Consider the following 54,756-nt stretch of genomic DNA (forward strand, 5'->3'; position numbering starts at 1 on the left):
TTTCCTCTACCCCGTCGATCGGGGGAGAGGTGGCTCGGCGAAGCCGAGACGGAGTGGGGGTCGACCAGCGCTACATAAGGCAATGCATGCGCCAAGCTGCCATGCACCCTATCGCCAAAGGCCAGCCGCCTGGAAATGTGTGCATGCCGTAGCGGGGAGAGGTGGCTCGGCGCGCAGCGCCGAGACGGAGCGGGCCGGCGTCTGCGATTACGGCCAAACACGCCCACACTGAACAGTCTGTAGAGCTGCTCGCCGTTTCCATGAACCGAAGAACCGCCTAGAGTTCCGCACGACAGATTGGAACCATCGGGGAGGGGAGCATCGCGATGAACGAAGCCAGGCCGCACGATCCGAGACCGCTTTCGGAAATCGCCAGCTATCACGCCCACATCTATTACGGCGATGAGGCGCAGCGCCGGCACGCCGAATGGCTGCGCCAGCGCATCGGCGAGCGTTTTCGTGTGCGCCTCGGCAACTGGCGCGACGAGCCGGTGGGCCCGCACGAGCAGGCCATGTACCAGGTCTCCTTCGCCACCGAGATCTTCGCCACGCTCGTCCCCTGGCTGATGCTGAACCATGGCGGCCTGAGCATCCTCATCCACCCCAACACTACCAACCCCAAGCGCGACCACCTGGTCGACCCGATCTGGATCGGCCGCGCGCTGGGGGTGCATGGGGAAGTGCTCGGCGAGGAGGACGAGGCGGAAGAGGCGCTGGAGGTGAATACCGAGCCGACGCTGGGGGTGTGAGGGGCACTCCGCAGGCTCGCTGCCACGATGCCCAACGATCACAGGGAAATCAAATGCTGACCGACACGTTGCTGGAGGAGTTGCGGTGCAGAGGCGAGGGATCTGACTTAGACTACAAGGCCGAGCGCTATCCGTTTGCTAAAGCCAGCGACCAAGAGAAATCGGAGATTCTAAAGGACATTCTTGCGCTGGCCAACGCGCACCGGGACGGAACTGCCTACATACTGATTGGATTCAAAGAGAATCCGCCCCATCCTGCGGAATTGGTTGGAATTTCCCCGGACGGAACTATCGATGACTCCCGTCTTCAAGAGTTCGTAAACGGAAAATTGGAGAGCAAGCTGAACTTTCGTTACGAGGAAAGATTATTCGATGGCCAGCAGATCGCGGTGATCTCCATACCGAAACAGCAGCGGCCCTTCTACCTCAAGAAAGACTACGGGAAGCTCATCAAGGATGTAGTTTACGTGCGCCGGGGGAGCTCCACCGGGGTCGCTTCACCTCGAGAAGTCGCGCTGATGGGAGCAGCCAACACGGCGCGGGGCGAGGCGCGGGTTTTGCTGTCGTTCGAAGCCCCAGATAATCAGCCCCTGTCGCACAGCTTCGATAGAGAATTCTTGGTTTTTCCGAAAAAATTGCCCGATTTCGCCGAAAATCGAAATGAAATGTTCAGCTTCCCAACACTTCCTTCGAACAAAAACTACTGGAGAGATGGTGCTTACTACTACTCAAGCTGGAGGCGAGTGATACAGGTTAGATTACTGTTGGCTAACAAATCTGAATTTTCCATCGGAGATGCGCATCTCGAAGTGACTTGTCATTGCCCGGAAGGAGAGTCCGTGTCGCTGCTGCGATCTGACTGCATGCCCGAAGTACCGGACACCTCCTACTTAGCCCACGTTAGGCCGGAGCGTGCCAACCAGTTCATGTTTGTCGATGACCGAGGCTGTGAGCCAGTGGCTCATATAATTATGGGAACGATAAGGCCAGGCCAAACGGTTCGGGCTGAAGAGGACTTGGCAATCTTGCCCTCTGCCCCGGGGCGCTATCTTCTTCAAGTTCGCATCTTGGCCAATGAAATCCCCATTCCACTACTGATAGAACACGAGCTTGAGGTGGTCGGTCCGGTGGCGAAAGTTGGTCCATCCGACTTCTTTGCATTGATGAACGCGCTCTCAGACGAGAGCGAGGACTAGCGCTCTCAGATATTTCTGAGATTCCGCCCTAGCCTCGCTCAGACGCCCTGCGCGGAATGTACAGAGCGTCCCCTGAAGGGACTTTCGCCGCGAATTGAAGCGTGAACAGAAGATGATTCTGGCCGTCTGTCACGTTCATGATCCAAGGCGTCATACGCTCCCAGAAGGACTGCTTGCTCTCGTTTATCATCTCGCCGGCTGCGCGCACGGCTTCTTGCCGCGCGGCATCCAAATCCGGGAGATCGACGCCTTCGTTGTCTGGGATGAATGTGCCGTTGTCGACGTGGAAGTAAAAGACGGGCATGCTGCTGTGGCCTGTTGAACAGGAGCAAAACTCACCGAGAACGACTTTGTTTCGTTATCTTGACAACCGGTGATAGCACAGGCCAATTTCGCGCATTGAGGTATCATCCGCCCAGGGGGGAGTTTCCCATGAAGAAAACCTACGAGAAACCGGTCTTGAAGAGGCGGGAAAATCTGAGCGCCATCACGGCCGTTCCGCCATCATCGATTTTGGTCGACTGACCGAGATCGAAATGGTGAGGTAAACCCAATTTCGCCTTCGATAGCCTGTCGGCTTCGGCCGGCGGGCTTTTTCATTGGCGCCTCTCTTCTGAAACAAAAGCCGCTGCCGCTCGTTTGCGAATCGCAGAGCCGGGCAGTGCGCCATGCCATCCACATCGATCAGGAAAACAGAATATGATCCGGCCAGCCGAGTTCTGTCGGTCTGGTTTGTAACCAGCGGTAAACGCTACGAGTTTGAAGATGTGCCGCCGGAGACTTACGCGGCGTTCCGATCTGCATTTGTCAAAGGCCGCTTTTTCAACGACCACATTCGCAATCACTTCCGCTATCGCCGCATATCCGACTAGCTGTCTAGCTCAAGCGGCTCATGCTCGTCCTCGAACTGGTGCCATATAACCTGGCGAACGTCTTTGAGATCGACGATTTGGCGGCAGGTTTCGCAACGATAGAAATCTGAATCCTCCCTGGCGTCCGGCGGGCAGTGCACCGTCACCCCTTTCGGAGGCCCGAGATCGGATAGCCGCGTCATCCTCGAAGCTTCCTTGCCTCGCGCTCCAACGTCTTTCTGTCGTTGCCGTGTTCTTTGATGAGATCCAAAACCTGCTCGGGGCTGATCCGGTGCTGCTTAGCGAAATAGCGCACCTCATAGTCCTCGTCAGCTGAAACTCGGTCGCGATCGCGAAAATCCCGTTTGGTTGTGTCGTCTGCCATCTTTGCATCTCCTGGCCTGTCATTGTGAACAATCGCGGCAAAGGAATGTTCCCATTAGCAAGCGCTAATGGAACTGAAACGATCCTACGCTATTGAATTGAACTTGAGTGATGCGTTGGGCTTGTCATGCGTAAACCGGTCCGGCTGTCTTTTATCCGTCCGATGGAGCCGGAACTGGTCGAGCAGGCGCCAAAGGGTGACGACTGGAGCCATGAAGTAAAATTCGACGGCTACAGAACGCAGCTCGTCAAGGACGACGAAGGCATCCGGCTTTTCACAAAGTCAGGCATCGACTGGACCGCCAAATACAAGCCGATCGCCAAGGAAGCCGAGGGCCTGAAAGCTGACAGCTTCATCATCGAGGGCGAGATGATCGTCACGAATGAAGCCGGCCTGGCGGACTTTCGTGCGCTCCGATCGGCCATCACCAGGCGCCCGCAAGACCTGTATCTCGTCGCCTTCGACCTCTTGCACCTCAACGGCCATGATCTGAGGGACATGGCGCTGAAGGACCGGAGGGAAATCCTAAAGGCACTCATCCCAGCCGGCGGCCATATCCAGTTCTCCGAAGCGCTGCCTGGCACTGGCGATGCCGCCTACCATTTGGCTTGCGAGGCGAACCTGGAGGGCATTGTCTCGAAGCGCCTCGATAGCGTCTACCGCTCGGGTTCGACCATGCAGTGGCGCAAGATCAAATGCTTCGACGAGAAGGTGATGGAGATCATTGGCGTGCAGCGCGAGCGCGGCAAGCCGGCCATGGTGCTGATGGCCGACAAGGGCTGCTACGTGGGCGGCGCCTTCGTAACCTTCAAGGCGGACAAGCGGCAGCGCCTGTGGGACCAGGTGCAGGGGAGGGTCGGCGCCCCGCCGCCCAAGGGCCTGAAAAAGGAAAAGGCTGAATGGCTCAAGCCGGGTCTATCGGGCAGAGTGCGGTTTCTGAAGGGCGAAGAGCAGCTTCGCCACGCGATGCTTAAGGATTTCTGGGAGGAGGAGTGATGTCCAGCGCGGAACCATTGTGGCGAGGCCAAGTTTCCCCCGTCAGAATGTTCCAACGATCATGGTTGATTAAATGGCGGCACCGCGCGCGGTATGGAACGGCTTCCTCAAGGTCGGATCGGTGACTTGTGGCGTGAAGCTGGTCGGCGCCACCACCGAAACCGGGAAGGTCCATTTCAAGATCCTGAACCGCAAAGACGGACTTCCCGTCAAGAGCGCCTATGTCGACGAAGGGACCGGCGAGGTGGTTCCCGCGGAAGACCAGATCAAAGGCTACGAGGCGGATAAGGGCGAGTTCCTCGAAATAGAGCCGGACGAGATCAAGAAGCTCAAGCTCACCTCGCACCATACGCTGGAGGTCGACGGCTTCGTTGCGATCGACGATATCGACACACGATATCTTGAAAAGCCTTATTACGTCATTCCGGCCGACGGTGCCGCTGCCGAGTCATTCAATGTGCTTCGCGAAGCCATGGCCAAGAAGCGGGTAGCCGCTCGATCCTGCGTTGTTCTTTACCAGCGGGGCCGAGAAGTCGTGATCCAACCCTTTGGCAAGGGAATGCTGCTGACCGAACTGCGCACGCATAACGAGATGATTTCGGAAGAGAGCGTCTTTGAGGATCTGAATAGCCCCAAATTCGACAATGACCTTCTGGAGATCGCCGGGCTGCTGATCGACAAGAAAGTCACGAAGTTCGACCCGTCGAAGTTCGAGGACACGTATGAGGATGCGCTGATCGCCATGATCGATGCCAAGCGCAAGGGCAAGAAGCCGCCCAAGCCGACCCCGCCGCCCAAGGAAAACGTGGTCGATCTGGCGACCGTCCTGAAAAAGAGCCTGGCCAAGGAAGGCATAAAGGACCGGCCAAAGGCAAAGCCGGCACGAAAATCAGCGTAGCGGCCGCATCTCTCACGGTGATAAACGGGCAGAGCCGCCCATTTTCTTGGTCAGGGGACAGCATGTGCAACGACTATGAGCAGCATGTCGCCTGGGCAGAATACTGCCGAATGATGGCTTCGCTGGCGTTGAAGATTCCAGCTCATCAGACTGAACTCGATCTTCCCCAAGCTGACGATATCCGCATCAACGATCCGGCGCCAATCATGCGCGCTATCGGCGACGAGGTTGAACTTGCGTCGATGACTTTCGGTTTCCCGCCCGCCGGCCCGAAAGCAGGGCCGGTGTTCAACTTCCGCTCCGAAGGCCGCCGTTTCGCTGACAGCAAACGCTGCCTCGTGCCGGCGTCGGCGTTTTTCGAGTTCACGGGCACGAAATATCCAAAAGCCAAACACCGCTTCATTCTGAACGGCGCTTCATTCCTGGCCATTGCCGGACTCTGGCGTGAGGCGGCTGGCAACAAGCCCCCCACCTTCACTATGCTCACGACCGATCCCGGGCCTGATGTCGCGCCGTATCACAACAGGCAGGTCGTTGTTCTTCAGCCTGAGAATTGGAGCGCTTGGCTCGATCTGTCGAAACCGGAGAGCGAGTTGTTACGACCGTTGCCGGCAGGGTCGCTTTCGGTCGAGACCGTGCGACCGGAACGTTCGTGATCTATTCTATGTCGGGCACATCGCCACTCGCGAACAGGGTGTTCGGTGGGCCATAGTCCCCGAGCGCCGGATCGGCATCCCGGCTCCATGCAATGACCCCAACGTGCTTGCTAGCCAATGCACTTGCTATTCGGATCGCGCGCTCTTCGCTTTGCTGATCGGTCGGGCCGTACACAGGGAATAGCTCGCCGTCATCGCCGCGGTCGAATGCGACAACGACAATGAGCTTCGGTTTTTTCTGCTCTGGAAGGACGTGGGTCGACATTCGACGGCCTTTCTCAGTTCAGGGGTGCTGATCCCGCTTCGAGCGCATCTATCGCGTCGAGCACCGCTTGGCGCTTTGGCTCGATAGGCTCTTCTGGGTGGAACCGTGCGAGTGACAGCGAAGAATAGGCGACCGTTACAGCGCTGACGAGTTGCTGCGCTTTCGAACTATCCGGAACCTTAGCTGTAGCGGCGAGCGCCAGAAAAAATACCCGATTGTCAATGGTGTCCCCTTGGCCATCCTCCTCTTGGACGATCTCGCGCATTCGCGCCAGCGCGGTCGCGCGGTCAGCTAGTTCAGTTTCGGGATCGCGCAGCAACTGCAGGCCGTGAACCTGCATGCGTTTCTCGTCCGACCAACCCTCGCAACACGCTTCAATGGCGGCATTGCTTGCCGCCCACCAAACCTCCGCCGCAGCATACTCATCTTCCGAGGGCTCTTGGTCCGGCGGAAAGCCCATATCGTCCCATCGCTCGATAGCGAACGAGCCGCTGGCTGCGTCTTCTGCTGTCATGCCGGCGCGGTCGAGCACTGCCGTTGCCGCGGCGATGCCGCGCTGTTTTTCTTCAGGGGTGGCGCCCCTGGCGTCCATCATAATGTCCACGACCGGCCTCCGTGTGGCTGTCAGGCTCATAGTGAACAAAATGAGAACATAAGAGTCAATAGGCTCTTGACCAGAGAGGAATATGTTCCTCATTTCAGAGGATGCCGGAACAACCCGAAAAGTGGCCGCGAGGTCAGGCTTGGACGCTGATGCATGCCCACGAGGCAGGGCAGATCGCCCGCATTTCCTGTGGCCACTGCCACATCACACGCCACTACAAGCCGATCGAGTTGCGCGAGGTCGTCGGCAACGTCACCATCGACCAGGTGCGAGGAAAAATACGTTGTCAGGCCTGCGGCAAGCGCGAGTGGATGTCGGCCGAACTCTTCCATGCCTACGGGCAGGAGCTTGTGACCATCCGTTTTCGGCGCCTGAAGGAAATACGATGGGAAAAGCGTGTCATTTGGCGCGACGAATAGCGGCTAAGGGCTGCATTGGCAGCAGCAACGTAACAGGGTCTTGGCCTCGATATCGTGCCTGGCCTTGCCCCGGCGAGGCGCCCAGCGCGTTCCAGCGGGTGATGTCGGCAAGCTAGGGCCGACCCTTCCGGCCCTCAACCCTCGTCCGGCACCACAAACGAAAGCGCGATCAGGTCGTCGACGTCGATGCCGCCATGGCCATTGTCCAGCACGTCCGCGACCTTTTGAAAGGCCAGCATGTCATCCATGCTGAGCTTGGCTTCCCTCAGCCTGTCTTGCAAGCCCGCCACCTTGGTTTCCAGGATCCTGGAAGTCTCGATCATGCTTGCCTCCGTTGTTGTCCAACGCCGCGTTCCACACGCTCAGCATCAGGCACGTGAACACGATCGGCCCGATGAAAAGGCCGATCGCCACGGCCGCCGCAATGCCCATCCGCTCCGCTTTCGCGGTGACCTTTGCAAGACCGTCATCGACCGGGACGAGGATGGAAAGATCGCGGTGATGGAGCGCGCTGTTGTCGTTTACGGCCGTCGGGGGCATCTCCCACCGCTCTCGGAAAGGAAGCTGCTGCTCGCCAAAAGGTTCGCGGGCACTCATGCGCATAGGTCACACCCCCGAAAACGCCGCCTTGCCGTGGCGTTCGAAGAGCGCCAGCTTGGCCGAATAGCCAAGCCTGAGCTTGGTCTTGCAGGCATCGCACCGGAAGGTGCTCACCGACTTGAACCATGAACCGTTCCTGATGATCGGCCGGCGGCAATTCGGGCATTCATAGCGAAGACTCACGTCCCGCAGCTCCTCGGAAATCGACATTGTCCACCTCTGTCCCCAGCCCCTGTTCTTTCTTCGGATGCCCACCACCTGGGAGCAGGTGGCGGGCGATCCAGCCAGCTGACGATGAAGGGACTGATTGCTCGTCAGCGCAGCCCTAATGAGATTGCAGGGATTATGTTTCGCGCGATGGACCAATGCGCTGGCGAATGGGACCTCAGTCGGAGAGGGGGCCCATGTGTGGAACCCAACATTCTTCGGCGCCTGTCATGGGCAGGCGGGACTTCTCAGATCCATTCCAAACCATAGGAACATTAGCGCGCCCTAAGGGTTCTCTCAGCAAGGATCGCAGGTGGAACCATGGCCGAGTTGGCATTCGCTTTTGTGTACTATTCGGGGCTGACCGGACCCGACATGCTGGGTGCGGTCGTGTCTTTGACCGCGGGGCTTCTTCTCTACAACGTCGTGCGGGAAGACCGGCCAAACCGATAACCAGCCCGATAATCATGAGCGGCCCGGCTCGAAAGCAGGTGGTGTCCGCGAGCCTGACCGGCGGGGGAACGGACTGGAGACAGGGCGCCTGCCGAACGAAGGACGCTTGGAGCAGCCGCCGCCGGGAACATTAGAGCATGCTAATTATTAATCCTCCATAGGAGGATGTGCCATGCACAGCATTATCTATCTCATCGGCCTCGTCGTTGTCATTCTCGCCATCTTGAGCTTTTTCGGGCTTAGACGGTAAGCGCCACCCAAAGCGGCCGGCACGGTCGCCAGACATGCCGGTTCAATTCGACAGTGCCAATATCATGGCGCCAGCCAAGGAAACCCGCGGATGGAGGTGGCTGCGGATATCTTCGCCTATGTCTGGGACGCCTGCGTGCTGCTGCAGTTCTGTCGATGCATTCTTCGCCGCCCGTTGCCGAAATCAAACAGCAGCGGGAACTGCGTGAGCGGCTCGACAGCCAACGGTAGGCGTTGTGACGGCCAGCCGCCGGTTCAATCACCCCCCAGCCAGCCGCGGCAGCAGAAAAATCTCCGCCCCCTCCGGCAATTCCTTGCTCCACGTATCCCGATAAATCACCCCGTCGATCGCCACCGCGATCCCGCGGTCGATCCAGGGCTCGATCCCGGGATACTGTTCCGCCAGCTTGCGGAACAGTTCCCTGATGTCCTTGGCCTCGATCTCGTGCTTGGCCTTGCCGCCGGCGACGGCGCTGAGCGAGCCCCAAAGCGTGACGGCGACCATCAGCGCCTCAAGGTGCGTCGATATTCAGGTGAGGCCGGCCTGCGAATGACGGCTTCCTGCGCTTCCGGTGCTCACGTACGTCAAGTACGCTCCGCTCCGGTTCTCGGAAGCCATCATTCTCGGCTCGGCCTGACCTGAATCTCAACACACCTTGCCCTAGCTTGGATACCTCTCAGCCTTCCCGCTCCGCCTCCAGCGCCGCCAGGATGCGTGGCGGAGACATCGGGATGTGGGTCATGCGCACGCCGACCGCGTTCGACACCGCGTTGGCGATTGCCGCCAGCGGCGGCACGATCGAGGTTTCGCCCACGCCGCGCACGCCGTAGGGGTGGTTGGGGTTGGGGATTTCCAGGATCTGCGTATCGATCATCGGCAGGTCGGAGCAGACCGGGATGCGGTAGTCGAGGAAGCCGGCGTTCTGTAGCCGCCCGTCCTTGCCGTAGATATACTCCTCGTTGAGCGCCCAGCCGATGCCTTGCGCGGCGCCGCCCTGGTACTGGCCCTCGACATAGGTCGGGTGCACCGCCTTCCCGGCGTCCTGCACCACCGTGTAGCGGATCACCCTGGTCGAGCCCGTCTCGGGGTCGACCTCGACGTCGCAGATATGGGTGGCGAAGGAGACGCCGGCGCCGTCGGCGACGAGCTCGCTATGGCCGGCGATCGGGCCGCCGGTCTTGCCGGAAGCGGCCGCGATGTCCTTCAGCGACAGCGGCGAGAGGTTGCCGTATTTCTCGCCCTTGGCGATGGCGTGGCCCTTTTCCCAGGTCACGTCCTCCACCGGGATGTCCCACATCTGCGCGGCGCGATCCTTGAGAATCTTGATCGCGTTGCGCGCGGCCGAGATCGTCGCCATCGAGGAGGAGAAGGTGCCGCGGCTGCCGTCAGTCATGTCGTTGTAGCCGAGGGAAGACGTGTCGGCGACGACGGCCTTGACCTGAGAATAGTCGATGCCGAGCTCCTCCGCCGCCACCAGCGACAGCGAGGCGCGGGACCCGCCCACATCCACCGTGCCCACGGCCAGCGAGACCGTGCCGTCCATGCCGATGTTGAGGTCGGTGCAGGTCTGGCCGCCGAAGTTGAACCAGAAGCCGCAAGCCATGCCGCGCCCCTGATTGGCCTTCAGCGGCGCCTTCATGTGCGGATGGCTCTTCACCGCCTCCAGCGTCGGCCCGATGCCGATCGGTCCGTAGACCGGGCCGTAGGACGAGCGCGTGCCTTCCTGCGCGGCGTTCTTGATGCGGAACTCCACCGCATCCATGCCGAGTTCCTTGGCGAGCTCGTCCACCGCGCTTTCCACAGCAAAGGCGGCCATCGGCGCGGAGGGCGCGCGATAGGCCGCGGTCTTCGGCCGGTTGACCAGCACTTCGTAGCCGACCGTCTTGACGTTCTCGAGCTTGTAGCAGGCGAAGGCCGTCATGGCGCCGATCTCGGCCCAGGAGCCGGCATAGGGGCCGCAGCTATAGCGCAGCGTCGCTTCCGCTGCGGTGATGGTGCCGTCCTTCTTGGCGCCGATCTTGACGTCGATCGAGGTGGCGCTGGTCGGGCCCGAGGCGCGAAAAACCTCGTCGCGGGTCATCACCAGTTTTATAGGACGGCCGGCCTTGCGCGACAGCGCCAGCGCCACCGGCTCGGCCCAGACATGGGTCTTGCCGCCGAAACCGCCGCCGATCTCCGACGAGGTGACGCGCAGCTTCGAGGCTTCGAGCCCAAGCAACTGGGCGCAATGCTGGCGATAGACGAAATGGCCCTGCGTGCAGACCCACAGATCCGCCGTGCCGTCCGGGTTGACGCTTGCAACGCAGGCATGCGGCTCGATATAGCCCTGATGCGTCTGCTCGGTCTTGAACGAGCGCTCGACGATGAAATCGGCCTCGGCGAAACCCTTGTGGACATCGCCATGGCCGAACTGGGTGCGCTTGGTGACGTTGGAGGGCTTGGCCGGCTTTTCCTCCAGGCCCTCGGTATAGACCTGGTCGTTGATCAGCGGTGCGTGATGCTGGGCCGCTTCGTCGACATCGGTGACATGCGGCAGCACCTCATAGTCGACCTCGATCAGCTTCAGCGCCTGGCGGGCGGTGCGGGCGTCGATCGCCGCCACCGCGGCCACCGCATGGCCGTCATAGAGGGCCTTCTTGCGCGCCATGCAGTTGTCGAGGATGTCGTACATGGCGGCATCGCCATCGGTGAGGTCGGGCAGGTCCTTGGCCGTGATCACCGCCTTCACGCCGGCGAGCTTTTCCGCCTTCGACGTATCGATGCTTTTGATCACCGCATGCGCGTGCGGGCTGCGCAGCACGCGGCCAACCAGCTGGCCAGCCATGTTGAAGTCGGCGCCGTAGCGGGCGCGTCCCGTCACCTTGTCGACGCCGTCGGGGCGGACCGGTCGCGTGCCGACCGAGGAGAAATTGCGTCCGGAGTAGCGCGGATCGAAGTTCATGGATTACGCTCCCTTCATCACGTTTGCCGCATCCTGGACGGCGCGCACGATCTTATCATAGCCGGTGCAGCGGCAGAGATTGCCGGCCAGCCCGAAGCGGATTTCCTCCTCGGTGGGCGAGGGGTTCTTCTCCAGCAGGTCCTTGGCCGCGATCAGGAAGCCCGGCGTGCAGATGCCGCATTGCAAGGCCGCGTGCTCCAAAAACTTTTGCTGCAGCGGATGCAGCTGGTCGCCATGCGCCATGCCTTCGATGGTCTCGACCTTGCGGCCCTCGGCTTCCGCGCCCAGCACCAGGCAGGAGCAGACCAGCCTGCCGTCGACGATGACGCTGCAGGCGCCGCAGTCGCCGGTGCCGCAGCCTTCCTTGGCGCCGGTGAGCCCCAGCCGGTCGCGCAGCACATCCAGCAGCGTCTCGTCGGGCTGGCACAGATACTCGACGGCGTCGCCGTTGATCGTGGTTGATACAGCTATACCGGCCATTATTTGCCTCCCGCACGCTTGTAGGCGGTCGTTGCGGCTCTCTGTGCCAGCACGCCCGCGACTTTCCGTCTGAATTCGATGGTGCCGCGCTTGTCGTCGATCGGGCGGCAGGCGCCGGCGCAGATCTTCGCCAGCCGCTCCAGCGTCTCTTCGTCGAGCTTCGAGCCGACCAGCACTTGCCCGGCTTCCTCGACCAGAAGCACCGTGGGTGCGGCGGCGCCGAGCGCCACGCGGGCGGTCTTGATCGCGCCCTTCTCGTCCAGCGTCAGGTTCACGCCGGCGCTCACCACCGCGATGTCCATCTCGGTGCGCGGAATGAAACGCAGATAGGCGTCGCCCGCATGCTCAGGCCGCTTGTCGAGCAGGATAGCTTCGATCATCTCGCCCTTGGCCAGAGACGTGCGGCCGGGTCCGGTCGGCACGGCTTCCACGGCAATCGTGCGCTTGCCCGAAGGCCCGGCGACGACTGCTTGTGCCGCTGCCGCGACCAGCGCCGGCACGCTGTCGGCGGCGGGCGAGGCATTGCACAGATTGCCGGTGATGGTGCAGCGGCCCTGCACCTGCTTGGAGCCGATCAGGTTGGCCGCCTCGACCACGCCGGGCCACGCCTTGCGGAGCGCCTTGTTCTCGCCCAGCACCGCGCAGGGCACCGCGGCGCCGATCCGAAAGCCGTCGGCTGTCTCGGCAATGTCGGCCAGGCCGCCGATCGCCTTGATGTCGACGATCAGCTCGGGCTCGATGAAGCCGCCCTTCATCCTCACCAAAAGATCGCTGCCCCCGGCCAGGATCGCGGCCGGGCCTACTGCCTTGGCGAGCTCGCCAACGGCATCTTCGATTGAAAGCGGACGTATGTAACGCATCGTCTCCCCTTGGTGGTCATAATCGGATCGCCCGTTATAAAGCGTCTGGTTATAATGGCCATCCCGTTCGTGCATGTCCGGGTTGGGCCAGAGCCCTGTTCCAGATGCGCCCAGAGGGCGGGCCAGGGCAGGACGCGCGACAGAGCCGGATGCGGCAAATCGCCCAGGCGGAGCCATTCATGCGATTAACGCCCCGCGCGTCGCCTATTGCCTGCGTGGCGGCGTTGGCGAAGCAGCGCCGACCGTGCGGAATGGTCGAAGATGGCTTTGAGAGAATGCAGGGGCGTCGACTCGCAAAAACATGGCCAAGAAATTCGCATTTCTTTTGGTGCGCGATTTCACCTTGTCGCCGCTGTCGCTGTTTATCGACACGCTCAGGCTGGCCGGCGACGAGGGCGACCGCAGCCGCAGGATCGAGTTCGACTGGGAGATCGTCGGCGAGCGCGGCCTGCCGATCCGCGCCAGCTGCGGCGTCGAATTGCTGCCGACGCGGGCGATGGGCAATCCGGAGGATTTCGACAATGTCGTGGTGGTCGGCGGCCTGCTCGACACCAGCCGCAAGCTGAGTTCCGAAAAGGAGGCGTTCCTGTTGCGCGCTGCGCAGAAGGGCGTGCCGCTCACCGCGCTCTGCACGGGCAGCTTCGTGCTGGCGCGCTACGGCCTGCTCGACGGCTACAGCGCCGCGGTCAGTTGGTTCCACATCAAGGATTTTCGCGCCGAGTTCCCCGATGTGAACGCGCATGCCGACAGCCTCTATTCCGTCGACCGCGGCCGCGCCACTTGCGCCGGCGGCACGGGCGCGGCCGACCTTGCCGGCTATTTCGTCTCGCAATTCATCGGCCGGAAGGCGGCGGAGAAGGCGGCCAAGATCCTGGTGCTCGACCGCATCCGCTCCAGCCGCGACGTGCAGCCGGTCGGCGATCTTTTTCCAGCGGCCGCGAGCCGCGCGGTGAAACGGGCGCTGCTCCTGATGGAAAGCAATCTTCAGGAGCCGATCCCGATCGCCGAGATCGCCACCAGGCAGAACTGCTCGCGCCGCCAGCTCGAGCGCCTGTTCGGCGCCGAGCTCGGCATCGGCCCGATGGCCGCCTATCTTGCGCTGCGGGTGCATTACGCCAGGTCGCTGCTGGAAGGCAGCGACCTCGCGATCGGCGAGATCGCCTATCGCTGCGGCTTTGCCAATGCCGGCCATTTCAGCCGCGTCTTTCGCCAGCAGGCCGGCATCACGCCGACCCATCTCAGGCACCCGAATCGGGTTTTGGCGAATGACGTTGCCAAGTAGCGGTCCCTGTGAACGACCTCGGCAAACTGGTTTCTATGTCACAGCGATGACCTTCCCCGTCGCACTAAGGCGACACAGGACCTTCGCTTGTCGCACTTGGATGCCGCCTGGAAGCGTATAGTTTATTCGCACCTCGATCGGCGCCGCCAGACCGGCTTTGCGTTGGCGCATCGGACCGGCGCTGACCGCGTATACGCGCACAGCACCAAGCGGCGTCGTGACCGACATGATCGCCGCGCGGCAAGCGCTCACGACTTTGGGCGGCGTGCCTGGCTTCGCTTTCAGCGATACAAGGGGCGCAAAAGGATAGCCCGCTCTAAACCGGCCGAACTCCCCGCCACGTGCGCTGGAGGGTTTGAGGATGGATGGCAGGCTGATCGCGGTTGTCGCACTTCTGGCGGAGAAAACGGTGGGATTGTCGGGGGGCGCGGTGTCCCCGGTGCCTGACGTTGCGGTGCCGGCATCCGTCGACACGCCGGCGCTTGCGCTGCCTGCAGCGTCACCCGTCGAAACGCTGGCGCCAATCGACCCGGTACCAGCATTCGCGGACGCGCCAAGGCTCGCCCCTCCTGCGCCTGCCGACGCGCCAAGGCTGACGCCGCCTGAGCTCACCGACGCGCCAACGCTTGCGCCGCCCACGCCGCCGACATTTGCCCCCAAGCCAGCGGAGACACCTTGTGATCCGGCGCCCAGTCCAGCGCCGACGCCAATGCCGCCGACCTTGCCGCCACCGCCGACATCAAGGGCGGCCGCCGGCCCGGTAGCGGCTGCGATCATCAAAGCGACCGCCACGTATTTGCCCATTTCAGGACCCCTCCTGGGCATGCGTTCGTGCCAATCCAAATGTACTGCTGACCATCATCATCGAGGCGGGGTCGGAAGCAACGCGTCGGGGAGAGTGATCGTCGTCGCCACCAGAACCCGTTTCGGTGATCTTGGGATCTTCGCTCTGTTCTTATCCTGCAAGCCTGTTCGGCGGACAGCTTGGCCATTCTGGCTGGCAAGTGGAACCGCGGCGGAACGCGTCCCGGGTGCACGCTCCGTCTGCGCTGTGTGGCGCGCACTTTGCGCCTTGACGAGGTCGAGCGCCTTTCGCGCAGCGGTGAGAGCGACGGACATGTCGGTCAGCTTTTGCCGCTCCTGCTCCAGCGCTGCACTCAAGTCGGCAGACGCCTGCTTCGCGGCGTCTCTTTCCCGACGGGCGTCATCGGCATCGCTTGCGGCCGAAACCGCGCGCGTGTGTTCCAGATCCAATGCCTGGTTGACATGCTTTGCGGCAGTAACCGCCAGCTGGAGGTCCTTTAGGGCGGTGGCCCGCTCGGCCGCAGCCAGATTTGCGCGTTTCTGATCGGCCTCGCCGGCCTGGCGAGCCATGGCGAGTTGGTGCTCGAATTGTTCGACCTTATGGCGCTCTTCGGCAACCGATTGATTTGCCTCGGCCAGGGATACTTCCACAGCGTTGCGTGCTTCGTTTGCAGAAATCAACTGTGCCTTCAAGTCTTTGATGACGCGCTGCGCCGCTTCCAGATCGAGTTTGAGGGTTCCGTTGCTTTGGTTCGCCTCTCTCAGGGCCTTTGTCTGCTCTGCGGAGGTGCTGGCCAACAGCCTTGCCTGGGCGCTTGCTGTGCGCTCGGCATCCTGACTCAGGCCCAGTTGCGCTTTTGTCGACGCCAGTTCGCCTCGCGCTGCCGCGATCTGTTGCTGGATTTCGGCGCTGTTGTCTGGGGGAGATACCGCCGCCAAAAGGAGGATGCATCCGGGAATGGCGCTCCACCTCCAGTGGCGCATGCTGAAGCGAACCCACGCCGGGCGCGGGTCGTCTTCGAACTCCTCGTAAGATCCATGTATGGACGTCACTGGCCACGGTCCTCTGTCTGCCGGTATTCTTCGCGATGCTCAAGAAACACGTCATAGCGGCTGTGCGCAAAATTAAGATTTTCGGTCTTGGCGGTTCGCTCCGTGTTGAACTCCATCTACAGATTGGACAACTTGTATTTTGCGCAGTTGACGGGCTGCTTATACCAGGTACGCCTTTAGGGGCAGGATGCATCATCCAAATGGACTAGATGTCATGACTGATCGTCTCGGAGCAGAACTTCTCGGTGGCGGGCTGATCAATGTCGGGCAGTCTAAGCGCGCGGTTGCTGCCGCGCAAAATGATGAGGGTCCGCGATGGCCCTGGTCGGGTCGCATGACCGGTCTGGCCGATTGCGCCGGCGCGCAAACGAGCCGTAGCTTCGTGACGAGCGGCGCGCCGCTGTTTCAACAGTCGAATTCGCCTTCGGAACGCCATGCCGCATTATCCCGACGCCATGCCTGGATCGAAAACCCTGTTCGAGCGCGCCAGGAAGGTGATGCCGGGCGGCAATACGCGCACCACGGTTTTCGTCGATCCGTTTCCGATCTACGCCGCGCGCGGCGAGGGGTGCAGGGTCTGGGACGTCGACGGCAATGCCTATTACGATTGCATCAACAATTTCACCGCGATGATCCATGGCTACGCGCATCCCGATGTCACCGCGGCCGTCGTCGAGCAGCTGCCCTTCGGCACCGCTTTCGGCGCCCCGACGCTGAGCGAGATCGAGCTTGCCGAGCTGCTGGTCGAGCGGCTGCCCTCCGTCGACCAGATCCGCTTCACCAACTCCGGCACCGAGGGTGTGATGATGGCGATCAAGGCTGCGCGCGCCTTCACTGCGCGGCCGAAGATCGTCAAGATCGAAGGCGCCTATCACGGATCCTACGATTTCGCCGAAGTCAGCCTGGACTCCTCACCGGCGAACTGGGGCGACCTGCCCAGGTCGACGCCCTATGCAAAGGGCACGCCGCGCGGCGTGCTGGACGACGTTATTGCCGTGCCCTTCAACGACACCGAGGCGCTGCGCGCCGTCTTAGCCGCCGAGGGCGACAGCATCGCGGCCGTGCTGATCGACCCGATGCCCAACCGTGCCGGCCTCATACCGGCGCGTCGTGACTATCTTCAGGCCATGGTCGAGACCGCCCATGCGGCGGGCGCGCTGGTGATCTTCGACGAGGTCATCTCGTTTCGGCTGGGCTGGTCTGGCGCGCAAGGGCTGTGGGGCATCGAGCCCGACCTGACGGCGCTGGGCAAGCTCATCGGCGGCGGCTTCCCGGTGGGCGCCGTGGGTGGGCGCGCCGATATCATGGCGGTGTTCGATCCGACCGCAGGCAAGCCCGCGCTGCCGCATGGCGGCACCTTCACGGCCAATCCGGTGACCATGCGCGCCGGCCTTGCCTCGATGCGGGCGCTGACGAAAGAAAGCTTTGCCCATCTTGATCGGCTTGGCGCATCGTTGCGCGAAGGGATTACCGCCTCATTCGAAAAGCATGGGCTTGCCGGCCAATGCGTCGGCCTCGGCTCGCTGTTCAAGGTTCATTTCACGTCGCATCCCGTCACGGATTACCGCTCGATCTACCCAGGGCCGGTCGAGCGCAGGAAGTTCGACACCTTCCACAAGGGTTTGCTTGGCCGCGGCGTCCTGTCCGCCAGCTACGGCCTGTTCGCGCTGTCGACGCCGATGACCGAGGAAGATGCCGGCGCCATTCTTCAAGCGATCGACGAGACCTTGGGCGACGTCGCCGCGCAGTCGTGAAAGCAGGCGGACCACAGATGACAGCTTCTCCTCATGTCGTGGTGATCGGCGCCGGCACGCTGGGCATGTGCACGGCGCTCAACCTCGTCGAGCAGGGTGCGCGCGTGACCGTGCTCGAAGCGCACTCGATTGCCTCGGGGTCGAGCGGCCGGTCCGTCGGCGTCGTCGGATCGCAATTCACCGACCCGTTCGAGATCATGCTGCGCGTCCATTCGCTGCGCCGGTTCCGCGAATGGGAAGGCGAGGGGCTTCGGTTCAACCATATCGGCTATCTGCGGCTGGCGCGTACGACCAGTCAGATGGAGCTCTTCGCGAGATCGGTCGAAATCCAGGCCGAGGCGGGGCTGAGGTCGCGTCTCGTCCGCGCGAACGAGCTCAGGGATCTAGTTCCGCACATCAATCCTGACGGGCTCGAAGGCGGATTGTTCGGGCCCGACAACGGTTTTCTCGATCCACATGAGATGTGCAATTTCCTTGCGGGCATCGTCCGCGCCAAGGGCGGCGAAATCCGTCAGTACCGCAAGCTGGTCGGGGTGCAACGGCGCCCGGGCGGCTACACGCTGGAAACCGATGGCGGCCCGGTCGATCGCGAGCGACGACTGATCGATTGCGATGTCGTGGTCAATGCGGGCGGCGCCTGGGCGCCGCAGGTCGCCGCGCTTTTCGGCCAGCGCCTCCACATCTGGCCCGAGCGCCACGAGGCCGTCGTCATCCATCTTGACGAGCCGCTCGGCTACACGATGCCGATGGTGATGGACCTCGTGAACGGCGAAGGCAGCGGGCTCAACTTCCGCCACGAAAAACCAGGCGAGCTGATCGCCGAAATCCACAAAGTGAATTCGATCGCGCCGGAGGACCCCGACAATTACAACGACCAGTGCGAGGAGCAGTCGAAGGTCGATCTGGCCGAGCTGCTTTTGGAACGCGTGCCCGACCTGCCGGGCGCGCGACTCGGCCGGGGGTGGGCGGGCCTTTATCCCGTCACCGCCGACCATCGCCCCTTCGTCGGACCATTCGATGCCTCGGAGCCGACGCTGATCACCGCTGCCGGCGCCGGCGGCTATGGCATCCAGCTCGCCCCTGTGATCGGCCAGATCGCGGCCGACTGGGTGCTTCACGGTGCGCCGGTTTCGGTGCCCGGTTCGCAGAGCCTGGCGCCGTCGGCCGAGCGCAACGTCCTCGGTCACTGACCGATGCATCAAGCTGGCCCCTGACGCGTAAGATGCGAGCGTTCCCGTTAACCATCGATTAACTATCCGGTCGCCTTTAATAGGGTTCTGGAGGATACTGATTTCGGCCGCCAGCGATGATCTCGCGACTGCCGAAAATTAGAAAAGAGCGGCGGATACCGTCGCCGTCTGCCGGGAGGCGCCCAGCATCTTAGATGAGGGAGCGCCGGAATGAATATCGAGGAAGCGGTCACTGCAGCGACGGCGGGGTCGAGCGCGCTCCTGTCCTGTCTTGGCCAGCAGGTCGTGGCCTATCACGTCACGGCCATCATGCGCGAAACCGACGCAAGACATGCGCGGCAGATGCAGCTCGTCTTGCTGCGGCGGAGCATCGAGGCCCTTGTCGAGGACGGCCTCGAGGACGTCGAGGCCAAACGCTTCGCATCGCAGTTCCATGGGCGCGTCGGCTCGGCCTGGGATCTTCTGCATTTGGCCGGCGACACGTCGCATTGATCCCTGCCGCGTGCGCTTTTGCCGGGCCGACTATGTAACACTCCCGTCATGAGGTAGACTGTCGGCTGCGACTGGGCTGACCTTCATGGAGTGAGGGACATGCGATGCAGGCGATACCGATAGCGCATCCGGCGGAAGCGCCGGTCGCTCGAGCGATACCGTCGCTGGCTGGTTATCCCGCCGCTGCCTTGTGCTGGTTGCTTTCGGCCGGCGTCTATATCGCGGCCAAATGGGTGGCGCCGGAAATGCCGCCCTGGGGGCTATGCTTCTGGCGGCTGGCGCTCGCCTGCCTCATTCTTTTGCCGATCGTGCACCGCCATCACGGCGCGATGTTGGCGCTGCTCAAATCGCGGCCGCTGGAGATCGTCGCCGTCGGCGCCATCGGCCTGACGCTCTGCCAAGGGATGATCTACCATGGTCTGAACGACACCGACGCCACCACGGCCGGCATCATCATGGCGATGTCGCCGATCATGACCATGGTGCTGGCGCGTCTCGTGCTGGGCGAGCCGCTCGGGCTCTGGAAGTCGCTCGGCGCGGTTGCAGCACTTGCCGGCATGCTGGTGATCGTCGCGCATGGCAAGCTGGACGCGCTGGTGCAACTGCGCTTCAACATCGGCGAATTGTGGATCGTCGGCAGCGCCTTCTGCTGGGCGCTCTATACGGTGCTGCTGCGCCGCTCGAAATTCGGCCTCGAGCTCCTGCCGCTGGTGGTCCTTCTGCTTGGCGCCGGCGCGCTGGTGGCGCTGCCGTTCCACCTTTGGGAAATCTTCAACGACGAGCGCTCCGCCTTGAATGCCGACGGCATTCTCGCGCTTGCCTATCTGGCGGGTCCCGGCGGCGCGCTGATGTACTATCTCTATAACCAAAGCGTGGAGACCCTCGGCGCCAGCCGGGCAAGCATGTTGCTCTATCTGCAGACCCTGTTCGTCGCCGTGCTCGCCTACCTGCTGCTCGGCGAGAGCCTGCACGATTACGATCTGCTCGGCGCGGCCTTCATCGTGGTCGGGGTCGTGCTGGCGACGGCGACCAAGTCGAGGCCGGTTCCGGCAAAGGCGTGAACGAGCGGCCACGTGCCTTGATCGACATATGCGGCTGCCCGAGCCGCCAAGTCGATGTGGTTCCTCGGGCGGTCAGCCGTCCAGACCAAGCTTTCCTAAATTAGCCAATTTTGCTATTGGCTGCCCCTTCGCAGCGTCGGCCAAGGCCGAAGGGGATCATGGCGATCGACAAGCGCGTGGACGCATGAACGGCGGTCAGCACATGCTGGAACTGCGCGTGCTTGGCGATTTTCAGGTCACGCGCGACGGCGAGCCGCTTCACCTGCCGCCATCGCGCAAGACGCGGGCGCTGCTCGCCTACCTCGCCGTCACCGCCAGGCAGCACCAGCGCGAGCGGCTGTGCGAGATATTTTGGGACATCCCGGACGATCCGCGCGGCGCCTTGCGCTGGAGCCTGTCGAAGATCCGCCAGGTGCTGGGCGCAGACGAATCCGTTCTTGCCGCCGATCGCAATGCTGTCGCGCTCAACATCGAAACGGACTATGCGCGGCTGGCGCCGCTGGTGAAGGCCGATCTTTCATCACGCTCGACCGAGGAGCTCGAAGCGGTCCTGGCCTCGATCCGAGGCGGCTTTCTCGCCGACCTCTCGCTCGAACGCTGCTTCGACTATGAAGCCTGGCGGCAGGCCATCGCCAGCGAGGTCGAGATCGTCGAGCTTGGCATCCTGCGCGAACTGGTCGAGCGCCTGGGGAATGAGCCGCGACGCGCGCTGCCGTTCGCCCGGCGCCTGCGCCGCCTGGCGCCCGACGACGCCAGTATCGCCGCCGAGATCGAGGCGCTGGAGGACAAGGTCCGGTCGGCCGCCGCTCAAGCCACGGGACGCGCGCCGCAGTCCGCTCCCCTCGTGCCGCCGTCGAAGCCTGCCGCGTCGCCGCAGGATCCCGGCCGTGCCGTGCAGTTCTGCCGGGCTCTCGACGGCACCAGGCTCGCCCATGCCAGCACCGGCAGTGGCCCGGCGATCCTGCGCGCCGCGCACTGGATGTCGCATCTCACCTTCGACTGGGACAGCCCGATCTGGCGGCATTGGATGCGGGAACTGTCGCGCCAGAACCGCCTTGTGCGCTATGACGAGCGCTGCAATGGCCTGTCGCAAAGGCACGTCGTCGACATCTCGTTCGAAACCATGGTGTCGGATCTCGAATGCGTAGTCGACGCAACCGGGCTCGACCGCTTCACCTTGCTCGGCCTGTCGCAGAGCTGCGCGGTTTCGATCGCCTATGCCATCCGCCACCCCGAGAGAGTGTCGGGCATGATCCTCTACGGCGGCTACGTCAAAGGCTGGCGGGCGCGCGGCGACGCGGGCGAGATCGCGACGCGCGAGGCCGTGGCGACACTGATGCGCGAGAGCTGGGGCAAGCCGAACCCGATGTTTCGCCAGGCCTTCTGCTCCATGTTCATTCCCGGCGCCACGCACGAGCATTTCGCCTGGATGGACGATTTGATGCTGCGCACCGTCTCGCCCGACGATGCCTGGCGTCTTCAGAACGCCTTTTCGGTGATCGATGTCAGCGACTTGCTGGAAAAGGTGCGTGTGCCAACTTTGGTGCTGCACGCGCGCGACGACAACGTGGCGCCGGTGGAGTCGGGCCGCACCATGGCGGCCGGCATTCCCGGCGCGCGCTTCATCGAGCTCGATAGCCAGAACCACATCCTCCTCGAAGGCGAGCCCGCCTTCGAGGAGTTCATCGACCACGTCCGCGCCTTCATCGCCGAGACGACGGGCGGATAACCAGGTACTTGCGAAGCGCTCAGCCGCTGATGAGCGGCACGGTGAACACCGTCGCGGTGCCGGTGAGGCAAAGCTCGCCCGCTTCGTTGCGCACCGATGTCTCCAGTTTCGTGATCGGCTTGTCGGCGCGCACCTCCTTGACCTCGACGCGGCCGGTGATCAGTTCGCCAACGCCGACGGCCTTGACGAATTTCCACGACACTTCGAGGAACACCGAGCCGGGGCCGGGGAGGTCTTCCGCCACCACCGCGTTCAGGATGCCGGAAGTGACGCCGCCCTGCACGATGAGCTTGCCGAACACAGAAGCCTCGGCCAGCGCCTTGTCGTAATGCAGCGGATTACGGTCGCCGGTCATCTCGGCAAAGGCATCGATATCCTGCGGCTGCGTGCGCCGCGAGCGTTCAGCAAAGGCGCCCACCTTTGGCCGGCCCTTGATGACACCGACCCACCCGTCCTTCATCACAGGCACAGTCATGGTCTTGCTCCGGTTCGATTGCGGGAAAGCTCGGCCGGCGGCTCGTCCTCGTTGGCCGGCGCTCGATAGGTCGAGGGCTTCGATGCGGCAGCGCGGCGGGCCGGAATGGGCTGCCCGGCCAGCGCCTGCACCTCGGCCTTCAGGACGGCGCTGAAGCGGCGATGCCGCTCGCCGAGATCGTCAAGCGTCCAATCGAAGCCGGCGATGGCGTCCGTGGTATCGAGGATCTGGTTGGCGATCATGTCGCGCTGCTGCTGCCAGACCGAGAATGCCGCCTCGGACCCATTCAAGATCGCCCGCGCGAGGCTCTCGGCGTCGCGCAGCGCGTCGGAAATGCCATGCGAGGTGATCGGATCGCGGAAGAAGCCGGCGTCGCCCACCAGCGCCCAGCCCGGGCCGTGCGGCTGGCGGATATAGCCCGGCACGCCACGGAACGCCTGCAGGCGCGCATCCTTCGGTGCCCGGGCCGCCTGTGCTGCCAGTGCCGGGGAAAGCGCCTCGAGCACATCCATGCGGGCGCGGGCGTGGCCGAGGCGGAAGCGCTGGTCGAACAGGCCTGTCGGCACCGAGGCGACGATGCAGGCGAGGCCGTCATTGGTCGGGATGAACGAGCCGGCTATCCCGTCGCGGAAGTACCAGTGATAGCCGGCGCCCGGCTCCACTGGCGCATAGCCATAGACATGGGCAGCCGACACAGCGCCGCGCCGCAAGGGCTGGGCGTCGACGCATTTTGCCACCAGCGAGCCGATGCCGTCGGCGCCGACCACAATATCGGCGCTGACCCGCACGGCAGTACGGCCGGCGGCGCGGATCTCGATACCCCGCACCCGCCCGCGCGTGTCGGCAAAGAGACCGCCGACCGCGACCTCGTGCAGGATCTCCGCGCCGGCCTTGCGCGCCGCATCGACCAGGATGCGGTCGAGCACGGTGCGCCGCGGCGCGATGAGGCCGGGGAGGTCCGAGCTAGCGGCAAGGGGGATGGTGATCTCCTCGTCGCCATAATGGAAGGTCGTCGTCTCGATGAGCGGCGTACCGGCCTTGAGCAGCGGCTCGAGCAGACCCCAGCGCCAAAGCTGCAACACGGCCGGTCGCATCAGCGCATGCGTCGACAGCGTGTCGGATCCATAAGGCTTGCGGTCGATCGCCAGCACCTTGAGGCCGGCGCGCGCGAGCAGCATCGCGGTCGCCGCGCCCGCGCAGCGCGCGCCGACGATGATCGCATCGTAATGGCCACGCTTAGGCTGAGCCATGAGGGAGATGAGGTTGTTTGCCATGTTCAATGTCCTCAGGCCGCCTTGCGGCCGTTGCAATCGAGATAACGGGAGATTTCGGCGGCGATCGCCTCGGCATCCGCGCCGACGCCGCCGATGAAATTGGAATCGCGTTTGCGCAGGAAGCGGAAGCCGAGCGCGTAGAGACCGGGCACGCTGGTGGCGCCGCCCCGATGCGCCAGCTCGCCATCGGAGCCGAGCGCCAGAGGCTCCAGCCAGCCGAACGAGCGCGCATAGCCGGTGGCCCAGACGATGCTGCGGATCGATCCGTCCGCCAGCGACAGCCGTTCTGGGCAAGCTGCGGGCATCGCCACCGGCTCGGGCCGGTATGGTGTCGTCACACCCGCGAAGCGATCGATCTGGTCGAGTAGGCGCGCCTGCTTCGCTTCGGCTGCCGCGATGTGCTGGCCAAGATCGCCGGCGAAGCCGATCTCGCGGTCGCCGACGCCATGCACCCGCCCGGTGAGTTCCACGCCGAGCGCCTGCAGCGTGGCGAGATCGACATCTGCCCTGTCCGGCCGGCCGGCGAGCTGCAGCGATGGCTGGCGCCGGGCGCCTTCCGGATCGGCGAGGTCTTCCTGGCGCTGTGCCATCAAGCCCATTTCGCAAAGCCAGAAGAAGATATCCTGGCCGCGCCATGTTCTGGGCAGGCGCGTATGCTTGCCGACCGAAAGCACCACGCGCCGCCCGGCGCGGGCGAGCTCGTCGGCGATCTGCACGCCGGAGGATGAGGCGCCCACGACCAGCACGCCACCGCCCGGCAGCTCGCCGGGCGAGCGATATTGCGAAGCGTGGATGCTGAGCGGTCCGCGAAGAGTCTCAACCGAAAATGGGATGACCGGCCGGTCGCAATGTCCCGTCGCGACGACGACCGCTCGCGCCAACAGCTCGCCGGCGCTGGTGCGCAAGGCAAAGCCTTCGACGGTCCGCCTGGCAGCGATGACCTCGACATTGGTCTCGACGGGTGCATTCCATTGCCAGGCGTAGCGTTCCAGGCTTTCCACGAAAGCCTCCTTGGTCATGAAGCCGTCCGGATCTCCGCCCTCGTAGGGCGAGCCGGGCAGGGCGTTCAGCCAGTTCGGCGTGAGCAACCTGAGCGAGCGCCAGCTCTGCGAACGCCAGCGCTCGCCGATGCGGCCGCGCTCCAGCACGGCATGGTCGATGCAGGCCTGGCTGAGGCAATGGCTGAGCGCAAGCCCGGCCTGGCCCGCGCCGATGATGACGACGTCCGAGCGTCTCATGGTTCATTTCCGTCTCGGGCGGCGGCGGCCCGGATCGGCTCCCGACCGCCGGCCGGCTTACTGGATGGTCTTGATGCCGACGGTGACCGGCACGCCCTTGGTCAGCACGTCGAACACGGCCGAACGGGCGCGCGACTGCTCGACCAGCTGCTGGAGCTTTTCGGCCGGCGCGTCGCCTTCGATCTCGAACGACACCTGGATGTTCTGGAAACCGTTGCGGACCTCGTCGGAGATGCCGAGGATGCCGCGCAGGTCGATGTCGCCGTCGACCGAGCATTTCACCTTGGTGAGCTTGATGCCGCGCGCGGCGGCGATGTTGGCGACGCCCGCCATCAGGCACCCCGCCAGCCCGTGCAGCAGCCACTCGACCGGGGTCGGCGCGTTGTCGGCGCCGCACAAGATCGCCGGATGATCGGCATCGGCATAATGCGGCTTCTCGTGCTTCTGCTCCTGGCCGGCGCCGAAGAAGCCGTTCATGACGGTCTTGCTGTGCGTGCCCTCGATCCACTCGTTGTGAGCGCGGAACTGGAACTTGGCGAGCTCCGGCTGCCCGGCGACGAAATTGATCGTCGCCAAAAGGTTCGGCGTGTCGACGCCATTGAGCGGAAGCCGTGCAGGTTTGGTGTTGGGTTGCATCTTCATCTCCAAAGGTTCGTTTGCGGCTTGGTTGCCGTGACGGCCTCTGTTTGCCGATGGAGCGTTTGAACGAGAGTGGATGCGATCGTGGAATTTTTCATACGCCTACCGTGGAAATTGCGTTGGACGTATCGTTTGAAACGAAGCGTCTTGACCCGAATGCGCCGGAACCCAAAAGCCCCGGGCGTGGGGAGGCCCGGGGGCCTGTCGAGGGCGTGGCGACGATCGCCATCGGCGATCAATGGGCGTTGCGGATGTCCATCCCGCCGGCGTCGGAGGCGTAGCGCATCGAGGTGTAATGATCGATTTCAGAACGGGCGATACCCAAGTCCTTGAGCAGATAATCGGGCATGGCCTGCATGGCGGCGCGGTCGCTGCGCATCCTCATTGCACGGTAGACAAGGCGCAGCGCACGGCCGGCAAAATTGATCGGGCCGAGACCCGATCGGCTGGTTTCATGGGCGGTGTGTTCCAAAGTCGTCATCGTCGTCTCCATCCTTTGCGGCGCGACCGTTCGCGTCGTCGATGGGAGGACTTGTCGCTTATGACCGGGGGAACGAGCGTTGGAGCGGGCGTCGAAATTGCCGTGGGAATTTGGTCGTGTCTCGATTTGAAATATAGTCGCTGCCAATGTGGCAAGGAGCGCGTCGTCGCCAAGTCCTTGGCCTTCCAATTATATCAGTGGTCGCGTATATAAGGCCGCATTACTATGCTCATTTTCAGCGGGGAATTAAATCATGCGCAAACAGAAATCGCTTGGACTGGCGCTTCTTGCCTCTATATCGCTTTTCCTCGCCGACGCCGCCTTAGCGAAAGACGCCTACAAAACACCATGCAGGGCGGATGCCCAGCGACTGTGCAAGATGGTCGACAACGCAAAGGGGTTAAGCTGTCTTAAACAGCATATCAGTGAGCTCACTCCTGCCTGCAAGGCGTTTCTCTCCAAGAAATGAGCTGTAATAGCCGTCAAGGATCGTACTGATTGCACGGCAGACCTACGGACCGCCAAGGTGGTTCTCCGTCCGGAATTGCGTCAAAGCAAGGACATGGACCCGTTCGCTGTTTCGGTGAAACGGTGAACCGCTCCAGGCACCGCGACCGACGGAAATCGCCCATGCCTGCGGAAAGGCGGCCGCGGCCTTCAGGAAATCCGCAGCCCGGTCTCGTCCAGCAAGACGCAGTCGTCGGCGTCGAAGCCGAGCTCGATCGCTTCGCCTTCGCGCAGCACCCGGCCGTCGATCGGGGCGTTGGCGCGGATGTTCGCCTTGCCGCCTATGTCGACCTCGTAGATAGCGCTGCCGCCGAGATAGGAGGCCGACACGATCCGGCCGGGCAACCGATTGGCGCTCGCTCGACCGACCGACAGTTTCTGTGGCCGCACCACGACGGTGACTACGCTTCCCTGCGGCAGCGCCTTGGGTGAAAGCACATTGACCGTCTGGCCGCCGGCGAGCGTGACAATGGTCGGCCCGTCGGACCTGCTCACCGTGCCTGACAGCATGTTGGCCTTGCCGAGGAAGTCGGCGACGAAGGCGGTGGCCGGCCGCTCGTAGACCTCTTCCGGCGTGCCGATCTGCTCGGCCGAGCCGGCATTCATCACCACGATGCGGTCCGACATCGACAGCGCTTCTTCCTGGTCGTGTGTGACGAAGATGGCGGTGATGCCTGTTTCCTTCTGGATCTTCTTGATCTCGACGCGCATCTCCTCGCGCATGTTGGCGTCGAGGGCCGAGAGCGGCTCGTCGAGCAGAAGCACCTGCGGCTCGAAGACGATGGCGCGCGCCAGCGCAATGCGCTGCTGCTGGCCGCCCGACAATTGCGAGGGCAGTTTCTTCTCGCTGCCCGGCAGCCGCACCATATCGAGCGCCTGGCCGACCTTGCGCTTGATCTCGGGCTTGGCGACGTTGCGGTATTTCAGCCCGAAGGCGACATTGTCGAACACGCTCTTGTGCGGAAACAGCGCATAGCTCTGGAACACCAGCCCGATATTGCGCTTGTAGATCGGCACGTCGTCGACCCGCCGGCCGCCGATCATGATCTGGCCGGCAGAAATATCGACCAGCCCGGCGATGGAGCGCAGGATCGTCGTCTTGCCGCAGCCCGAAGGGCCGAGCAGCGTGACGAAGCTGCCCTTGCCGATCGACAGCGAGAAATCGCGCACCGCGACGAACTTGCCGTAGGTTATCTCGATGTTGCGGAACTCGACCGCCGGGTTGTTCGCCCCGGCGGCCGCGCTCGCGCCCTCCGCCCCGGCCGAGGCCGGCCGGGGATTGAGTGTCGTGCCCTGGCTGTCAGGCACCTTTCGAGATCCTGTTCCACTGCTTGGTCCAGGCGTCCTCGTTGGTCGCCCAATAGACCGGATCGGCGAAGGTCAACGCCTTCATCGTGCCGGTCGGATCGAAAGCCGGCAGCTTCGCGATCTTGTCGGTGAGCTTGACCTTGTTCGGGTCGAGCGACGGCGGATAGCTCTGGCCTTCGGCCACCGCGATCGAAGTCGCCGGATCGAGCATGAAGTTGATCAGCTCTTCGCACTCGGCCATCGGCGAGCCTTTCAGGATCAGCATGTCCTCCATCCAGGCATAGGAGCCGGCCGGATCGAGATAGCCGATCGGGTGGCCCTGGTCCTGCAGCGCCGCGACGCGGCCCGACCAAGCGTCTGTCACCACGATCTCGCCCTTGGAGAGCAGGTCCATCAGCTCCGCGCCGGAGCTCCAGAACTTCTTGGCGAGGTCGCGCGTTTCGCGCACCTTGGCCCAGATCGTATCCATGTCCTTGAGGTTGTTGGGGTCTTGTCCGGTGGCCAGGGCCGCGTACCAGACGCGCGTGGTCATGTCGGAATAGCCGCCGACCTTACCGGCATATTTCTTGTCGAGCAGAAGTGCAGCGCCCTTTTCCTTGGCTTCCTCCGGCGAGATCACCTTGGTGTTGTAGGCGATGCCGGTGGTGCCGTAATCGTAGGGCACGGCCGACAGCTTCGGCGTCAGCTTGCGGAACGGCTCGATCATCGGCTGCAGCACATTCGCCATGTTGGGAATGTTGGCCTCGTTGATCTCAGAGTTCATCCCGGCATTGATATATTTGATGTAGTAGTTGACGCCGGACGAATGGACGATCTGGAAGTCGCCGGGCTTGGCCGTCTTGATCTTGGTGATGATCTCGTTCTCGTCGCCGAACGTGCCCTGGACCACCTTGATCTTGGTCTTGGCCGTGTAGGGCTGGAAGGCATATTTGTCGATCGCGTCCTGCACGGTTCCGCCCCAGCCGTCGAAGCGCACCTGCTCGACCGCGGCAAGCGCCCGGCTCATCCACGGCATGGAGAGGCCGGCCGAGGCCGCGGCAGCCGCTGTCAGGCTCAGGAACGTCCGTCGGCTGAGATCGCCGTTGACATAGCGGTCGTGCAGCCGCTCCAGCCGCTTAGTGGTGGTCAGTTTCATCGTGCTTCCTCCTTGGGTTCGCCGCGTCTTCTCAGTTTTGTCAGGCTTTGCATCAGCAGGCCGCCGATCAGCGGGATGCCGACGGTCACCACAATCATCACGGTGCCGAGCGCGTTGATCTCCGGGCTGATCGAGATTTTCAGCATCGAAAGGATTTGGGTGGGCATGGTCTCGACGCCTGCCGGCCGCCAGAACAGGCTGGCCGACGTGTTGTCGAACGAGATGGTGAAGGCGAGCAGCGCGCCGCCGACGACCGCCGGGATGAGCAGCGGCAGCGTGATCTCGCGGAAGGACGAAAAGCGGGAGGCGCCGAGCGAAAGCGCCGCCTCCTCATAGACGCGCCTTATGCCGACCATTCGCGCCTGCGCGATCAGCACCACATAAGGCACCGCAAGCAGGATGTGGCCGAGCACCAGAAGCAGCATGGTGCGCGGCTGGTCGATCGCCTTGATCAGCACCAGAAGGCCGACGCCGAGAATGGTTTCCGGCACCAGCGCCGGCAGGATCACCAGCGTGCTCAGCGCCTGCTTGCCGCGGAAGTCGAAGCGCGCCAGCGCGAAGGCCGTGACGACGCCTATTGCCGTGGTGACGGCGGCGGTGACCAGCGCGATCCACAGCGAGGTGCGGAAAGCCGTCAGCACCGCGTCATTGTTCATCAGCTTGGCGTACCATTGCAGCGAAAAGCCGGTCATCGGGAAGCCGCCGAACATCGAGGCGTTGAACGACAAGATGACGGTCGCCGCGATCGGCGCGAACATGAAGACGTAGACGCAGAGCGTGACGAAGCCGGTCAGCCGCCATGCCCATTTGCCGTCCTTGTTCGGCCGCGCAGCCTTCATCCGCCCAACCCCTTCACGATCTGCGACATACCCATGTAGCGGGTGTAGATCGCGGCGAAGAAGCCGAGCACGAGGAACAGCACGATCGACAGCGTTGCGCCCAGCGGCCAGTTCAATTCGCTCATGATGGTGTCATAGATCAAATTGCCGAACAGCGCGTCGCGGCCCGAACCCAAGAGCTGCGGCGTCACATAGCTGCCGGCCGCCAGCACGAAGCAGAGCAGCAGGCCCGCCGCGAGACCCGGCAAGGAAAGGGGCAACGTCACCTCGCGGAACGCCTGCGCACTGGTGCAGCCCATCGAGCGGGCCGCCGAGATCAGCGTTCGGTCGATGCCCTCGAGGCTGACATAGACGTTGAGGATCATGTAGGGCAGGAGGAAATGCAGCAGCCCCAGGATCACCGCGCCTTCGTTGTAGAGCATCGGCAGCGGTGCATTGATGATGCCCATTTTGAGCAGCGCGACATTGATGACGCCCTGTTCGCCAAGGATGTTGATCCAGGAAAAGGTGCGGATGGTGAAGCTGATCCAGAATGGCACGATGAGCAGGAGCAAGAGCAGCCATTTGTGCCTGAAGCTCGTGGCCCAGATGAAATAGGCCGGGAAATAGCCGAGCACGCCACATAGCAGCGCGGTGATCGCGCCGACCCTCAACGTCTTCAGCAGGAAGCCGGAATAATAACTGTCGGTGAAGAATTCCTGCCAGTTGGCGGTGGTCAGCGCGCTGGTTTCGACGCCTGCGGTGACGAAGGTGAAGAACGTATAAGCCGCCATCACCGCGATCGGCAGCACCAGGAAGAAGATCAGCAGCAAGAGCACCGGTGCAACCAGCATCCAGGCCAGGCGTGGATCGTACAAGGTCCATCGATTTTTCATGCGCACCCGAAGGTCCGCGCTTTCTTCGAAGCGCTTTTGTTCCCGCAGTGAAGATTGTTTCATTGCCGCCGCGATGTCTACAGGCGGTGATTGAGCCAGAGAGATGGGAGTGAGGAGGGTAACCCCTTTTGGTATGTCGCCGGGCTACATTGTGGCGTTGTCTGAGCGGTTCTCCAGCAGCTTCGAAGAGCTTGATGCATCCGCATTGGTTGGAGCCTGCGCTTCGTCAAAAAAGGCAGAATAGCGGCATAGACGTGTCATTTCCTGGAACGAACGGTCACGTTTTCATTCAGGCTGATAACTATTCTGTGTTGCACCGCACCATTTTGTGCCGCAGTCCTTTAGCGTAGGCGAATATAGGGTTTAGGAGTCGGCACGCTTGCGTTTTCCGTTGACCGGCACGGATGTTGCGGCCGCCGGCCCGGGCCATGTCGTCAGCACCAGCGGCTGCGAATGATGCCCGGCGGTCGCGACCTCCAGCTTGACGCGCTCCGGGCTGCTGCCGTCACGCTTGTGCTTTATTCGCATTTCTTCGCGCCCGGCGGCACGTCCTTCCTTGGTCATCTCGGAGTGCGGCTGTTCTTCGTGCTTTCCGGCTTCCTGATCACCAGGCTTTTGCTGGAGGCGCGCGACGCCGACCAATTCGCGGCTGGATCGGCGCTGCGCTCCTTCTATGCCAGGCGCGCGATCCGAATATTCCCGCCCTATTTCGCGGTACTGGCCTTCGTCTGGTTTACCGATCTTGAACAGGCTGGATCGTCGCTCGTCTGGCACGCGCTCTATCTGTCGAACTTCTGGTACGCTCATCGCAACGACTGGACGCCCTGGCTGCTTTGCCATTTCTGGAGCCTCAGCATCGAGGAGCAGTTCTACATCGCCTGGCCGCTGGTCGTCCTCCTGGCGCCGCGCAGGCGCATCGAGGCGATCACCATTGGCCTCATCTGCTTTTCGCTCGCCTACCGCTTCTACTGGCCGATCGCCGCCAACCCGGCGCTGGCCCGAGACCTGTTGCCGCCGGCCTCGATGGATGCCCTTGCCTGCGGCGCGCTGCTTGCCGTACGTCGCGCCAGGGGCGCCGGCGTGCCGCGTTGGATGCGGTTCGGCTGGCCGGCATTCGTGGCGCTCTTCCTACTCGTCGTCTTGTCCGATCCGGGGCCGGCGAACTCGACATGGGAATGGCCGCGCTGGCTCCTGGTGCAGGTGCTGCCGCTGGTGCCGTTGGTGGCGATTGTCTCGATGTGCTCGAACGGCCTTCCCGGCACGCTCGGCTGGCTGGCCGAACTGCCTCCGCTGCTTTTCCTCGGCCGCATCAGCTACGGCGTCTATCTCTATCACGCGATCCTCCTCGCTTACACCGTAAAGGCGCAGCCGTGGATCCCACTCAACGTCTCGGAGGAGGGGCCGGGGCGCTTCCTGGTCGCGGGCGCCGCCACGCTGATTGTCGCCTCGCTGTCCTGGGTGCTGTTCGAAAAGCCGCTCAACAGCTTCAAGCGCTATTTTCCCTATATCGCGCGGCCACGCGCTCGTGCGCCGAGCGAGACCCGGCGGTTCGGCGCCACATATCCCGGCGCAGAAGCGGCGCTCGATCTGCAGCCGACGGACCGGAGCTGACAATGATACGCCCGCTCATCTCCGTCGTGCTGCCGATCTACAATGCCGAGCTCTATGTCGGCGCTGCAATCCAATCGATCCTGCGGCAGGACTACGACCGGCTCGAAATCATCGCCATCAATGACGGATCGACCGACAGGTCGCTGGAAATCCTGGAGCGCTTCCGCAAGGCGGACGGCCGCGTAGCCATAATCTCGCGCGAGAATCGCGGCCTCGTCGCCAGCCTCAACGAGGGGCTGTCAATCGCCCGGGGCGAGTTGGTGGCGCGGATGGATGCCGACGATTTTGCCTATCCTTGGCGCCTGTCGCGCCAGGCGGCGCTGTTTGCCGCGCGGCCCGAACTCGGCTTCTGCGGCTCGCTTGTCGACACGCTGCTGCACGGCCGCGTCGCACGGGGCAGGGTGGATCCGGTGTTCCGCCTCGGTCTCCTCCCGGTGCTGTCGAAGTTCTTCACGATCTTCATGCATCCGACGGTGGTCTACAACCGCCGGGTCATCGGCGAGGCAGACCTGTATTACGATGGCCGCTACCGGCATGCCGAGGATTTCGATCTCTTCCGGCGGCTGGCCGACCGCTATCCGGCGGCGCTGATGCCGGAAAGCCTGCTCGTCTACCGCCTGCATCCCGGCAGCGTGACCAGCTTGCATACAAGCGAGATGCGGCGCACGCACCTCCGGATTGTCGGCGAAAATCTCGAGCGCGAGGGGCTGGCGGACGAAACGCAGGATCTGCGCGCCATTGGCGATAGTGTTTCGTTCGATACTGTGCGCCGCGCGGCCGCGTTCATCCGCAGCCTGGAGGAGCGGGTCGCCGAGTTGCCGGCCGCATCGCGGCCGAGCTTCGAGGCCGGCGCGCTGAACCTGTTCTATTTCCTCTACCAGCTCGTCAACGACCAGCAGCGGCCGGCGTTGGCGCATGAGTTGCTGACGCTGACGGCGAAGTGGGACGTCATCCGCCGCCGCGAGAAATACGCGCTGCGCGCCGGCGCCTGGGCGCCTTGGCTGAGCCAGGCTTCGATATGGGCTGGCAAACGCGCGGACTGGGTCTCCTATCGCTTCAAATCCGCGCCGGCGGCGTCCGTGCTTGCGCCTTATCGGATGGGGGCGGCATGAACGCCGATCGCCATCCGCTGCTGCAGCATCTACGCTCGCCCCCCGGCCCGAACCAGCGGCTTGAGGTCTCCTTCATCGTCTGCACGCGTGATCGCGCGGCGGTGCTGAAGTCCTGCATCGATTCGATCCGCGCCGCTTGCCGGACGCATCCTGCCTTCGCCGCCGAGCTGGTGGTGGTCGACAATGGCTCGCGCGACGGTACGGCCGACTATCTCTCGCGGATCGCCACGGCGTCCGATATAGCGCTGACGGCTATCTGTGAGCCACGGCCCGGACTGGCGGCGGCGCGCAATGCCGGGATGGCGCGGGCGCGCGGGCGCGTGCTGGTCTTCGTCGACGACGATTGCCGGCTCGACCGCGACTATCTCGTCGATCTCGAGCGGCATTATGCGAGTGGCGAGAAATGGCTGATCCGCGGCGGCCGCGTCGAGATCGGCGACGCCGGGGACCTGCCCTTCACCATCAATCGCTGCGAAAAGCGCAAGCGGCTGACGCGCGCCGTCCATCCGGGCGGCTTCGTGCTCGGCTGCAACATGACCATGCATCGCGATGTTGCCGCTTTGATCGGTCCCTTCGACGAACGCTTCGGCGCCGGCGGAGCGCTGCGCTCGGCCGAGGATACGGATTACCTGGTGCGCGCCATGCTGGCCGGCATGGCGGTGGAGTATGTGCCGGATATGACGATCTTCCACCATCATGGAAGGCGCGACCGCGGGGCGATCGAACGGCTGCACCGCGACTATCATTTCGGCAACGGTGCGCTCTGCCTGAAACATATGCGCCGCGCCCCGTGGCTGCTTCGTCACTTTTACTGGGCAACGCGGGCGGCCACGCGCGAGCTCTTCGGCGGTCCGCGTTTCGACCAGGAGCTCAGCCTGTCGCACTGGCCGATCGTGCTGATGAACCTGGCGGGCGCGGCGAAGTTCATGGCCCTGGTGCTGGCCGGGCGGCCTGACCGGCAGGAGCGGCCCGCCCAGGAAACCACCGAGGCCAGAGCCGAGGCCGGCGCGCGATGATCGAACCCAAAGCCCCTATCTTGTCGATATTGCAGCGCGCGCTCGGACGGCGTCAGCTCGGCCTGATGCCCGTCGTCGTCGTGCTCGGACTTGCAAGTGCCGCGCTCGAAGGGCTCGGCATCGGACTGATCATCCCGCTGCTTGGCATCATCATGGGCCATGGCGAGACGACCGGCATGGCCGGCCTCTCCGCTCTCCTGCAGAAGGTCGGCGCCGGGCTAGGCGAGCGTGAGCGGCTGATTGCGATTTCGGCCGCGATCCTCGGTTCAATCCTGCTCAAGAACCTGCTCGCCTTCGCCAATTCGGTGCTGACCGCTCATATCTACGGCAAGGCGAGCCAAGCGATACGCGGCGCCCTGGCCGAGCGGCTGCTCAATGTCGGCTATACCTTCTTTCTCAGGCAAAGCCCGGGCCGCTTGCTCAACATCATCTCCAGCGAATCCTGGCGGGCGTCGGATGCCATCCAGGGTATGCTCAGCGCGATCGTCAGCGCCTCGGCGGCGCTCATCCTGCTTGCCTTTCTGTTGCTGCTCTCGTGGCCGATGACGCTCCTGGTGATGCTGGGGCTGGCGCTGGTGCAAGCGGCGCATATGGCGCTGTCGGCGCATCTCAGGGCACCCAGCCGCAATGTTTCGGCGCGCAACAGCGCCTTGGCCTCGCAAATGCTGCATCTCGTCCATGCTGGCCGGCTGATCCGCATCTTCGGCCAGGAGGCGCGTGAGAAGGCGGCGTTCGAAAAGGCATCCGACGGCGTGCGGCGCGCGGCCTTCCTGCTCTCAAACCGCCAGGGCGCGCTGGGGCCGCTGACCGAAGTTCTGCACGCCATGCTGTTCCTGGCGGTGGTGATCGGCGCCTGGCTTGCGGGCTTGAGTTTCCCGCTGGTCGCCGCCTTCCTCATCCTGCTCTACCGCCTGCAGCCGCATATCAGAGCCTTGCAGATGACCTGGAGCCAGTTGCAGGGTCTTTCCGGCTCGCTGGAAGAGGTGACCTGGCTGCTCGATCCCGATGGCAAGCCCGCGCCGCCCGAGGGCAGCCGGCAGTTCGCCACCTTAACGAAAAAAATCGCCTTCGAGGGCGTGAGCTTCAGCTATGCCAATGAGGAGCAGCGCGCGGCGGTGCTGCACGCGGCGAGCTTCGACATCGTGAGCGGGCACTCGACGGCGTTGATCGGCCGCTCCGGCGCCGGCAAAACGACGATCGTCAACCTGCTCTGTCGCTTCATCGAGCCGGATGCAGGCAAGATCCTTGTCGACGGCGCGCCGCTCGGCGAGATCGACCCTGTCGACTGGCGCCGCCACATCGCTCTGGCCAGCCAGGAGCTGGAGCTGGTCGACGGTACGATCCTCGACAACATCACCTATGGCAAGGACACGGCGACGTTCGAGGAGGCCCGCCGCGCCGCCGAGCTTGCCGAAGCGCACGGCTTCATCGAAACGCTACCGCAAGGCTACCAGACGGTGGTCGGCTATCGCGGGGTGAACCTTTCGGCCGGGCAAAGGCAGCGCATCGCGCTCGCCCGCGCTCTTGTACGCGACCCCGACATATTGATCCTCGACGAGGCCACCAACGCGGTGGATGGGCTTTCGGAAGCGGCGATCGTCGAGACGCTGAAGTCGCGCGCCGGCCGCCGCACCACGATCGTCATCAGCCACCACCGCAGCACCATCTCGTTCTGCGACGACCTGGTGATCCTGGAGCATGGTAGAGTGAAGAAACAGGCGCCGTTCACTGAGATGGCGAAGCTTAGTATGGATGAGTTGTATCGGCCGGAGTGAGGAGCCCGAGCAGGGGCTCGCCCGCATCTTCTTCGTCATCACTTCCTCCTCCTATGTGCCGAAGCGAGGACGGTTCTGGCGCAAAGCGGCGTTCCGAGGCGGCCGGAAGGGCTGCCCTACCTTTCCCTGAACGCCCGTGCGAACGAGTCCATCATCGGGCGTACCAGATATTCGAAGAAGGTCCGGTTGCCGGTGCTGATGAAGGTGTCGACCGGGGTGCCGGGATAGAGCTGGTCTGCCTTCACGCCGGGGGGCAGGGCATCAGCGATTTTCAGCCTGGCACGGAAATAGGGTTCGTGGGTGGCCTCGTCGATCAACCGGTCGGCAGAGATCTCGCTCACCGTGGCCAGGACTTCCGGCGTCAGGCGCGCGTTGAGCGCCGACAGCCGGAGCTTTGCCTGCTGGCCGACATGCACCTGGTCGATGTCCTTCGGCCGCAGCCTGGCGTCGACCACCAGGCCCGAGGTCGTGGGCAGGATCTCCATGATCTTTTCGCCGGGCGCGACCACGCTGCCTTGCGAATTGTAGGTCGAGGAGACGACGATGCCCGCCGCCGGCGCGGTGATTGTCGTGCGCTTCAGCACCGATTGCGCGGCGCGCATCCGCTCCTCGATGTCGGCGAGGTTGATGCGCACATCGTCGAGCTTCGTCAGCGCTTCCTCGACGCGCTGCGTCGTGGCGCGCTCGGTCTGCGCCTCCGCTTCCACGATCTGCGTGCTGGCCGAGGCGAGGTCCGCCTCGAGCGCGCCGGCTTGGCCGACGAGGTCGGCCTCCGAGCGCAAAAGCTGCGAATATTCCCTGCGGTCGGTAAGGCCCCGGTTCAGAAGGTCGGTCTTGATGCCGAGCTCCTTCTTCACCACCTCGGCCTGCTGCTCGATTGCGGCCTTCTGCGCGTTCAGCCCTTTGACCGACTCGCGATGCATGGCGACGCGCTGCGCCAGGATCGACTGCTCCGACCGGAATCGCGCAAGCCTGGCGTCGAATTCCTTCTGCTGCTCGCGGATGAGGTTTTCGAATTCCTGCTGGAACGGCGCCGGCGCGGGATCGGCGATCGGCGCCAGCGTGGCGAGGCCGTCGCGCTCGGCCTCCAGCCGCGCCGCGCTTGCCTTGAGCGCGATCCATTGTCTTGTCAGCCGGTTGAGATCGGCTTCCGCGGCGGTCCGGTCGAGCAGGATGAGGTCCTGGCCCCCCCGCACGCGGTCGCCTTCATGCACCAGCAACTGCCTGATGATGCCGCCCTCGCGATGCTGGATGAGGATGTTGCCGCTGGTCGCCGCGATCGTGCCTTGCGTGATCACCGCGCCTGCCAGCGGCGCACTCGCCGCCCAATAACCGAAGGCGCCGACCATCAGCGCGATCGCCGCATAGCCGGCGAAGGCCGTGCGCCGGAAGTCGGTGCGCGGGCGGCTTTCGAGGATGAGGCTCTGCGTCATCGTCCAGGACCCGTGGCGATGCCGTGCGAGGCGCGGATGGTCGGCGCGAACGATCCTGTGACCACCGTGTTCCGCTGCTTGCCCGGCTGGCGCAGCACCTCGGCGCTCGGTCCGAACGCCTCGATCGCGCCGCCGCGCAAGACCATCACACGGTCGCAAGCCGTGGCAATCGAGGGGCGATGCGTGATCACGATCGTGGTCACGCCCGCGGCGCGGGCCGCCGCGAGCACCGTTTCCAGTGCCGTCTCTCCGGCGCCGTCGAGATGCGTGCTCGGCTCATCCAGCACCAGGATGCGCGGATTGCCGTAGAAAGCGCGCGCCAGTCCGATCCGCTGCCGTTCGCCGCCCGACAGCGTCCCGGCGATCGTCGTCTGATAGCCGTCACGCAGCGAAAGGATCAGCTCATGCGCCTCAGCGCGCTTTGCCGCCTCCACGATCGCGGCGTCATCGGCCTGCGCGTCGAAGCGGGCGATGTTGTCGGCGATCGAGCCGGGGAAAAGCTCGATCTCCTGCGCCAGATAGCCGATATGCCGGCCGAGCTGGTTTTCGTCCCACGTCCTGAGCTCCGCGCCGTCGATCCTGATCGTACCGCCGCTCGGCTGGGCGGCCCCGACGAGCAGGCGCGCCAGCGTCGACTTTCCGGCACCGCTCGGGCCGACGATCGCCACCGCTTCGCCGGCCTGAATCGCGAAACTCAATCGCTTGAGAATCGGTTCGACGCCAAAGGCGGCATTTGGCGCAATGAAGAAAAGATCCTGCGCCGAAATCGCACCGGTCGGGTCGGGCAAGACGAGCTTGCGCGTCTCTGCCGGTTGCGCCGCGAGCGCGGTCCCCAGCCGCGTCCAGGCACGCCTCGCCTCACCGAGCTGCCGCCAGGAGCCGATCAATTGGTCGAGCGGCTGCAGCGCGCGCGACGACACGAGCGAGGAGGCGAAGATCATGCCGGCCGTCATCTCGCCCTTGAGCACCAGCCAGGCGCCGGTGCCGAGGATCGCCAGCTGGAGCATCATGCGCAGCGCTCTCGAAGCGCCGCTGAAGACGGCGTTGGCGCCGGCCGAACGGTCGTGCAGGACAAGCGCTTCCGCCACATGCCGGCCCCAGGCGCGCGCGGCGTTTTCCACCATGCCCATGGCGCGCAGCGTGTCGGCGTTGCGGGCAAAGACCTGCTCGGCCCGGCTGGCCAAGGCCGAACGCTCCGCCGAGAGCGCATCGTTCCTGCCGATGGCAAGCTGGTTGGCGAAGACCAGCACGACGAGCAGCGCCTCGCCGCCGAGCGTCACCCAGAACAACAGCGGATGGATCAGGTAGAGCAGGGCGAGGAAGACCGGCGCAAAGGGCAGGTCGAACAGCACCGAGACACCGCGCGAGCGGATGAAGGCGCAGACCGAGGCAAGGTCGGTGAGCGGCGACGGCGCATTGCCGGAACCGAACGAAGCGGCGAACGCTCTGGCGCCAAGCCTCTCATTGACCATCGCCGCGACGCGCTGCGTGTAGACGGCTCGGACGGCGTCGAGAAAGCCGAGGAAACCGAGCGCCGCGACCGCGATGACCGACAGATAAACGAGCGTCTCGACGCTGGAGGAGGGCAGCACCCGGTCATAGACCTGGAGCAGGTAGAGCGGGATGACCAGGAGCAGAAGGTTGATGAGCAGCGAGAACAGCCCGACATCGGCGATGGCGCGCAGGAACATCGGCCGCAGGCCGGCCTGCCTGATCGCACCCGGAGCGCTCTCCTGTGACATTGGCTCGACCGCCTAGGCTGTGTGTTCGCCCGTGACGTTCAAATGGCTCTGCTGCAGCTCATCCAGCGTATAGGCGTGGATATAGTCGATCTTCATCTGGGCCGACGTGGCGAGATGGTCGGGCGGCGCGCCGGCTTGTCCGCCGATCGCGAGATCGACCAGCATGTACATCGGCTTGTTCATGTCGGACGGCGTCGCCGCTTGCGCGACCTGCACGCCGTCATAGGTCCAGACCAGCTTGTCCGGGGTCCACAGCAGACCATAGGTATGGAAGCCGGCGGTGTCCATGACGTTCACGGTTGATCCGACCGTGGTGTGCTGGCCCGTCTGGTTGGTGTGCGCGGTCATCAGCAGCGAATTCGGTTTCTGTCCGTACATCTCCATCACGTCCAGCTCCGGCGGCCAGGAGCCGTCTTCCGGCAGCAGCCAGAAGGCCGGCCAGGCGCCGGCGTGTTCCGGCAAGTCGGCCCTCATTTCGAAATAGCCATAGGTCTGCGAGAAGGAGTCATGCGTGGTCAGGATGCCGGAGGTGTATTCGTAATTGTTGATCAGCGGCTTGATGTCGGCCGGCGCCTGCGCCGCGGTAATGGTGAGGACCCCGTCCTGCACGCTGAACGGATGCACCGAGCTGGTCGGGGCGTAATTGGCGTCGATATACCACTGCAGCTCGCCATTGCGCGTTAACGTGCTGCCGTTCGGCGCCCCCCACCAGAAGTTGGTATCCCAGGTGCCGCCCTGGCTGTTGTGCAGGTTCAGCGTGTTGAACTCGTCGCTGAAAGACAGCGTCATGCCGGATTTGTCGATCGGCAACTGGAACTGGTTGGGCTGGAATTTGTCGATCGTGGTGTTCTTGAATTCGAGAATTTCGCCCGATCCGAGGTTCAGCACCACATTGGGCCCCGCCTGGATCATGGCGTTGTGGACGGCGGCGAACGAAGTGAATCCGTAACCATCGAGCCGCACAGCATCGTTCGAGGCGAAATTGACGATCGAGTCGCTGCCGTTGCCCTTCGCGATGATGAAAACATCCGCGCCGCCGCCGCCATCGATCAGCACATCGTTGCCCGCCCCGCCGTCGATCGTCTGGCCGCCCGCCTTGGCGGTGATGATGTTGTCCAGCGCATTGCCGAAGGCATAGTTGTGGGCGTTGGTGACGACGAGGTTCTCGACATTGTCCGGCAGCGTGTAGCTCATCCATGTGTTGATCGTGTCGATGCCCTGTCCGGCGTACTCGACCACCTTGTTGCCCGCCGAATAGAGGTAATAAATGTCGTCGCCTTGGCCGCCATACATGGTGACGTTGACGCCGCTGGAGGCCCAGATTGAGTCGTTGCCGCTGCTGCCGTTGAATGTCGGTCCGGACGTTGCCGAAAACCAATGGTTGGAAGCGCCGCTGTAATAAAGAGGAACGCCTACCGCGTTGACGACGAAACTCATCGGACACTCCTTTCTTGGTGGCGGCTGATTTTCAGGCCAACCTGCAAGCCGGCCTATGGTTCCAAGGATTCGCGTCACAGTACAGATAAAAAATTACCGCTGATCGATAATGATTAGAAATAGACATAACAAGGGGTTTCTAATACAATTTATGCGCGATAATTACACCCCGAATTACTCAATTTTACTCAATATTGCGAGGCTCATGCTGAAATATGGGCAAGATGCCGCGCGTGACCGCCATCGACCAGCGCGGCTGCGCGCGGTGAGCAAGGGCTGAGTCGCCATATGTTCGACGTTGGATATTCGAGCCGGAATCCGATTTCGGTTTGCTCGACAAAAGCGATCGACCGAACGAACAGCGATGGCCAACGACGTCGCACATCGCGTCACATTGCGCCCAGCCAGCCCGCGCCACCGACGATGCCCAACCTGATCGAAGCGCTCACGTCCGCAGCCTCCGCCGCAAGGGTGGCAGGGTAGCCGCGGGCCACAAAATTTGACAGCCTCTGTCGGATCGGCTGAGGGCTGCCCGTCCTTGGGGCTTCGATCAACGAAGAGAGGATATCGAGACATGCCGAGCACCATTCAACTGCACCGCGTCCTGGCGACCAAGCCGGAGAAGGTTTACCGCGCGTTCGTCGAGGCCGATGCACTGGCGAAATGGCTGCCGCCAAACGGTTTTACTTGCACGGTCCACGAGTTCGAGGGCAAGGTGGGCGGCGCCTACAAGATGTCCTTCCGCAACTTCACCACCGGCGACAGCCATTCCTTCGGCGGCGAATTTGTCGAGCTCGTTCCGAGCGAGCGCCTGCGCTACACGGACCGCTTCGACGATCCCAACCTGCCGGGCCAGATAGAGGTGACCGTGATCCTTAAGAAGGTTTCGGTAGGCACCGAGGTCAACATCACCCAGGCCGGCATCCCGGACGCCATCCCCGCCGAGGCCTGCTATCTCGGCTGGCAGGAATCGCTGCGCAACCTGGCCAAGCTCGTCGAGCCCGAGATCAACCAGTAAGGTCGGAGCTATTCCAGGAAAAGTGCGTAGGTTCCGGCGCCTTCGCCGTAACCTTCTGGAATTGCGTCAAGATGAGAGCGGGCGGCGGTCGGTCTTCCGGCCGCCGCCTTACCCAACGTAAGCGAAATTTCACCAAGTGCTGTTAAAAGCCGCTTCCATGGATCGCAACAAGAACAATGACCTGTTTGTCCTGATGGCGGCGCTCGCCGCCATCGCGATCTACAACATTGCCTGCGGCATCAAGACAGGCGAAGTCCGCGGCAAGTTGCATTGGGTCGCTCTGGCGGACGATCCGACACGTTTTTGGAACATCGTGGTCGGCAATTCGATCGTCCTGGTCGCCTCGATAGTCTTTCTGTGGGTTCTCAATTCCCGCAGGCCCGGATGATTTAGGGGCGGCGTCCTCTTTGCCTCACACCGCTCCTTTCACACTGCTCTTGTGATGCCGCCATCGACGCGGATGTTCTGTCCGGTGATGTAGGCGGCTCCGTCCGAGGCCAGGAAGGAGATCGTCGCGGCGATCTCATCCGAAGTGCCGTAGCGCTTCATCGGTACGCTGTCGCGGCGCTCGTTCGTCGCCGGCAAGCTGTCGATCCAGCCCGGCAGCACATTGTTCATGCGGATGTTGTCGGGGGCATAAGTGTCGGCGAAGATCTTGGTGTAGGCGGCAAGCCCGGCGCGCGCCACGGCCGACGTCGGGAACATCGCGCTCGGCTCGAACGTCCACGCGGTCGAGATATTGATGATAACGCCACCCTTCTGCTTCTGCATAACCGGCGTCACCAGCCGGGTCGGGCGCACGGCGTTGAGGAAATAGGTGTCGATGCCCTTGTGCCAGTCCTCGTCGCTGATCTCGATGATCTGCGCACGTGGCCCGTGGCCGGCGCTGTTGACCAGCACGTCGATGCGGCCCCAGCGTTCCACCGCGCCATCGGTAAGGCGCTTCAGATCCTCATTCGACTGGTTGGAGCCGGTGACGCCGAAGCCGCCGAGCTCCTTGCCCAGCGCTTCGCCTTTGCCGGAGGAGGACAGCACGCCGACCTTGAATCCGTCCGCCGCCAGGCGCCTGGCCGCCGCGGCCCCTATGCCGCTGCCGCCCGCCGTCACCAAAGCTACTTTCTCGCCTGCCATATCGCTGTCCATCCCGGATGTTTAGGTTGAAAGCGATCCTGTTAGCATGCGCAGGGCACGGGATGAACCGGATTGGATTGCGCCAAGGCGTCCGCGATTGGCGAAAGCCGCGGAACTGCCAATCTCCCCCCCTCGTGGGCATAAGCGCTAAGATAGGGATTGCGGCGCGGAATCGATTGTGATTCTACGCTGGGGATGACACACGAATCGCTTGTTGATGACGGCTGGGCCGAGACACTTGAGCTTCTCGGCGGCGAAGAGTTGATCGCAGAAAGTGCGCGTGAGACGAAGGCATTCCTGCGCCCGCGCGGCATCAGGTCGGCGAGCGATCTGTTGCGCCTGACGCTGGCTTATTGCCTTGGCAAGGTAGGCATGCGGGGCGTCGTGGCCTGGGCGGCGGCGAGCGGAATCGCCGACATTTCGGACGTGGCCTTGCTCGGCCGGCTGCGCAACGCAGGGCCATGGCTGCAGCAGTTGATCGGGCATCTTTTGCAGCGCGAAGAGAAAGACCTGACCAAGGGCCGGCTGATCCGCATCCTCGATGCGACGTCAGTTGCCAAGGCCGGTGCGCATGAGAAGAAGAACAATGGCCTTTGGCGCATGCACTGCGCCTTCGAGCTTGAGCGCGAGCAGTTCGATTTCCTCGAGATCACCGACCAGAGCGAGGCCGAGCTGATCGACCGCGTGCCGGTGGTGGCGGGCGAGATCCGCATCGGCGACCGCGTCTATCTGCAGGCCGAGCGGATCGCAAAGGTCATAGCGCAAGGCGGCGACGTTGTCGTGCGCGCGTCGTGGAAGAATGCGCGATGGCTCGACGCCAACGGCGAGGCGTTCGATCTCATCGGCCATCTGGAGAGCTGCCGCGAGGAGGTCTTCGAAACGCCTGTCCGGCTGGGCCTCAAGAAAGGTGAGTCGGTGAAGATGCGCCTGATCGCCTTGCGCAAATCCGAGGCCGCGGCACAAGAAGCGCGGCGCAAAATCAACAAGGAAGCCAGGGCCAAGGGCAACAAGGTTCAACCGCAGACGCTGATTGCAGCCGGCTTCGTCATCCTTGTGACCTCGCTGGGTCGGGAGGAGTTTCCCGCCGGCACGGTTCTCCAGCTCTATCGCATGCGCTGGCGCATCGAGCTCGCCTTCAAGCGCCTGAAGAGCCTGATCGGGCTGCGCGCGCCTCCCGCCAAAGACCCAAGGATCGCAAAGCCTTGGATACTTGCCCACTTCCTCATCGCGCTTGTGACCGAACCCCTCTCGCAGGAGTTGGGTGTCTCTCCCCCTTGAGCGACGGGCGACCGCTGTTGTGGCGTGCTACCCGCCAGATCGTCGCCTCCCTGATCGCAGCGATCTTTACCCAGCCACCCCTGGCAGCCCTGCGCCGAAAGCTCCATGCCTTGCGACATCGATGGCGTGAGCCACCGCGAAAACGCAAGTTTCAAGCCATGCCAAAGCTACCTTAGCGCATATGCCCTCGTGGGGGAGATGCCCGGCAGGGCAGAGGGGGGCGCTGTCCCGCCGGCGCATCAGCCGTTATCCACGCCGCCGTGCCTTTTGATCTGGCGAGCGATCCAAGCTCGAACAACGCCTCATTCCTTCGCGCCCCCCTCTGTCCTGCCGGACATCTCCCCCACAAGGGGGGAGATTGGTAGTTCCGCCGTCGCCTCTCTGCCCACCCACGCATGCCTTCTCGCCTCCCAGGCAATCCGCGTCGGCGCGGGGAACGCCGGATCGGCGAAACAGCCCACCGCCACCGCAATGGCGTCCGGCTTGCGCTCCGGCTCCCAGTAAACGCTGGAGCCGCACTCCGGGCAAAAATGGAAGGTGACCGCATGACCGCCGTCGGACAATCGCCTGTAGGTGCTGGCGGTCCCTTCGGCCCTGACCGCCGCGCGGGCGAAGAATCCGGCAATGCCGTAAGTGCTGCCGGTCCGCCTCTGGCAGTCGAGGCAGTGGCACAGCGCGACCAGGCGCGGCTCGCCGTCACAGGAGATCTTCAGTTGCCCGCAGGCACAGGATGCGGTTCGCATGGGCTGCCTCATGGTTGAATGAGTTCCTCGCCGCTATGCGGCGGTCGGCATGCTCAGATTTTCGGGATGAGGTTGGCGCGAGGCGCCGCCGTATTGTTACGCGTTGTAGCCTGGTGATTCAACAGCATCGGTGATCGGCCAGCGCCACTGCAACGCTACAACGACATGTCCGTCGCCCCTCTACGCGGCTATGGGATTATCTCACGGAAGTTACCGCCGCAACGACGGAGGTTTTTCCTGCAGAAAAAAAGCCTGTCGCGGTAAGCGACAGGCTCTCTATTTGGAACTTCAGAGAACTAGAATTTGTAGGCGATGCCGAGGCGAACCTCGTTGGTCTTCAGATCAACATCGGCATTGGCATTTCCAAAGGACTCTGAGCCGAAGTCAGTATAGCGATATTCGCCTCGCAGCAGCAGATTGTCGGTCATGGCATAATCCAAGCCGACGCCTATCGTCCATCCTGTGAATGTTTTATCGGACGAAGTTCCGCCGGGGACATTAGCACTAATGTCGACATCACCAAACGCAACACCGCCCGCAATGTAAGGAAGAAAACGATCAACGGCATATCCTAGACGAAGTCTTGCCGCCCCGCTCCATTTGAGTTCTTCGGTTGCGTCGAAGCCCGTTGGGACACCAGGAGCGGTGAATATTTCGCCGCTGCCATCAACATTTGCATATACGACGTCCAGTTCCGCACCAATCACGATGTTGTTGGACATCTGATAGTTGTAACCGCCGTAAACGCCTCCAAGGAATCCGTCAGGGTCTGTGTCGACAAAGCCCGGTCCGCCGATCTGGTCTATATTGCCTTTACCCCAAGCATAGCCTGCCTGTAGGCCGATATACCCGCCTGTCCAGCTAAAGACCGGCGCAGGTTCTGCAACGATGGCATCGGCAGCAAAGGCCGACGACGCCAGCAGAGACAACGACAAAGCAAGAAGCAGCTTCTTCATAGGTGATCTCCTCGTAACCTACCGTTGTGTAGCAGAGCTCGCCGATACGTGCAGTCGCATTTTTGCCACAGTTCTGCCCGGATTCAAACGGCGGGCGGCGGAACCCGGGGGCGAGGAAAAGCCGCTCAAACCTTGAGGCCATTCATCATCATCCTCGACACTCGCGCGCAGCGGCCGGGCTTCACGTCGCCCGCTTTCAGCGGCACGCCCTTGCCCGCAGCCACTGCCGGCTCGTACCAGCCCCGCAGCGCCTGGTCGGCGGCGCAATAGCCCCAGTTCACCAGGTCGACCGTCTCTTCGCTGCCCAGAAAATGCAGCGAGGTGCCGATATCGGTAGGTGCGGTGGCGGCGGTTTGCACGAAGGCCGGCTCGGCCGTGTCGGGCTTGCTGGCGATCGACCAGAAGACGCCGCGCGTCGCCGCATAGCCGGGCCGGGTCGCGTCATTGGCCAGGCCACGATCGTCGGCGTCCTTGGCCGCCTGGAAGCGCGCCACCAGATCCCGGCGCCTGAGCGAGCGCACCTGGTTGTCGGTGGTGTCGAGCACGCGTTTCAACTGCGAGAACCAGTTCCGATAGCCGGCGCTCGAAGCCTGCCAGGGCGCGCCGGCGTCGCTGACCAGCAGCCAGCGGCAGCGTTTCAGCGCCGGCTCGATGCCGTGATTGTCGTAGACGCCGCCATCGGTGAGCACGGCGCGCGAAGGCGGCACCGGCGGGCCGACGCTCGGGTCGAGCTTGTCATTCTTCCACGCGAAGGGCGTGAGCTCGAGCCGCAGCGGCGACAGGAAAGGCGGGAAGGCCGAGGAGGCGGCAATCGCGAGAGCCACCGGCAGGTCGGCCTGGTAGGCGACGCCGATGCGATAGTCGGCGATGTAGCGCCGCGACAGCCGGAACAGCGAGCCGGTGCCGAGATTGCTGGAGCAGAACACGAACCAGGGTTTTTCCGGCAGGCTCTTCAGCATCGGCCTTGAGCCGTCGAACAAATGTCTCTCGTAGCAGTCGGCGACTTCGCGCGCCGCGCTGGAAAACGGGTTGAGCAGGCCCTTGAAGATCGACGGCACGTCGAGGAAGACTTGCGAGAACTCCAGTATCCTGTCCAGATAGATATCGAAATAGGCGGCGACACCGTTGACGAAGGCGAAACGCGGCCAAAGCACCGCCAGCAGCCCGGCGGCTATCGAGCCGCCCGAGACCGAGCTTACCATGTCGAGTTTCTGGAGCAGCCCGGCCTCGTTGAGGCGGCATAGCGCGCCGGCATGAAACAGCATGGCGCGGTAGCCGCCGCCCGACAGGCAGAGGCCGAGATCATAGCGTTCGGGCGCGCCGCCATCCGCGTCCGGTGGTGATCCAGCCGCAATCGGCTCCATCGCGGCCCCCTTGCCTGTCCGTCCGGCGTCCTTAAGCCTGGCTTTGCGCAATCGAGCCCAGCACCGACATTCTTGCAAGTGGGGGGAACGCGTAACTTCACAGATTGGAAATCGGCCCGCGCCGACGGACGGGGAGATTACCCGAAGCGGTTGGTACGCAGCGCACGGACGGCGCGTAGGCTTTCGTCAATCTCCAATGGCGTCAGAGGAGATGCCTCAGCCACTCACAGCTCCTTCTCGGCCAATTCCCTAAACCCGTCCGGCACCGAGCGCGGACCTTCTAGCGCTACCGTGCCGTAGCCGACCGCCTCCTTGCCGAAGCGCTGGCGGATCTTGTCCACCGCCCGGTCGGCGCCGAAGCGCGCGAGGCCTTTGCGGCTGCCGGGCCTCAGCTTCTCGTCCGCCAGCCCGAGCGGCAGTTCGAGCTGCAGCTCGGCATGCTCCTCCAGATGCGAGACAGAGATGGCGAGCAGCGAGATGTCCCTCTCGCCCGGATGGGCGGCAAGCACGCCGCGCACCAGTTCCTCGGCGATCTCCGCCAGCATCGCGGTCGCCTGGATCGGCTGGTCGAGCGTGATCGAGCGGCTCACAGCGCGCAGATCAGCGAAGCGAACCCGCACCGTCACTGTGCGCCCGGGCCGGTCCTTGGCGCGCAACCGGCTGGCCACGCGGTCGGCCAGATGCAGGAGCGTCGGCACGAAGACGCGCGGCACTGCCGGCTTCCTGCCGAGCGCCGATTGCGCGCCGGCAGAATGCGCGCGGCGGTGCGCCTCGAGTTTTCGCGGGTCGCGGTTCCAGGCGAGCGCGGCAAGCTTCTGGCCGGCGGCATGGCCGATCAGCCGCTCCAGCGCCCCGCTATGGGTGCGCGCCAGCTGCCCGATCGTCTCGACACCGATCTCGGCCAGCCTGGCCTTGGTCGCCGGGCCGACACCCCACATCAGCGTGACAGGCAGGTCGTGCAGGAAGGCGAGCTCGCTGCCGGGCTCGATCACCACCAGCCCTTCGGGCTTGGCTACCTGCGAGGCGATCTTGGCCAGATGCTTCGTCCGCGCCACGCCGATCGAGATCGGCAGACCGAGCTCGGCCTTCACCCGCTCGCGGATTTTTCGCGCGATCTCTTGCGGCGATCCGAACAGATGCGTGCAGCCGGCGACGTCGGCAAAAGCCTCGTCGATCGAGATGCGCTCGACCGCCGGCGTGAAGTCGTCGAGCACCTTGATCGCGGCGTCGCCGAGGCGCTGGTATTCGGAAAAATGACCGCCGACGAAGATGAGATGAGGGCAGAGCTCGCGCGCTTTGCGGCCCGGCATGCCGCCGCGCACGCCAAAGATTTTCGCCTCATAGGAGGCCGCCAGCACCACGCCTCCGCCGACGGCGATCGGCTTGCCACGCAATGACGGATCGAGCAGCTGCTCGACCGAGGCGTAGAAGGCGTCGAGGTCGGCGTGCAGGATGGTGGCGGCCGCGGCGGTGTTCGTGGCGGCCATCGCGCGCTCCCATGGCCATTTGTGTGGCATTGCAGCATTAGCTGCGTCTTTTGTAAGGGGAATTAACGGAACATAAAGAGAACAAAAGAAGCTCTCTGTCAAGCCACCACGCTTGGCCGTGCAGGTTTCCACAACTGGGGCGCAGCCACAGATAGAACGCCGGTTGTGCGAATGACCTTTGCGCGGGACATGCCGCCGCAGGCTGAGGAGGGATCGCCTCGCGAGGCGATCCCTCCTTCGCCTCTGAACGTAAATTGCGACTGTCTGCGCTATGCCGGCTTGGCGTATTCTTCGGCGCTCAGCACCTCGATGCATTGGAACGGCTGGTTGCCTTCCACCCAGGCGTCGTGGCCGGGCGGGATGGTGTAGGAAGTGCCGGCCTCGATGGTCTTTTGCGTTCCGTCGGTCATCCGTACGGTGATCGAGCCGGACACGGCATAACCAACATGCGAGACCTGGCAGCTGTCGGTCTTGACCACCGGCTTCACGCATTCGGACCATCTCCAGCCCGGCTGCATGTTCATCCGCCCGAGCGTATAGCCTGGGAGCCGGACGATCTCGACACGCGTCTTTGCGGGCGCGCGGACCTCATCGGGATTGTTGTGCGATTTGGATTCGAGTTTCGTCACCTTCATTGCAACTTCGGCCATGGTATCCCTCCCATGTGTGAAGCGGCGCCTGACGTTGCGATCGTCGGCGACCGCGAGTGTATTCATAAGCCTTATTATGAGCGATTGCTAATTAATTGAGGTGACCGCTAGCTCAGCCGAACGCTTGGCGCATTGTCGTGGAAGGCGGATATTCCAGACCCTCGGGCGACGGTCCCCGGCCATCTTCGGACCGAAGTCCCATTGCACGAACGCAGAGGCCCGACACGCCTATTTTCAGGAAACAACGACGGCACCAAAATCATTGGCTAGCAAGCCGCCGGACAAAGTCCCTTCATCGGCGGTTGACCACGGCGTGCCCGCTATTCCTGCGATATGGCGGGCACGCCTTTCCCCTGAAACCGCTCCTGGAGTTGCCAGCCGTGCAACCCGGTAAGATGATCGCCAATCTGTTTGCCGCACTGCTTCTGGCCGGCCTGGTCGGCGGCGTCTTCTTCGTCTTCGGCAGGCCGCTCTGGCCCGAGCGCCAGGCTCGTATGGTGATCCTTCTCCCGGTCGATACGATTGCGACCGGATCGCTGCGCCGAGCCTGCCTCGAGCCATGCCTGCCGGCCCGCTTCGACCTCAAGCTCGCGCCCGCCAGGCCGCGCGGATGAAGCCGGGCGCGGGAACCAGTCCGCGCCCCGGGCCGTTGACGGAGCGAAGGGATGGCGCTGGCGGAGGCCGCCATGGACAATTTCGAACTCATCGATCTTCTGTGCGTCATCGACGCCTGCGTGAGCGACCGTTCGGCCGGCCGTATCGTGCCGATGTCGAGGGCCGTCGAGGAGTTGCGCGTCCTGACCGGCGATTTCGTCTCGTCGGATGAGGATGCGGCCAACGCCTTGACGCAGGTCGCGCTCAAGCGCGGCTGCGCCGTGCTCTTCGACGAGCGAGCGGGTGCGGATATTGTCGGCTAGGCGCAATCTCGTCCTCCTCCTGGCGGAGGAGGTTGGTGCTCATTTCGCCAGGGTGATCATCCGGCCCGCATACGCCGCCCGGCCTCCGAGTTCGGCCGTGCAATCCGACTTCACGGCCGAGTTCCCCGTCATCGAGATGGTATCGCCGACCAGCCGCAGGCAACTGCCCTGGGCGTTCATGTCCGAATTTCCGGCATAGGTGATGACGGCGTCCGGGGCGTAGATAAAGCCGCTGACCACGGAGCCCGATCCGCCGTTCAGCGTCAGCGCCTGGGTGTTGCCGTGAGCCTGGTAGACGGTGATTCCGGCGTAGGGGCCGCTGGTGGGCGGCGACAGGTTCACCTGTTCGTTGGCGTTGATATAGAGCTGTGAGTTCTCCATCAGGAAGATCGTCACGCCCTGGCCGCTCAGGCTGCCGTTGCCGCCCGGCTTTATGGTGACATTGCGCATGATGTAGGTGCCCGGATTGAGGGTGATCTTTCCCGACAAGGTCTTGTCGCAATAGGTACCCGGCGAGAGCGTCACCGTTTTGCCATTGGGCACCGGCAGGCACAGCGTATAGGCGGGAGGAACGACGTCGGCCAGCGGATCGAACGAAGCATACTGGTTCTCATGCGGCGCGCCGCAGGAAAGCGTGGCGTTCGGCGGCGTCAGCCCTTGCGTGCCGCCGACTGTCGAGACGCAGCCGGCGCTGACGATCGCCGAGCCGCCGCGATTGACGGCGTCGGGCGCGTCTGAATTGGCCGCGATCACGCAGCCGTTCATCGCCACATTGGTCGAGCCCTGCAGGTTGACCGCGCCGTCGGCGTGCTGATCGAGCGCGAGCACGCAGGCTTGCGCGCCGGGCTTGAGCTTGACCGAGGCGGTGCGCGTCGCCTGCCAGGCCGGCATGCCGCTGATGAAGGCCGGCCGGCTGACGCTGGACGACAGCGAAATGAAATAGGCGCCCGGACCGCCGCTCGCGCTGGCCTGGAAGGCGGCGAGGCTGCCCGATAGTTCCTGCGCGTCGGCTGCGCTCATATTGGCGGCGAAGAAGGTCTGGCCGAGTTGCTGCACGTCGCTTGCCGACATGCCTGGCAGGTATTTCGTGCCGATCGCCAAGCCGGCCGCGTCCAGCGAGTTCTGCAACTGCGCGGCGTCGTCGCTCGTGCCTATCAGGTCGATGGATGCCGCCACGCCAAGCATAAGCGGCACCATGGCGACCGCGGCTGCGATCGCAAAGTTGCCGCCCCTCGATGCCAAAAAACGTCCCAACATGGAGCTCGCCCTCGTCATATGTCCGAGAGTGATATGCGCGCCGTCTCTACGGTCGATTTCCAAAATAGATAAAATGCAGAGAGAGCTAAAATGCATGGTTTTACCGACGCTTAAACCTTAAGTCCGATCTTTTATAGGCCTTAAGTCTTAGTGCGTGCGGCGCAAGGCGGAGGCAGCGGAGCGCTAGGGTCCCACCGGCAAAAATCGAGCGAAATAATTAGGCATTCGTTCATACGGCAATGATGACGTAACGGCTGGGATAGCTTGGGTGCGCTCGGCCATGGCCTTTTCAGGTCGGTTCATCAGAAATCTTTTTTCTCGACGCGGCTCTCGACGCTTTTGCGAAGGCAAGAGCGGCAATGTCGCCACCATTTTCGCGCTCACCTTGCCGGTCGTCGTCGGCGGCGCCGGGCTCGGCGTCGAGACCTCCTACTGGTACTATTCGAGCCTGAAGCTGCAGGCGATCGCCGACGCGGCCGCCTATGCCGGCGCGTTGGAAAAGATCGCCGGATCCAACACGGATGCCATCACCGCCGCCGCCGCGTCATCGGCCGCCTCGAATGGCCTTGGTGCGGGCACCATTGTCGTCAACACCCCGCCGGCGTCGGGACCGAACACGGCCAAGAAGGCGGTCGAGGTCATCCTCAACCAGGATCTCGACCGGATCTTCACGTCCATCTTCACTCAGACAAAAGTACCGGAGCGGGCGAGGGCGGTGGCGCTGATCACCGACGCCTCCAAAGCTTGCATCGAAGCGCTCAATCCGTCGGCCTCCCAGGCAGCACTTTTCTCCGGCAGCACCAGCGTCAAACTGGCCGGCTGCGTCATCATGGCGAATTCGATCGCCAACGACGCCATCAAGGTGCAGGGATCGGCGGGTCTTCAGGCCGATTGCCTGATTTCGGCCGGCGGCGTCGTGCTGAACAATCCGGTGCCGATGGTCTGCAAGGCCCCGATCACCCAGGCGCTGCCGGCGGCCGATCCGTTCGCCAGCTTGCCGGCTCCCGCGACCACGACCCCATGCCAGAAGATCAACGGCAACAAGACGACGCAAACGATCCAGCCCGGGACCTACTGCAGCGGCATGAGCCTCAACGGCAACATCACGCTTTCCCCCGGTGTCTACGTCGTCCAGGGCGACTTGAAGATCAATGCGGGTGCCGTCATCCAAGGCAGCGACGTTACGATCTTCATGGCCGGCAGCAACACTGTCAGCATGAACGGCAACGCCACCGTGACGCTGGCCGCCCCGACTACGGGCACCTATTCCGGCGTGCTGTTCTATGGCGACCGGACGGGGACCGCCGCGCAGAGCACCTTCAACGGCACCGCGACTTCGCTTTTGACCGGCGCGATCTACTTCCCCAGGCAACAGGTCAACTATCTTGGCAATTTCTCGGGCGTGAATGGCTGCACCCAGGTCGTTGCCGATACCATCCAGTGGTCGGGCAACTCGACCATCAACCAGGACTGCTCGAGCCTAGGGATGAAGGACATCCCGGCCGCTCAGGCGGTTGCGGTGGTCGAGTGAAATCCGCTGCCCGTCGACTGATGCCGGCCATTCGCGATGAATCGGGCATCGCCGCGGTGGAACTCGCGTTTGTCTTGCCCGTCTTGTGCGCGGCCTTGCTCGGAATCATGGACGGCTGGTCCTATGTCGCGGGTTCGCTGTCGATGCGCGCCGGTGTGAAAACGGCGGCCAACCTCGTGATGGCTGGCTCCGCTGACGACAGCGCGACCCAGACTGTCGCGCTGGCGAGCTGGGAGAACAAGCCTTCCGACGCGCAGGTTACGATTAGTCGCATCTATAAGTGTGGGACCACCGTGGTCGATGCGTCGACCTTATGCAGTGGACCGAAAGCGCCGTCCGTCTACGTCCAGATTCAGGCATCCGGCACCTGGATCCCGCCCTTCACCTTTGGTCCATACCCAGACAATACCGCGATCGGCCATGTGCAGGTGGTCCGTGTGCGCTAAACAAAGGCTCCGGCTTTCGGCATTTGCGGCTAATGAGGCGGGCGGCGCCGGTCTCGAATTCGCCCTGGTCGCGCCTTTTCTCATCATGCTCCTGTTCGGCATCTTCGCCTTCGGCTGGTCGATGAACAGCGTATCCAGCGTGCGCTACGCGCTCGAAGCCTCGGCGCGCTCCCTGCAGCTCAACAACACGCTGACGCAGGCCGACATCCAGGCCATCGCCACACAGAAGCTTCAGGCGCTTGGCCTGCGGAATGTGAACGTCACCATCACCACCGATCCGGCGAGCGGCGGGTTCCGCATGGCACACGTCAACGCCAGCTATGCCTTTGTCATCAGCTTTCCCTATTTCAGCAATTACCCGATCAGCTACACTACCTCGGTAGCCGTGCCCCTGGTCAGCAGCTAGAGGGACGAACGGATGTACCTTAGGATTCTCTAAAAAGCTGCAAGGCTGGCGCCAGCTAGGAATGCTAGGGATTTGCTGCATCCACTATCAGGAGCGCAGCCATGACCTCGCTTGTTGGAAGCCAGCACGGCCCAGGCGCCGTGCATCAAGCGAGCAGACCCCAGGCGTCGGAAACTTTCCCGGGCAAGCGCGCCGAAAGCGTCGGCCACCTCGCGAAAGCCTCGGTTTTCGAGACGGACATCGGCGAGCCGAATGCCCAAGGAAAATCCGCGTCCCGGATCGCCCGAATGGACCTGACCGTGCTTTCCCCGACCGGTTCGGGCGAAGGTCAGGAGCCGGAGACGGCAACCGGCACGCCGACCGAGACTGATGGCACGGAAGATCCAAATCCTTCCGCTTGATGGCCGGCAAAAAGCCAGGCCCGCTTGTGCCTGGTGGCTAGCAGCCTTCCGTTGTGGTTTTCATCTGGCCGGGAGCGTTGGATTTGGCGCTCGTATCCT

General features: G+C 63.3%; 59 protein-coding genes. 28 read left to right on the forward strand and 31 right to left on the reverse strand.

Annotated features, from left to right (window positions below; all coding sequences use genetic code 11):
* The first annotated feature begins 326 nt into the window (after positions 1-326).
* Both LB520_RS25780 and LB520_RS25785 read left to right on the forward strand, forming a co-directional pair.
* Positions 327-749: a DOPA 4,5-dioxygenase family protein gene (locus tag LB520_RS25780; protein WP_224639830.1), complete on the forward strand. Its 423-nt coding sequence runs from the start codon at positions 327-329 to the stop codon at positions 747-749.
* Positions 750-802: 53 nt separating this feature from the next.
* The gene (locus LB520_RS25785) at positions 803-1,945 is read left to right on the forward strand and encodes a helix-turn-helix domain-containing protein (RefSeq protein ID WP_224639831.1); all 1,143 of its coding nucleotides are present in this window, start codon (positions 803-805) and stop codon (positions 1,943-1,945) included.
* 28 nt (positions 1,946-1,973) lie between these two features.
* Here LB520_RS25785 and LB520_RS25790 read toward each other — a convergent pair whose 3' ends face one another.
* Positions 1,974-2,249 (reverse strand): DUF6894 family protein, encoded by a 276-nt coding sequence (locus tag LB520_RS25790; protein WP_224639832.1) that lies wholly within the window; start codon positions 2,247-2,249, stop codon positions 1,974-1,976.
* A 128-nt stretch (positions 2,250-2,377) separates the two neighbouring features.
* On the opposite strand from LB520_RS25790, the gene LB520_RS25795 reads away from it, so the two are divergent.
* Together LB520_RS25795 and LB520_RS25800 are read left to right on the forward strand one after the other, a co-directional pair.
* Positions 2,378-2,470: a putative RiPP precursor gene (locus LB520_RS25795; RefSeq protein WP_140845373.1), complete on the forward strand. Its 93-nt coding sequence runs from the start codon at positions 2,378-2,380 to the stop codon at positions 2,468-2,470.
* Positions 2,471-2,613: 143 nt separating this feature from the next.
* Positions 2,614-2,817 (forward strand): KTSC domain-containing protein, encoded by a 204-nt coding sequence (locus tag LB520_RS25800; RefSeq protein ID WP_224639833.1) that lies wholly within the window; start codon positions 2,614-2,616, stop codon positions 2,815-2,817.
* A 178-nt stretch (positions 2,818-2,995) separates the two neighbouring features.
* On the opposite strand, the gene LB520_RS25805 is transcribed toward LB520_RS25800, so the two are convergent.
* Positions 2,996-3,181, reverse strand: coding sequence for a DUF3606 domain-containing protein (locus LB520_RS25805; RefSeq protein ID WP_140845376.1), 186 nt, complete (start codon positions 3,179-3,181; stop codon positions 2,996-2,998).
* 126 nt (positions 3,182-3,307) lie between these two features.
* Between LB520_RS25805 and LB520_RS25810 the strand changes: the two genes are divergently transcribed.
* The 3 genes from LB520_RS25810 (at position 3,308) to LB520_RS25820 (ending at position 5,731) form a co-directional block, all read left to right on the forward strand.
* On the forward strand, positions 3,308-4,177 hold the full coding sequence (locus LB520_RS25810) for an RNA ligase family protein (RefSeq protein WP_224639834.1): 870 nt from the start codon (positions 3,308-3,310) through the stop codon (positions 4,175-4,177).
* Between the two features lie 73 nt (positions 4,178-4,250).
* Entirely contained in the window at positions 4,251-5,075 is an 825-nt protein-coding gene (locus LB520_RS25815; protein ID WP_224639835.1) for a Ku protein, read from the forward strand.
* 62 nt (positions 5,076-5,137) lie between these two features.
* On the forward strand, positions 5,138-5,731 hold the full coding sequence (locus tag LB520_RS25820) for an SOS response-associated peptidase (protein WP_224639836.1): 594 nt from the start codon (positions 5,138-5,140) through the stop codon (positions 5,729-5,731).
* A gap of 1 nt (position 5,732) precedes the next feature.
* Here the strand turns inward: LB520_RS25820 and LB520_RS25825 are convergent, their stop codons facing one another.
* Entirely contained in the window at positions 5,733-5,996 is a 264-nt protein-coding gene (locus LB520_RS25825; protein WP_224639837.1) for a hypothetical protein, read from the reverse strand.
* A gap of 13 nt (positions 5,997-6,009) precedes the next feature.
* Complete coding sequence (locus tag LB520_RS25830) at positions 6,010-6,600, reverse strand: hypothetical protein (protein ID WP_224639838.1); 591 nt, start codon at positions 6,598-6,600, stop codon at positions 6,010-6,012.
* Positions 6,601-6,749: 149 nt separating this feature from the next.
* Here LB520_RS25830 and LB520_RS25835 point away from each other — a divergent pair, with 149 nt between their 5' ends.
* Complete coding sequence (locus LB520_RS25835) at positions 6,750-7,019, forward strand: hypothetical protein (protein WP_224639839.1); 270 nt, start codon at positions 6,750-6,752, stop codon at positions 7,017-7,019.
* Between the two features lie 240 nt (positions 7,020-7,259).
* Here the strand turns inward: LB520_RS25835 and LB520_RS25840 are convergent, their stop codons facing one another.
* The 6 genes from LB520_RS25840 to LB520_RS25865 all read right to left on the reverse strand — a co-directional run bounded on the left by LB520_RS25840 (position 7,260) and on the right by LB520_RS25865 (position 12,810).
* On the reverse strand, positions 7,260-7,622 hold the full coding sequence (locus LB520_RS25840) for a hypothetical protein (protein WP_224639840.1): 363 nt from the start codon (positions 7,620-7,622) through the stop codon (positions 7,260-7,262).
* A gap of 3 nt (positions 7,623-7,625) precedes the next feature.
* Positions 7,626-7,802, reverse strand: coding sequence for a hypothetical protein (locus LB520_RS25845; protein ID WP_224548393.1), 177 nt, complete (start codon positions 7,800-7,802; stop codon positions 7,626-7,628).
* A gap of 985 nt (positions 7,803-8,787) precedes the next feature.
* Positions 8,788-9,033: a MoaD/ThiS family protein gene (locus LB520_RS25850; protein ID WP_140652300.1), complete on the reverse strand. Its 246-nt coding sequence runs from the start codon at positions 9,031-9,033 to the stop codon at positions 8,788-8,790.
* A gap of 172 nt (positions 9,034-9,205) precedes the next feature.
* A complete protein-coding gene (locus LB520_RS25855) occupies positions 9,206-11,470 on the reverse strand; it encodes a xanthine dehydrogenase family protein molybdopterin-binding subunit (RefSeq protein WP_224639841.1) in 2,265 nt (754 codons plus the stop codon).
* A gap of 3 nt (positions 11,471-11,473) precedes the next feature.
* Positions 11,474-11,950 (reverse strand): (2Fe-2S)-binding protein, encoded by a 477-nt coding sequence (locus tag LB520_RS25860; RefSeq protein WP_095768250.1) that lies wholly within the window; start codon positions 11,948-11,950, stop codon positions 11,474-11,476.
* Complete coding sequence (locus LB520_RS25865) at positions 11,950-12,810, reverse strand: FAD binding domain-containing protein (protein ID WP_224529734.1); 861 nt, start codon at positions 12,808-12,810, stop codon at positions 11,950-11,952. The genes LB520_RS25860 and LB520_RS25865 overlap by 1 nt, the downstream gene beginning before the upstream one ends.
* Positions 12,811-13,111: 301 nt before the next feature.
* Between LB520_RS25865 and LB520_RS25870 the strand changes: the two genes are divergently transcribed.
* Entirely contained in the window at positions 13,112-14,092 is a 981-nt protein-coding gene (locus LB520_RS25870) for a GlxA family transcriptional regulator (protein WP_224639842.1), read from the forward strand.
* A 33-nt stretch (positions 14,093-14,125) separates the two neighbouring features.
* On the opposite strand, the gene LB520_RS25875 is transcribed toward LB520_RS25870, so the two are convergent.
* Together LB520_RS25875 and LB520_RS25880 are read right to left on the reverse strand one after the other, a co-directional pair.
* The gene (locus tag LB520_RS25875; protein ID WP_224639843.1) at positions 14,126-14,896 is read right to left on the reverse strand and encodes a hypothetical protein; all 771 of its coding nucleotides are present in this window, start codon (positions 14,894-14,896) and stop codon (positions 14,126-14,128) included.
* A gap of 57 nt (positions 14,897-14,953) precedes the next feature.
* Complete coding sequence (locus LB520_RS25880) at positions 14,954-15,949, reverse strand: hypothetical protein (protein ID WP_224639844.1); 996 nt, start codon at positions 15,947-15,949, stop codon at positions 14,954-14,956.
* Between the two features lie 434 nt (positions 15,950-16,383).
* Between LB520_RS25880 and LB520_RS25885 the strand changes: the two genes are divergently transcribed.
* The 5 genes from LB520_RS25885 to LB520_RS25905 all read left to right on the forward strand — a co-directional run bounded on the left by LB520_RS25885 (position 16,384) and on the right by LB520_RS25905 (position 22,175).
* A complete protein-coding gene (locus LB520_RS25885) occupies positions 16,384-17,703 on the forward strand; it encodes an aspartate aminotransferase family protein (protein WP_224639845.1) in 1,320 nt (439 codons plus the stop codon).
* A 17-nt stretch (positions 17,704-17,720) separates the two neighbouring features.
* On the forward strand, positions 17,721-18,893 hold the full coding sequence (locus LB520_RS25890; protein WP_224639846.1) for an NAD(P)/FAD-dependent oxidoreductase: 1,173 nt from the start codon (positions 17,721-17,723) through the stop codon (positions 18,891-18,893).
* Positions 18,894-19,103: 210 nt separating this feature from the next.
* Positions 19,104-19,385, forward strand: a complete 282-nt coding sequence (locus LB520_RS25895; RefSeq protein WP_224639847.1) for a hypothetical protein — start codon at positions 19,104-19,106, stop codon at positions 19,383-19,385.
* 104 nt (positions 19,386-19,489) lie between these two features.
* Positions 19,490-20,446 (forward strand): DMT family transporter, encoded by a 957-nt coding sequence (locus LB520_RS25900; protein ID WP_224639848.1) that lies wholly within the window; start codon positions 19,490-19,492, stop codon positions 20,444-20,446.
* 184 nt (positions 20,447-20,630) lie between these two features.
* On the forward strand, positions 20,631-22,175 hold the full coding sequence (locus LB520_RS25905; protein ID WP_224639849.1) for an alpha/beta fold hydrolase: 1,545 nt from the start codon (positions 20,631-20,633) through the stop codon (positions 22,173-22,175).
* Positions 22,176-22,194: 19 nt separating this feature from the next.
* Here the strand turns inward: LB520_RS25905 and LB520_RS25910 are convergent, their stop codons facing one another.
* The 5 genes from LB520_RS25910 to LB520_RS25930 all read right to left on the reverse strand — a co-directional run bounded on the left by LB520_RS25910 (position 22,195) and on the right by LB520_RS25930 (position 26,282).
* Positions 22,195-22,650: a MaoC family dehydratase gene (locus LB520_RS25910; RefSeq protein WP_224639850.1), complete on the reverse strand. Its 456-nt coding sequence runs from the start codon at positions 22,648-22,650 to the stop codon at positions 22,195-22,197.
* Positions 22,647-23,924, reverse strand: coding sequence for an NAD(P)/FAD-dependent oxidoreductase (locus tag LB520_RS25915; RefSeq protein WP_224639851.1), 1,278 nt, complete (start codon positions 23,922-23,924; stop codon positions 22,647-22,649). Before LB520_RS25915 ends, LB520_RS25910 begins: the two co-directional genes overlap by 4 nt.
* Positions 23,925-23,935: 11 nt before the next feature.
* Positions 23,936-25,162 carry a flavin-containing monooxygenase gene (locus LB520_RS25920; protein WP_224639852.1) on the reverse strand — a complete coding sequence of 409 codons (1,227 nt, stop codon included), beginning with the start codon at positions 25,160-25,162 and terminating at the stop codon, positions 23,936-23,938.
* Between the two features lie 57 nt (positions 25,163-25,219).
* The gene (locus tag LB520_RS25925) at positions 25,220-25,798 is read right to left on the reverse strand and encodes an OsmC family protein (protein WP_224529713.1); all 579 of its coding nucleotides are present in this window, start codon (positions 25,796-25,798) and stop codon (positions 25,220-25,222) included.
* 238 nt (positions 25,799-26,036) lie between these two features.
* The gene (locus LB520_RS25930; RefSeq protein ID WP_224639853.1) at positions 26,037-26,282 is read right to left on the reverse strand and encodes a DUF1127 domain-containing protein; all 246 of its coding nucleotides are present in this window, start codon (positions 26,280-26,282) and stop codon (positions 26,037-26,039) included.
* Between the two features lie 253 nt (positions 26,283-26,535).
* Here LB520_RS25930 and LB520_RS25935 point away from each other — a divergent pair, with 253 nt between their 5' ends.
* Positions 26,536-26,751 carry a hypothetical protein gene (locus LB520_RS25935; protein WP_224639854.1) on the forward strand — a complete coding sequence of 72 codons (216 nt, stop codon included), beginning with the start codon at positions 26,536-26,538 and terminating at the stop codon, positions 26,749-26,751.
* Positions 26,752-26,939: 188 nt separating this feature from the next.
* Here the strand turns inward: LB520_RS25935 and LB520_RS25940 are convergent, their stop codons facing one another.
* From LB520_RS25940 to LB520_RS25955, 4 genes are read right to left on the reverse strand one after another with little or no spacing between them, the layout of a single operon-like run.
* On the reverse strand, positions 26,940-28,097 hold the full coding sequence (locus tag LB520_RS25940) for an ABC transporter ATP-binding protein (protein ID WP_224639855.1): 1,158 nt from the start codon (positions 28,095-28,097) through the stop codon (positions 26,940-26,942).
* A complete protein-coding gene (locus LB520_RS25945; protein WP_224639856.1) occupies positions 28,090-29,232 on the reverse strand; it encodes an extracellular solute-binding protein in 1,143 nt (380 codons plus the stop codon). The genes LB520_RS25940 and LB520_RS25945 overlap by 8 nt, the downstream gene beginning before the upstream one ends.
* Positions 29,229-30,071, reverse strand: a complete 843-nt coding sequence (locus LB520_RS25950) for an ABC transporter permease (RefSeq protein WP_224639857.1) — start codon at positions 30,069-30,071, stop codon at positions 29,229-29,231. The genes LB520_RS25945 and LB520_RS25950 overlap by 4 nt, the downstream gene beginning before the upstream one ends.
* Complete coding sequence (locus LB520_RS25955; protein WP_224630359.1) at positions 30,068-30,946, reverse strand: ABC transporter permease; 879 nt, start codon at positions 30,944-30,946, stop codon at positions 30,068-30,070. Before LB520_RS25955 ends, LB520_RS25950 begins: the two co-directional genes overlap by 4 nt.
* Before the next feature lie 456 nt (positions 30,947-31,402).
* Here LB520_RS25955 and LB520_RS25960 point away from each other — a divergent pair, with 456 nt between their 5' ends.
* The 4 genes from LB520_RS25960 to LB520_RS25975 are packed head-to-tail and all read left to right on the forward strand — an operon-like array spanning position 31,403 to position 36,460.
* Positions 31,403-32,557, forward strand: a complete 1,155-nt coding sequence (locus LB520_RS25960; RefSeq protein ID WP_224639886.1) for an acyltransferase family protein — start codon at positions 31,403-31,405, stop codon at positions 32,555-32,557.
* Positions 32,558-32,559: 2 nt separating this feature from the next.
* Entirely contained in the window at positions 32,560-33,669 is a 1,110-nt protein-coding gene (locus LB520_RS25965) for a glycosyltransferase family 2 protein (protein WP_224639858.1), read from the forward strand.
* On the forward strand, positions 33,666-34,685 hold the full coding sequence (locus LB520_RS25970; protein ID WP_224529682.1) for a glycosyltransferase family 2 protein: 1,020 nt from the start codon (positions 33,666-33,668) through the stop codon (positions 34,683-34,685). The genes LB520_RS25965 and LB520_RS25970 overlap by 4 nt, the downstream gene beginning before the upstream one ends.
* A complete protein-coding gene (locus LB520_RS25975; protein WP_224639859.1) occupies positions 34,682-36,460 on the forward strand; it encodes an ABC transporter ATP-binding protein in 1,779 nt (592 codons plus the stop codon). The genes LB520_RS25970 and LB520_RS25975 overlap by 4 nt, the downstream gene beginning before the upstream one ends.
* Before the next feature lie 116 nt (positions 36,461-36,576).
* Here LB520_RS25975 and LB520_RS25980 read toward each other — a convergent pair whose 3' ends face one another.
* Genes LB520_RS25980 through LB520_RS25990 form a run of 3 tightly spaced genes read right to left on the reverse strand, consistent with a single transcriptional unit; the run spans position 36,577 to position 41,072 of the window.
* Positions 36,577-37,893, reverse strand: coding sequence for an HlyD family type I secretion periplasmic adaptor subunit (locus LB520_RS25980; protein ID WP_224607844.1), 1,317 nt, complete (start codon positions 37,891-37,893; stop codon positions 36,577-36,579).
* Positions 37,890-39,635, reverse strand: coding sequence for a type I secretion system permease/ATPase (locus LB520_RS25985; protein WP_224607841.1), 1,746 nt, complete (start codon positions 39,633-39,635; stop codon positions 37,890-37,892). Before LB520_RS25985 ends, LB520_RS25980 begins: the two co-directional genes overlap by 4 nt.
* Positions 39,636-39,647: 12 nt before the next feature.
* The gene (locus tag LB520_RS25990) at positions 39,648-41,072 is read right to left on the reverse strand and encodes a family 16 glycosylhydrolase (RefSeq protein WP_224607838.1); all 1,425 of its coding nucleotides are present in this window, start codon (positions 41,070-41,072) and stop codon (positions 39,648-39,650) included.
* Between the two features lie 574 nt (positions 41,073-41,646).
* Between LB520_RS25990 and LB520_RS25995 the strand changes: the two genes are divergently transcribed.
* Complete coding sequence (locus LB520_RS25995; RefSeq protein ID WP_095768273.1) at positions 41,647-42,090, forward strand: SRPBCC family protein; 444 nt, start codon at positions 41,647-41,649, stop codon at positions 42,088-42,090.
* Between the two features lie 157 nt (positions 42,091-42,247).
* A complete protein-coding gene (locus tag LB520_RS26000; RefSeq protein ID WP_095768274.1) occupies positions 42,248-42,478 on the forward strand; it encodes a hypothetical protein in 231 nt (76 codons plus the stop codon).
* 38 nt (positions 42,479-42,516) lie between these two features.
* Here LB520_RS26000 and LB520_RS26005 read toward each other — a convergent pair whose 3' ends face one another.
* The gene (locus LB520_RS26005) at positions 42,517-43,221 is read right to left on the reverse strand and encodes an SDR family oxidoreductase (protein WP_224607835.1); all 705 of its coding nucleotides are present in this window, start codon (positions 43,219-43,221) and stop codon (positions 42,517-42,519) included.
* A gap of 195 nt (positions 43,222-43,416) precedes the next feature.
* Here LB520_RS26005 and LB520_RS26010 point away from each other — a divergent pair, with 195 nt between their 5' ends.
* Complete coding sequence (locus tag LB520_RS26010) at positions 43,417-44,499, forward strand: IS4 family transposase (RefSeq protein ID WP_224639860.1); 1,083 nt, start codon at positions 43,417-43,419, stop codon at positions 44,497-44,499.
* Between the two features lie 302 nt (positions 44,500-44,801).
* On the opposite strand, the gene LB520_RS26015 is transcribed toward LB520_RS26010, so the two are convergent.
* The 5 genes from LB520_RS26015 to LB520_RS26035 all read right to left on the reverse strand — a co-directional run bounded on the left by LB520_RS26015 (position 44,802) and on the right by LB520_RS26035 (position 49,699).
* Complete coding sequence (locus tag LB520_RS26015; RefSeq protein ID WP_224607829.1) at positions 44,802-45,242, reverse strand: GFA family protein; 441 nt, start codon at positions 45,240-45,242, stop codon at positions 44,802-44,804.
* Positions 45,243-45,538: 296 nt separating this feature from the next.
* Complete coding sequence (locus tag LB520_RS26020) at positions 45,539-46,198, reverse strand: outer membrane protein (protein ID WP_224607825.1); 660 nt, start codon at positions 46,196-46,198, stop codon at positions 45,539-45,541.
* Between the two features lie 125 nt (positions 46,199-46,323).
* The gene (locus LB520_RS26025) at positions 46,324-47,562 is read right to left on the reverse strand and encodes a patatin-like phospholipase family protein (protein ID WP_224639861.1); all 1,239 of its coding nucleotides are present in this window, start codon (positions 47,560-47,562) and stop codon (positions 46,324-46,326) included.
* Positions 47,563-47,786: 224 nt separating this feature from the next.
* Positions 47,787-49,049, reverse strand: coding sequence for a DNA polymerase IV (dinB, locus tag LB520_RS26030; RefSeq protein WP_224639862.1), 1,263 nt, complete (start codon positions 49,047-49,049; stop codon positions 47,787-47,789).
* Positions 49,050-49,318: 269 nt separating this feature from the next.
* Positions 49,319-49,699 carry a cupin domain-containing protein gene (locus tag LB520_RS26035; protein WP_224607817.1) on the reverse strand — a complete coding sequence of 127 codons (381 nt, stop codon included), beginning with the start codon at positions 49,697-49,699 and terminating at the stop codon, positions 49,319-49,321.
* 380 nt (positions 49,700-50,079) lie between these two features.
* Between LB520_RS26035 and LB520_RS26040 the strand changes: the two genes are divergently transcribed.
* Together LB520_RS26040 and LB520_RS26045 are read left to right on the forward strand one after the other, a co-directional pair.
* A complete protein-coding gene (locus tag LB520_RS26040) occupies positions 50,080-50,313 on the forward strand; it encodes a polymerase (protein WP_140845413.1) in 234 nt (77 codons plus the stop codon).
* Positions 50,314-50,385: 72 nt separating this feature from the next.
* Positions 50,386-50,616 (forward strand): hypothetical protein, encoded by a 231-nt coding sequence (locus LB520_RS26045; RefSeq protein ID WP_140845461.1) that lies wholly within the window; start codon positions 50,386-50,388, stop codon positions 50,614-50,616.
* Positions 50,617-50,655: 39 nt separating this feature from the next.
* Here the strand turns inward: LB520_RS26045 and LB520_RS26050 are convergent, their stop codons facing one another.
* Positions 50,656-51,873, reverse strand: a complete 1,218-nt coding sequence (locus LB520_RS26050; RefSeq protein ID WP_224639863.1) for a TadE/TadG family type IV pilus assembly protein — start codon at positions 51,871-51,873, stop codon at positions 50,656-50,658.
* A gap of 280 nt (positions 51,874-52,153) precedes the next feature.
* Between LB520_RS26050 and LB520_RS26055 the strand changes: the two genes are divergently transcribed.
* From LB520_RS26055 to LB520_RS26070, 4 genes are all read left to right on the forward strand, one after another.
* The gene (locus LB520_RS26055; RefSeq protein ID WP_140845415.1) at positions 52,154-53,404 is read left to right on the forward strand and encodes a pilus assembly protein TadG-related protein; all 1,251 of its coding nucleotides are present in this window, start codon (positions 52,154-52,156) and stop codon (positions 53,402-53,404) included.
* Positions 53,401-53,850 carry a TadE/TadG family type IV pilus assembly protein gene (locus tag LB520_RS26060; RefSeq protein ID WP_224548500.1) on the forward strand — a complete coding sequence of 150 codons (450 nt, stop codon included), beginning with the start codon at positions 53,401-53,403 and terminating at the stop codon, positions 53,848-53,850. The genes LB520_RS26055 and LB520_RS26060 overlap by 4 nt, the downstream gene beginning before the upstream one ends.
* Entirely contained in the window at positions 53,840-54,256 is a 417-nt protein-coding gene (locus LB520_RS26065) for a TadE/TadG family type IV pilus assembly protein (protein WP_224529651.1), read from the forward strand. Before LB520_RS26060 ends, LB520_RS26065 begins: the two co-directional genes overlap by 11 nt.
* A 101-nt stretch (positions 54,257-54,357) precedes the next feature.
* A complete protein-coding gene (locus LB520_RS26070; RefSeq protein WP_224548513.1) occupies positions 54,358-54,657 on the forward strand; it encodes a hypothetical protein in 300 nt (99 codons plus the stop codon).
* The last annotated feature ends 99 nt before the right edge of the window (positions 54,658-54,756 follow it).

The sequence above is a fragment of the Mesorhizobium sp. CA12 genome, from assembly GCF_020165255.1.
In the GTDB taxonomy this organism is placed as follows: Bacteria; Pseudomonadota; Alphaproteobacteria; order Rhizobiales; family Rhizobiaceae; genus Mesorhizobium.

Coding starts and splice junctions, on each gene's coding strand:
- LB520_RS25925 (WP_224529713.1), bottom strand. CDS start 25,798: ATGCAACCCAACACCAAACCTGCACGGCTTCCGCTCAATGGCGTCGAC.
- LB520_RS25780 (WP_224639830.1), top strand. CDS start 327: ATGAACGAAGCCAGGCCGCACGATCCGAGACCGCTTTCGGAAATCGCC.
- LB520_RS25910 (WP_224639850.1), bottom strand. CDS start 22,650: ATGACTGTGCCTGTGATGAAGGACGGGTGGGTCGGTGTCATCAAGGGC.
- LB520_RS25875 (WP_224639843.1), bottom strand. CDS start 14,896: ATGGGCAAATACGTGGCGGTCGCTTTGATGATCGCAGCCGCTACCGGG.
- LB520_RS25960 (WP_224639886.1), top strand. CDS start 31,403: ATGCCCGGCGGTCGCGACCTCCAGCTTGACGCGCTCCGGGCTGCTGCC.
- LB520_RS26070 (WP_224548513.1), top strand. CDS start 54,358: ATGACCTCGCTTGTTGGAAGCCAGCACGGCCCAGGCGCCGTGCATCAA.
- LB520_RS25980 (WP_224607844.1), bottom strand. CDS start 37,893: ATGACGCAGAGCCTCATCCTCGAAAGCCGCCCGCGCACCGACTTCCGG.
- LB520_RS25895 (WP_224639847.1), top strand. CDS start 19,104: ATGAATATCGAGGAAGCGGTCACTGCAGCGACGGCGGGGTCGAGCGCG.
- LB520_RS26050 (WP_224639863.1), bottom strand. CDS start 51,873: ATGTTGGGACGTTTTTTGGCATCGAGGGGCGGCAACTTTGCGATCGCA.
- LB520_RS25985 (WP_224607841.1), bottom strand. CDS start 39,635: ATGTCACAGGAGAGCGCTCCGGGTGCGATCAGGCAGGCCGGCCTGCGG.
- LB520_RS25975 (WP_224639859.1), top strand. CDS start 34,682: ATGATCGAACCCAAAGCCCCTATCTTGTCGATATTGCAGCGCGCGCTC.
- LB520_RS26045 (WP_140845461.1), top strand. CDS start 50,386: ATGGACAATTTCGAACTCATCGATCTTCTGTGCGTCATCGACGCCTGC.
- LB520_RS25945 (WP_224639856.1), bottom strand. CDS start 29,232: ATGAAACTGACCACCACTAAGCGGCTGGAGCGGCTGCACGACCGCTAT.
- LB520_RS25890 (WP_224639846.1), top strand. CDS start 17,721: ATGACAGCTTCTCCTCATGTCGTGGTGATCGGCGCCGGCACGCTGGGC.
- LB520_RS25870 (WP_224639842.1), top strand. CDS start 13,112: ATGGCCAAGAAATTCGCATTTCTTTTGGTGCGCGATTTCACCTTGTCG.
- LB520_RS25930 (WP_224639853.1), bottom strand. CDS start 26,282: ATGACGACTTTGGAACACACCGCCCATGAAACCAGCCGATCGGGTCTC.
- LB520_RS25900 (WP_224639848.1), top strand. CDS start 19,490: ATGCAGGCGATACCGATAGCGCATCCGGCGGAAGCGCCGGTCGCTCGA.
- LB520_RS25815 (WP_224639835.1), top strand. CDS start 4,251: ATGGCGGCACCGCGCGCGGTATGGAACGGCTTCCTCAAGGTCGGATCG.
- LB520_RS25885 (WP_224639845.1), top strand. CDS start 16,384: ATGCCGCATTATCCCGACGCCATGCCTGGATCGAAAACCCTGTTCGAG.
- LB520_RS26020 (WP_224607825.1), bottom strand. CDS start 46,198: ATGAAGAAGCTGCTTCTTGCTTTGTCGTTGTCTCTGCTGGCGTCGTCG.
- LB520_RS25790 (WP_224639832.1), bottom strand. CDS start 2,249: ATGCCCGTCTTTTACTTCCACGTCGACAACGGCACATTCATCCCAGAC.
- LB520_RS25860 (WP_095768250.1), bottom strand. CDS start 11,950: ATGGCCGGTATAGCTGTATCAACCACGATCAACGGCGACGCCGTCGAG.
- LB520_RS25990 (WP_224607838.1), bottom strand. CDS start 41,072: ATGAGTTTCGTCGTCAACGCGGTAGGCGTTCCTCTTTATTACAGCGGC.
- LB520_RS25970 (WP_224529682.1), top strand. CDS start 33,666: ATGAACGCCGATCGCCATCCGCTGCTGCAGCATCTACGCTCGCCCCCC.
- LB520_RS25935 (WP_224639854.1), top strand. CDS start 26,536: ATGCGCAAACAGAAATCGCTTGGACTGGCGCTTCTTGCCTCTATATCG.
- LB520_RS25820 (WP_224639836.1), top strand. CDS start 5,138: ATGTGCAACGACTATGAGCAGCATGTCGCCTGGGCAGAATACTGCCGA.
- LB520_RS26010 (WP_224639860.1), top strand. CDS start 43,417: ATGACACACGAATCGCTTGTTGATGACGGCTGGGCCGAGACACTTGAG.
- LB520_RS26000 (WP_095768274.1), top strand. CDS start 42,248: ATGGATCGCAACAAGAACAATGACCTGTTTGTCCTGATGGCGGCGCTC.
- LB520_RS25920 (WP_224639852.1), bottom strand. CDS start 25,162: ATGAGACGCTCGGACGTCGTCATCATCGGCGCGGGCCAGGCCGGGCTT.
- LB520_RS25810 (WP_224639834.1), top strand. CDS start 3,308: ATGCGTAAACCGGTCCGGCTGTCTTTTATCCGTCCGATGGAGCCGGAA.
- dinB (WP_224639862.1), bottom strand. CDS start 49,049: ATGGCCGCCACGAACACCGCCGCGGCCGCCACCATCCTGCACGCCGAC.
- LB520_RS25855 (WP_224639841.1), bottom strand. CDS start 11,470: ATGAACTTCGATCCGCGCTACTCCGGACGCAATTTCTCCTCGGTCGGC.
- LB520_RS25905 (WP_224639849.1), top strand. CDS start 20,631: ATGAACGGCGGTCAGCACATGCTGGAACTGCGCGTGCTTGGCGATTTT.
- LB520_RS26025 (WP_224639861.1), bottom strand. CDS start 47,562: ATGGAGCCGATTGCGGCTGGATCACCACCGGACGCGGATGGCGGCGCG.
- LB520_RS25785 (WP_224639831.1), top strand. CDS start 803: ATGCTGACCGACACGTTGCTGGAGGAGTTGCGGTGCAGAGGCGAGGGA.
- LB520_RS25965 (WP_224639858.1), top strand. CDS start 32,560: ATGATACGCCCGCTCATCTCCGTCGTGCTGCCGATCTACAATGCCGAG.
- LB520_RS25795 (WP_140845373.1), top strand. CDS start 2,378: ATGAAGAAAACCTACGAGAAACCGGTCTTGAAGAGGCGGGAAAATCTG.
- LB520_RS25850 (WP_140652300.1), bottom strand. CDS start 9,033: ATGGTCGCCGTCACGCTTTGGGGCTCGCTCAGCGCCGTCGCCGGCGGC.
- LB520_RS26035 (WP_224607817.1), bottom strand. CDS start 49,699: ATGGCCGAAGTTGCAATGAAGGTGACGAAACTCGAATCCAAATCGCAC.
- LB520_RS26005 (WP_224607835.1), bottom strand. CDS start 43,221: ATGGCAGGCGAGAAAGTAGCTTTGGTGACGGCGGGCGGCAGCGGCATA.
- LB520_RS26015 (WP_224607829.1), bottom strand. CDS start 45,242: ATGCGAACCGCATCCTGTGCCTGCGGGCAACTGAAGATCTCCTGTGAC.
- LB520_RS25955 (WP_224630359.1), bottom strand. CDS start 30,946: ATGAAAAATCGATGGACCTTGTACGATCCACGCCTGGCCTGGATGCTG.
- LB520_RS25865 (WP_224529734.1), bottom strand. CDS start 12,810: ATGCGTTACATACGTCCGCTTTCAATCGAAGATGCCGTTGGCGAGCTC.
- LB520_RS25995 (WP_095768273.1), top strand. CDS start 41,647: ATGCCGAGCACCATTCAACTGCACCGCGTCCTGGCGACCAAGCCGGAG.
- LB520_RS25800 (WP_224639833.1), top strand. CDS start 2,614: ATGCCATCCACATCGATCAGGAAAACAGAATATGATCCGGCCAGCCGA.
- LB520_RS25825 (WP_224639837.1), bottom strand. CDS start 5,996: ATGTCGACCCACGTCCTTCCAGAGCAGAAAAAACCGAAGCTCATTGTC.
- LB520_RS25840 (WP_224639840.1), bottom strand. CDS start 7,622: ATGCGCATGAGTGCCCGCGAACCTTTTGGCGAGCAGCAGCTTCCTTTC.
- LB520_RS25915 (WP_224639851.1), bottom strand. CDS start 23,924: ATGGCAAACAACCTCATCTCCCTCATGGCTCAGCCTAAGCGTGGCCAT.
- LB520_RS25950 (WP_224639857.1), bottom strand. CDS start 30,071: ATGAAGGCTGCGCGGCCGAACAAGGACGGCAAATGGGCATGGCGGCTG.
- LB520_RS26055 (WP_140845415.1), top strand. CDS start 52,154: ATGGCCTTTTCAGGTCGGTTCATCAGAAATCTTTTTTCTCGACGCGGC.
- LB520_RS25835 (WP_224639839.1), top strand. CDS start 6,750: ATGCATGCCCACGAGGCAGGGCAGATCGCCCGCATTTCCTGTGGCCAC.
- LB520_RS25805 (WP_140845376.1), bottom strand. CDS start 3,181: ATGGCAGACGACACAACCAAACGGGATTTTCGCGATCGCGACCGAGTT.